The organism is Mycobacterium sp. URHD0025 (assembly GCF_000426065.1).
GTDB lineage: Bacteria > Actinomycetota > Actinomycetes > Mycobacteriales > Mycobacteriaceae > Mycobacterium.
The window spans coordinates 56,267-112,963 of record NZ_AUEQ01000006.1; the positions used below are offsets into that span (position 1 = coordinate 56,267).

The window sequence follows — 56,697 nt, forward strand, 5'->3', positions numbered from 1 at the left end:
GCATCTTCTCGTCGGTGTCACCGTCGGTGACGACGGTGAATTGTGTTGCTTCCGATCCGCTTCCAGCGGTCGTCGGCACCGCGACGATCGGCAGCGCGGGACCGGAATAGCTGCTCGGTGCCTTGTACGACGTGATGCTCTCGCCGGTCGCCGACAGCACGGCCAACGCCTTGGCTGTGTCCATCGGGCTGCCGCCGCCGAAACCGATCACGCCATCCGCATTGTGTGTGCGTGCCAGTTCTAAACCCGCGGTGAGCGAGTCCGACGTCGGGTCGGGCACCGTATCGGAGAACACGGCGACGTCGGCTCCCGCGGCTTGCATCGTCTTGACGAGCCGTTCCGCTTGACCGGTCTCTGTGAGGAACCTGTCGGTGACCAGCATCGGTCTGACGATGTTGAGCTGGGTGATGACCGATCCGAGGTCTTCGACCGATCCGGCGCCGATGTTGGCGAAACGGGGGAGCGCGATGTTGACAGTCATGGATCCGTCCTCACTGTGTTTTCGGGGAAGCTGTGGTTGAGATCGCCTGAATGTGAGGCGATCTCGCTGCGAGTAGCTGAGTGGCTCACGTCATGAACCATGCTCACCGCTCATTCGTGCACCAGTCAACGACCAATGGCGCACATGCACGTGCACATTTGCACGTGTAGGTTGTTGGCCATGTTCAGCGCCGACAACCTGCGCTTCTTCCTGGAAGTGGCGCGCACGGGCCGGCTCAACGAGGCCGCGCGCAATTTGGCCGTGGACCACACCACTGTTGGCCGGCGCATCACCGCGCTGGAAAAGACGTTCGGGGAAAGGCTTTTCGACCGCTCCCCAGGCGGGTGGCATCTGACCGAGGCCGGTGCGGATCTGCTGCCGCGCGCGGAGTCGGTCGAATCGGCCGTCATCGCCGCGTACGACGTGCGTACCTCCACGGCCGGCCCGCTCACCGGCACCGTCCGGATGGTGGCTCCCGACGGATTCGGCGCCTTCGTCGTGGCGCCGCGACTCGTCGAACTACGACGGGCGCATCCTCATCTGGATGTCGAACTGGTCACCGCGACCGAACACGGCTCGCTGTCAGCGCGTCATTTCGACATCGCGGTCACGCTCGAGCAGCCGTCACCGCGCGCGGTCCATGTGCACCATCTGGCCGGATACGACCTGCGGCTCTACGCCGCACCGGAGTACCTGCGCACCGCGCCACCGATCACCGAGCTTGCCGATCTGACGGACCACACCCTGGTCTGGTACATCGACGCCCTGCTCGACGTGGCACCGTTGCGGATCCTGGAATCGCTGCCACACAAGCAGCGCGTCGCGATCCAGACCAACAACATCACCGGCCACTGGACCGCGGCGCGCAGCGGGCTTGGCATCGCGCCACTGCCGGAATACCTCGGCGAACCCGACGATGCGCTGGAAGTCGTTCTGCCGGAGAAGTTCTCGGCGCGACGCAACTACTGGATGGTCATCCCGCGGGAAATGCAGCAGCTCGGGCGGGTACGGGCCGTCGCACAGTTTCTGCGTTCCACGGTGGCGGCCAGCCCCTACCTTTCCCAAGCCGACAGGTGACACGTCACACCGCGGGATGCTCCTTGTTCCACGGCGTCGCTTCCTGGAAGGCGCCGACGATGTCGACAAGCCGGCGCTCCTCGAATGCGCTGCCGACCATCTGCAGGCCGACGGGGAAGGGATGTCCGGCTTCTGTGGTGGTGAAACCGCCAGGGAAGGTGATGGTCGGCAGTTGTGACAGGGTGAACGGCACCGTGAATCGGTGCACCCCCGCGGTGGTCTCCTCGTCCATTCGGATCATCTTCTCGACCGGTGGCGCGATGAAGGACATCGCCGGGATCAGCACCGAGTCCACCTGGGCCAGCGCCGCCTCCATCTGACCCTTGAACTTCAGCCGCCGCTGCAACAGTTCGTCATATTCGATGCCGGACATGGCAATTCCGCGATCGATCAGTTCACTGAGGGCCGGCCCGTAGCTGTCCTTGTGTTCCGGGTACAGCCCACGATGCGCACGGGCGGTCTGCACGGCGCACACGCCGAACCAGTCGGTGATGGCCTCGGTCGGATCGGGCAGGGTGATCGGAACGAGCTCGGCACCCAGATCACGCAGCGCCTGCTCGGCTTCGCGGTGGGCCTTCTCGACGTCGATGCTGACCTCGCGGTAGCTCCATTCCGGGTCGATGCCGATCCGGACCCCGCTCAGCGACGCCGGTGGCTGGGTATCGAATTGGGGCACCGGCCGCAGCGCCGCGGTCGGATCCCGAGGGTCCGCGCCGGCGATGGCGCCCAGCAGCAGCCCGGCATCGCGGGCCGAACGGCAGATCGGTCCTACGTGATCGAGGGTGGCCGCGAGTTCGACGACTCCGGCCCGGCTCACCCGGCCCCACGTCGGTTTGAGTCCGGTCGCTCCGTTGGAGGCCGACGGCATCCGGATCGACCCACCGGTATCGGATCCGAGAGCGCCGAAACACAATCCGGCAACCGGAGCCACGCCGCTGCCACTCGAGGACACGCCGACCCAGCGATTCGGATCCCAGGGGTTCAGCGGCGCCTTGAACGGGGGCGTGTGCTCGGTGTAGACGCCCTCGGTGGTGTGCACCTTGCCGACGATGACGGCGCCGGCCTGCTCCAGCCGTTCGACGACCGTCGCGGAGATCTCGGCTACCTGCCCGGCCCGGATGGACATCCCGGCCTCGGTGCGCCATCCGGCCTTGTCATAAATATCCTTGATGGCCAACGGAATCCCGTCCAGCGGGCCCCGCGTCGTGCCTGCCTTACGTCGCTCGTCGGATTGGTCGGCCTGCGCGAGGGCCTCATCCGCCGCGACGAAGGCGTAGGACCCAAGACGCTGATCTACCGTGGCGATGCGGTCGAGCGTCAGCTGGGTCAATTGCCTCGCGGTGACGTCGCCGGCGGCCAGCATGTCGACCAGCTCGCAGATCTCCCGGTAGTGCAGTCCGGCTTCCGAACCGTTGTCAGTCATTCGTCAATCTCCCTGTACTTCACTCTGTTTCGTCACTCGGCCGCCATCGCGCACTCATCGTCCGGCAGCTCATCATCGACGCCCGACGTGGCTGCACCATACTGCGAGCCCCGGGTAATGATGGTGAGCGGGATGTACACGATCGGTCCCAGCAGCATGGCCGCGAACGAGGCGAAGTGCAACGGGTAGACGCCGAACACGCCGAGAGCGCCCAGGCTGAGACCAGCGGCCAGCGCCACCATGCCGCACAGGTTCCAGTCCTTGACCCGGCCCTCGCGGAACTCGATCTGGCTGCTCGGAGCGAGTTTGAGCAGCTTGCGGCAGACGAAGTAGTCGCTGAGCAGGATGAAGATCCAGGTATTGGTCATGATGCCGGTCACCGCCAGGAACTTGTCGGTGTACTGCAGCACGTTGATCGGGTAGAGCACCACGCCGAGCGCAACCAGTAGCACCATCCACCATTGCCGGCCGATGCGTTTGGGGGACAGCACATCCCAGGCGTTGGACAGGGCAAGGGAGCCGGAGTACAGGTTCATCACGTTGATTCGCACTTGGGTCAAGATCGCGAATATCACGCCGAGCACGCCCATCACCACTGCGAAGATCAGTCCGGGATCGGTGGCGGCGAGTTCCTGTTCAGCCCTGCTGCCGTCGAAATGGGAGATCATCGTGAAGCCGAGGAACGCTCCCAACATCATGACGACGGCGATCATCAGCAACTCCACGAGCATCACCCCCGCGGTACCGGCGTAGGAGACAGAGCGCTTGACGAACCTGCCGTAGTCGGTGGCGATCAGGGCCTGGAACACCACCTGTCCGTTGGCCAGGCTGAGTGCCTGCCACATGGCCGTGGCCGATACGCCGTCCTGAACCACCCATTCCCCGGGCCCGACGAGCACGTACCCGTTGGCCAGCATCACCATGCCGATCACGAACAGGATCAGGAAGATCGGCATCCCGAAGCGCTGCAGGATGTTCATCGAATGCATGCCGCGCCAGGAGTAGTACAGCGCGATGAGCGCGACGATGCCGAACACCACGCTGGCGGCCGCCGAATTGATTGGTATTCCGGCGATTTCGCTCAGGCCATGTGAAACGATGCTGCCCTCGAAGATGAAGTAGAACACGTAGTTCACCGCGTAGACGAACGAGGCGATCGCGGAACCGCGGGCACCGAAACCGAGTCCGCGGGACAGCAGCGGCAGCGAGAGGCCTTCCTGGCTGGCGATTCTCATCACCAACGCGCCCACGACAGTGGCGCCGACGATCATGTAGGCGATCGGAATGAGCAGCATCGGCCAGCCCACCAGAAAGCCCATCTGACCGCCCAGGGCGAACCAGAACATCGCGGTGACGTTCCCGGTGAGGACGAGCAGTATGGCCGGCCGGCGCCAGCGTTGGCTGTCCGGGACACGCGTCGTCGCGTAGCTCTCGATCTGATCGTCGAGGCTGGTGGCCGGCCCCTGAAAATAGCTGCTGAAGCTCAACGCATGATCCTTCCTCGCACCATCTCGCGACTGATGACCGAACGCGCATCCGACGCGCCGTCCGAGTTCGACCGCAGCGGATGTCAGACCATGTCTTTTCTGGTGAAGGCGTAGGGCCTCGCTGCGATGTGAACTACATCTCAACCTGCGTATACGGCTTAGTCAACGGACAGTGCTGCACATGGAAGTGCATAGATGCACATCGTTGATGCCGGCAGCGGATGACTGATGGGCAATCTCTTCTGTGACGCCCAATTCGTCCTATGCGACAACTGATTTCGAGGCGTGAGCGCTGGTTCAGCCCCTGAGCCCGGCCGGCGTGTCATGATGGCCCACATGGCGGCAGCGCTCATCCGTTCCGACAAGCTGTTGATCTTCGGTGGCCTGGCCATCTGTGTGGTGGCGGGGCTGTCTCATTACGGCGGCTGGCCACACCTCGTCGGCTTCGTCGTCAGTGCGCTGGCAGTTACCGTATTGGCCTCGGTCGTCGGTTTGGCCGTCGAACAGCTCGGCGACCGGTTCGGCCCCGGGGCCACCGGCGTGTTGCAGTCCGCCCTCGGCAATCTGCCCGAACTGTTCATCTGCATCTTCGCGCTCAAGGCCGGCTTGGTCGACGTGGTGCGGGCCGCGCTGATCGGTTCCATCCTGGCCAACCTGCTGCTGGTGCTGGGCCTGGCGTTCCTGGTCGGCGGACTTCGGCATGGCCCGCAGAAACTGGGCTCCGCCCAGGTGCGGACCATCCTGGTCCTGATGGTCTTGTCGGTTACCGCTATGGCGATTCCGTCGATCGCCCACGAGGTGCACGCCCCGGCCTCCGAACACGAAGTGTCCTTCTCGATGATCGTGTCGGTCGTCCTGCTGGTGTTGTTCGCGCTGTCGCTGCCGTATTCACTGAGCCGGGACAAGGACAAGACCAGTGAGGTTGTGCCGCAGCCACATAAAGAGGCACTGCGGTGGCCGGTCGGGCTGGCGATCGGCATGCTCGCCGTCGCCGGGGCAGGGGCCGCGTTCGTGTCGGACTGGTTCGTCGCCGCGCTGGAGCCGGCGATGGACTCGCTGGGCATCTCGCAGGCCTTCGCCGGTCTGGTGATTGTGGCCATCGCGGGCAATGCGGTCGAGAACGTCGTCGGTGTGCAACTGGCCGCCAAAAACCAGTCCGAGTACGCCTTCTCGATCATTCTGAACAGCCCCATCCAGATTGCCCTGGTGCTGGCGCCGGTGCTGGTGCTGGTCAGTCAGATCTTCGGCTTGGCGTCGCTGACCCTGGTGTTCGGTCCGATGCTGATCGTCGCCCTGTTGGTCGCCGTGGTGCTCGCGGCGATCATCGCCTTCGACGGGGAATCCACCTGGTTGGAGGGCGCGACGCTGATCGCGCTGTACTGCATCATCGCCGCGTCGTTCTGGTGGGGTTGAACGGCTAGACGGAAAACGCCAACGCGTAACCGATTGGGATCATCGCGACATACCCGATGATTCCGACCGGAATACCGATCAGCGGCGTCCACGTGCGCCGTTCGGCCACCGCCGCACCCACCAATGCCGTTGCGGTGCCGGCCACCAGGCACATCCACGGCATCCACACGAGCACGTTCTGACCTGTCGCGGACAGTTGGCACACCGTGTCGGCAGTGCCGTCGTGACAACCATCTGTGGCCATGGCCAGCGGCAACATCAGCACGATGGCCGCGGCGAAGCCCAAAATGCCCATCGCGCTCAGCAATACGATGAACCACACCCAGTGCTTGCCGTATCGGGCGCTGGTGGCGGGTGGTGCCGGGTCGGCCATCGACTCAGAGTACTGGCGGTGACACCGGACAACGTGCACAAATGTGGGCACATCGAACACGGCGGCCGTCAGGAGTTTCCGTCGTGGAGATGGCCTGGCTGGCCGTAGAGTTCCAGGGAGATTGCCACACTGCGACCGACTCCGCTATGGCCGGTCGTTCGGCGGCAACGGGGCGGTCGATCCCCATAACGGATGCGCCCGTGGACCCATAGCCGGGGTGAGGGGACGAATTGATCATGGAGATGACACACCGATCTGCGCGCCGTGCCGCCGCGTTGCTCGTTACTGTCGTGTCGCTGTCGGCGTGCAGCAGCGAGAAGCCCGTGTCGATCGAGGAGATCTTCAAAGACAAGGTGCCGACGGCGGGCACACCGACCGCTGCAGTGGGTGATGCCATCGGCGATCCGAACGCCTGCGCGCCGTTCGACGGGCCGCTGCTCGATATACCGGCACGAGGCACCGCGGAGCCGCAAATGCGGGTCCCTCAAGCAGCGGGATGGAACCGCAGCACCAAACTCGACAGCGAAATTATCCGGTTCGTCCTCGTCAACACCGATCTCGCGGCGAATCAGTTCGCACCCAATATCGTGGTCGCACTGGAGGATGCCCCCAAGGCCGACGTTCAGACCATTTTCACGCAACAACACGCCAATCTGGTGAAGTTGGCGGGGGCGATGGACCTCGCTTCCGAGCCGGCGACGGTCTGCGGCCTGCCCGCCGAGACCATCACGTTCACCGCCGGTCCGACCGGCCCCGGCGCGCACACTCGTGCAGTGACCGTGCTGTCGGTGCCTACCATCGTCGACGGCCACCAGTACTTGGCCACAGCGGCCGTGCAGACAACCGACCCGGACAATCCGACTTATCAGCACGACGCCAAAGCTCTCCTGGATGGATTCCAGGTGCTGCCGCCTGAACGCGGCGCGCCGTGATGCGCCCACTCCGCTGAGTGGAAAGCCGTAACCAGTAGTGCCCCAGGCAGTTCCGGGGCGGTCATCAGTCAGCCTTCGGCAGCGACCAACGACCCGAGCTTGATGTCGGGGTTGTCACGCTGGAAACCCTCCAGCCGCCACGGCGTCGAGAACAGCACGAGCATGACGCCGTCGCTGCGGGTCAACACTTCCGCAGACACCTGACGATTCACAAAGTCGGCGTCCTCGGGGCGGACGACCCGCGCGACCTGATACGGCAGGTTCTCCAGTGAGATCGGCGCGCTGAGCTCGGTGGCCATCCGGTGGGCGGCGACCTCGAACTGCATCGGTCCGACGGCGGCGAACACCGGCGCCTGCTCGCCACGCTTGTCGGAGCGCAGCACCTGCACGACGCCCTCCTGCTCGAGCTGCTCGATCCCCTTGCGGAACTGCTTGTGCTTGCTGGGATCGGTACCGCGGGCCACCGCGAAATGCTCGGGGGAGAAGCTCGGAATCGGCGGATACACCACCGGGATGTCGCGGTAGAGCGTGTCGCCGGGGCGCAGCGCCGCGGCGTTGGCCAACCCGATCACGTCGCCGGGCCAGGCGTCGTCGAGAGTCGAGCGCTGCTGGCCGAACACCGACTGCGCGTACTTGGTGACGAACGGCTTGCCAGTGGCGGCGTGGGTGAGGACGTCGCCGCGCTCGAACGTGCCCGACACCACCCGTGCGTAGGCGATGCGATCACGGTGCGACGAGTCCATGCCGGCCTGCACCTTGAACACGAACGCGCTGAACGGCGACTCCACCGCCCGGCGGTTCCCGTCGACGTCGAGCGATCCGCTGGGCGCCGGGGCCAACTCGACCAGGACATCGAGCAGCTGGTTCACCCCGAAGTTCAGTGCCGCCGAGGTGAACAGCACCGGAGAGGATTCACCGGACAGGAAGGTCTCGCGGTCGTAGTCGGACCCGTCCATCGACAACAGCTCGGATTCCTCCACCGCCGTGTCCCAGTCGTCCCCGGCTGCCGCATGCGCGTCGGCCGCGGCGATGTGCTCCTCGGGAGCGGCGGTGGCCCCGCCCGCGGTGCGGGTGAAGCGGATGAACTTCTCCGCCCGACGGTCCATCACGCCCTTGAAGTCGCCGGCGATACCCACCGGCCAGGTCAGGGGAGTGGTCCGCAGCCCGATCCGCTCGTGGATCTCGTCCATCAACTCCAGCGCGTGCCGGCCCGGACGGTCCCACTTGTTGATCACGGTGATGATCGGGATCCCACGGTGCTTACACACCTGGAACAGCTTGAGGGTCTGGGGCTCAAGGCCTTTCGCGGCGTCGATCAGCATGACCGCGCAGTCCACCGCCGTCAGCACGCGGTAGGTGTCCTCGGAGAAGTCGGCGTGCCCGGGGGTGTCGAGCAGGTTGATCACGCAGTCGCGGTACGGGAACTGCAGCGCCGTCGAGGTGATCGAGATGCCGCGGGCCTTCTCCATGTCCATCCAGTCCGACACCGTGGAGCGCCGGCCCGCCTTGCCGTGGATCGCGCCCGCTTCGGTGATCACCCGGGCGTGCAGTGCGAGCGCCTCGGTCAGCGTCGACTTACCGGCGTCGGGGTGGCTGATGACGGCGAAGGTGCGGCGACGGGCCGCCTCGGCCGAGATCTTGGCGGCTTGGGCGGTGTTGGTGGCGGGGGCTTCGTCGAGGGCTTTGTCGGTCATCTCGACTAGCGATGGTATGGCGGTGTGAGGGCAAACCCGTAATCGAGTGGCGGACGTGTGATCTGGAACGGTGGCACCGCCGGTGATGACGGAGGTGGTCGCCGTCCGAAACTCGGGACGGCCGGGCATGATCGTTGCTGATGAACATCTGCGTCTTCCTCTCCGCTGCCGACCTCGACGAGCGCTACACCGAACCGGCCCGCACCTTCGCGGAGCTCCTGGGCAAGGGTGGCCACACGCTGGTCTGGGGCGGCTCCGACAAAGGGTTGATGAAGGTCGTCGCCGACGGAGTGCAGAACAGCGGCGGACGTCTGGTCGGCATCTCCGTCGAATTTCTGCGGTCCCATGCCAGACCGGGCGCCGACGAGATGGTGATCACCGCCGATCTCGCCGAACGCAAGGCGATGCTGCTGGCGCGGTCCGACGCGCTGGTGGTGATGGCCGGCGGGTTGGGCACCCTCGATGAAGCCACCGACATCTTGGAGTTGCGCAAACACGGGCGTCACGACAAGCCCGTGGTCCTGTTGAACACCGCCGGCTTCTACGACGGCCTCGTGATCCAGCTGCGCCGGATGGAACAGGACGGTTTCCTGCCCCTGCCGCTGGACGATCTGGTGTACGTCACCGAGGAACCCGCCGCGGCGCTGACGTACCTCGAGGGAAGTGTCGGCGGCGCTGCCTAGCATCAGGCCATGCCGTCAGAGCGTCCCGCAGTACCCGCCGCGGTGAAGCGCGCGGTACTGATCGAGGCGGGCCACCGGTGCGCCATCCCGACCTGCCGGCAGACGCCGGTCGAGATCGCGCACATCGAGCCGTGGTCGACAGTGAAGTCGCACGCCGTGGAAAACCTGATCGCGTTATGCCCGACCTGCCATACGCGATATGACAACGGCGATATCGATCGCATCTCGATGCGCCAGTACAAAGCCAGCCTGGCCATTCTGAACAATCGATATACCGACATCGAACGTCAGCTATTGCGGGCCTTCGTCAGGAAACTCGACAAGGCCAAGCTGATCGAGCCGTCGGTGACCGCCGCCGGCCTGGCCGGCATCACGCAGATCGGCAAGATTCGCATTTACTCGGAGATGGATTGGATGCTGGTCAATCTCGTCGACGACGGGCTGATCGAGTTTCGCGAGAATCGCCGCCGCGACCTCGAGGCGCAGGAACAGACATTGAACGCGAAGGTCGTCGAGCTCACGGCCAAAGGCGCGAAATTCTTGGAGCAATGGATGGCGGCGGAACCTCTGGTTTGAGTAAGCGCTGCCCACCACAACGAGACGATCACGACTCGCCTACAGCGGGTAGCCGTTGTGCCGAAGCGCGGGCGTCCCGGCTACGATTGACGCACCGATCGAATCCTCGATCAATCAGGCCCTCGCCGAACCACATTGGAGTGAAGTTGACGTCTGTTCGCCGTGCCTATCTGGCGGTCGCACTTGCCGTGCTGGCCGTGTCAGGTGGCGTCGTTGTCTCGGCCCTGCCGGACTGCGCCGAGCACTGCCAGACGTTGGCCGCGCCGCCCCAAGGCGTCCCGCAGGCGTCACCCACCGAGCCGGCCAAATTGACCATCACCCCCAAGCCCGACGCCGAGGTGGATCCTCTGGCCCGGGTCATGGTCACCGCCGACACCGGCACCGTGACGCGCGTGACGATGGTCAACGATGCGGGCAAGGAGATCCCCGGCATCCTCACTCCCGATGCCAGGACCTGGAAGCCCACCACCACGCTGGGCTACGGCCGCACCTACACGCTGAAGGTCGACGCACGCGGTCCGGGTGGCATGCCGACCCGCAAAAGCACCACCTTCTCCACCGTGACCCCCGGCTACCAGGCCCGCGTCTACCTCAACGGCACCAACTACGCCCCGCTGCAGGACGGCGCCACCTACGGCGTCGGCATGGTGATCGTCGCGCGCTTCGACGAGCCGATCACCGACAAAGCCGCCGCCGAGAACCGGATGAAGGTCATCACCGAGCCCAAGGCCATCGGGTCGTGGAACTGGATCGACGACCAGACCGCGCACTGGCGTCCCGCGAAGTACTACGCCCCGGGCACCAAGGTCACCGTCGACGCCGGGATCTACGGCGCCAAACTCGGCGACGACCTGTACGGCGCGCAGGACGAGAAGGTCTCCTTCACCATCGGCGCCTCGCACGTCACCATCGCCGACGACACCGACAAGCAGGTGCGGGTCTACGAGAACGGCAAGCTCGTGCGCACCATGCCGACCTCGATGGGCATGGGCGGCACCGAGACCATCGGTGGCACCACGATGAGCTTCTGGACCCCGCGCGGCGTCTACACCGTGATGGACAAGGCCAACCCGGTGATCATGGACTCCTCGACCTACGGTCTGCCCGTCAACTCGCGGCTCGGCTACAAGACGACCATCCCGTGGGCCACCCGCATCAGCATCGACGGCATCTACCTGCACCAGCTCAACGCGACGGTGTGGGCACAGGGCAAGACCAACACCAGCCACGGCTGCCTCAACCTGAACGGCGAGAACGCCGAGTGGTTCTACAACTTCTCGGTGCCCGGCGACATCGTCGAAATCCGCAACACCGGCGGCGACCCGCTCAAGCCCACCAATAACGGCGACTGGACCGTGCCGTGGACCGAGTGGGTCAAGGGCAGCGCGCTGCGCTGAGTCTCGAACAGATTCAGAACGGGTAGTCGCCTACTCACTCCATCGGTCCACTCACACCTCACCCTGGTCGTAGCGCGCTGGTCACAGCGCGGTGAGGGGGCATGATCATGGCGCTGCCGACACCCGGTACCTACGGAATGCTGGTGGCGAAGCATTCCGGTAAGGCCATCGAAGTAGAGGATGCGTCGCTGGCGGACGGCACCAGACTCATTCAGTCCGACAGGGCCGGGACCACTAATCAGTTGTTCCGATTCTCCGAAGCCGCGCCGGGCTTCGTCAGCATCGCGGCGCTTCACTCGGACAAGGTCCTGCAGGTGGCCGACGGGCTGGAACCTGTCCGCCAGTTCGCCCGAACTGCCGAGGGAAGTCAGGAGTTCTCCGTGGCGCAGAGCGGGGACTTCCTTGTGATCGCAAACCGACTTTCCGGCCGTGTGCTCGATGTCCGGGGCGCCAGCAAGGACAACGGCGCCGAACTCATTCAGTTTCCGTTCCTGGATGACCACGGCAACCAGCTGTGGAGTTTCGTGCCGGTGGACGTGAGTCCGTGCGCGGGCATCACCCGTCAGATCCGCAAGAACGACGAGCGAATCGCCAATGATCTGACGGGCCTTGACGACCCAGATATCACGCCGGAGCAGCGCAAGTCGCTGCAGAAGGATCTGGACGACGCGCGGGCGCGGAAGCGCGGGCTGGAGAAGGAGCTCAGCCGTTGTCTCGCAGGACTGCCTGTGCCGGGTTAGTCGCCGGGCAGCTTGGCGCAATCCGGTCGATGACCTGGTTAGCCTGCGCCGCTAGGCGGTCAACGCCTTCAAATCGTTCATTGTCGACGTGACGATCTCGCCCAGCCCGGCCTCGGCGTCGTCGTGCACCCATCGGGTGAACGCGACCTTGAACACCGCCATCCCGGCTTCGGCGGCCAAGTGTGCGGCCGCATCGCCTATGCCGCGCTGATGTAGCGCTTCGGCCATCTCGGTGGACAGCGAGGCGAGCTTGATCAGTTCGCGCTCCTGCAGCGCGGGGTTGGCGTCGATGATGGACTGCCGCCGCCGGGCATGGTCGCGTCTGCCGTCGAACACCGGACCGAGCGCACGCAACGCGGCACCGATGACATCGAGGGGCGCGGCGTCGGCCGGGGCGTCGGCGATGGCGGCGAGCAGGATTTCGGTGAGCATCGCCTGCCCGCCGAACAGTGCCTCGCGCTTGTCGGCGAAGTAGCGGAAATAGGTGCGCTCGGTGAGCCCGGCCCGCTCGGCGATTTCGGCGACCGTGGTCTGGTCGAATCCGCGCTCGCGGTAGAGCTGCAAGGCCGCCTCCTGGAGGCGGTCGCTCGCATTGGGCTCCCAGCGGCTCATGAAGTGATCCTAGGGAATGTCAGCGACTGTCATCGCGTTGTGGTGATGACAGTCGCTGACATCAGGAGGATTCCATGAAAGTTTTCGTCACCGGTGCATCGGGCTTTGTCGGTGCCGCAGTGATTCGTGACCTCGTCACCCACGGCCATGACGTCGTCGGCTTGGCGCGCTCCGACGCCTCGGCCGACGCCATCAGTGCCGCAGGCGCGGGCGTCCATCGCGGCGATCTGAACGACCATGACAGTTTGAGGTCCGGTGCCGACGCCAGCGATGGCGTCATTCACCTGGCCTTCCACCACGACTTCGACAACTTCACCGACGCCGGGGAGCTGGATCGCCGCGCCATCGAAGTCCTCGGCACGACCCTCGCCGGCTCGGACCGCCCGCTGGTCGTCACCTCGGGCGTCGCCGGGCACAGTGCCGGCCGTGTACTGACCGAGAACGACGCGTCTCGACCTGGCCTGCCCCGGCATTCCGAGACCGCGGTGCTGGCCTTCGCCGACAAGGGAGTGCGAGCCGCGATCGTGCGGCTGTCACCGACCACGCACGGCGAGGGCGATCACGGGTTCGTGCCACGGCTCATCGAGATCGCCCGGGAGAAAGGTGTGTCGGCCTATATCGGTGACGGCGCCAACCGGTGGCCGGCCGTGCACCGGCTCGATGCCGCCCCACTGTTCCGGCTGGCTCTGGAGCAGGCACCGTCCGGGACGGTGCTGCATGCCGTGGCCGAGGAGGGCATCGCGGGCCGGGACATCGCCACCGCCATCGGGCGTCATCTCGGACTGCCGGTGGTCAGTGTTGCGCCGGAGCAGGCCTTCGAACACTTCGGGTGGATCGGCGGCATGTTCGCACTCGATGTCCCGACGTCCAGTGCGTTGACGCGCGAGCGGTTCGGCTGGCAGCCCAACGAAGTGGGACTGCTCGAGGACCTCGACCGCGGGGACTACTTCGAATGAGCGATCAGTGTGGGAACACCTGACGCGGCGGCGGCGGCTTCCTCACGATGGCCGGCAGGATGAACGTCTCGATGTAGCCCCGCGCCACCGCAGGGTCGTTGCGGACCGGTACGGCCTTCACCAGGAAGCTCAGCGCGGTCGCAATGATGAACTGCGCGAGATCGTTCGGGTGTAGGCCGGGCCGGAACTGGGTGGCGTCGTCGGCGATGATGCCCTCGACAGTGGCGGTCACCAGATCCGTCAGGTCGGTGTCCTTGGCGATCAACGACGCGATCGTGCCGTCGGGCGTTTGGTCGGCGATGGTGTTGAGCAGCGGATCGGCGACCAGCTCGGTGGCGACGATCACCATGCTCTCGACCAGCAGGTCGATCGGCCGGGCGCCTTCGGGCATGCGCGTCAGGATCGAGGCCATGTGCCGCTGGGTGGTGCGTTGCACCATGGCTGCGATCAACTCGTTGCGGTTGGCGAACTGCCGGTAGATCGCGGTACGCGAATAGCCGGCCTCGTGGGCGATGACCTCCATGGTCGAAGCCCGGTGACCGCGGGTGGTGAACAGATGCTCGGCGGCATCCATCAATACCTCGCGCGCTTGCTCGGCGCTGTTGCCGCCGCCCACCGGGCGCCCACGGGATCGGCGTGCTGGTGCTGACAATCGACTGTCCTGCTCGGCTGCGTGATGGGGCTTCAGTATGCCCGACGGATGCGGCCGGCCAGACATTAAAGAAACATTCTTGGCAATTTGTTCTATTTCCCTGCGGGCCGACGATGACGCCGGTTAGCGTGCCTGCGTGACCAAACGGGGCAGGGCGATCAATGCGGTACTGGTGATGGGGTTGGGTGCGTTGGTGGTCGCGCTGTGGATGGGGTTGATCGCAGCGACGGCGGCACCGGCGCACGCGGACCCCGGCAGAGGGAAATCAACGACGCAGTCCGCCAACGACTCTGACAACTCTTCGGTACGACGCGACAAGCCTGCCCGCTCCGGCCCGCGCAAGCAGAAGCTGCGCCGCGTTGACGACGGACCGATGCGTACGCGTCCGCGGCTGTCGCTGCCCAAGCAGGCGTCCGGCGTCCGTGACATGGTCGAGGGAATCGCCGAAAAAGCCCGTAGCGCTGTCGCCGATGTTGTCGATCAGGCGCCGAACCTCAAGACCGCACAAGCACTTCCGCCTCGCAAACCCACGACGAAACGCGGCGCGCCAGAGGTTCGGGACGGCGCCGACACGGCCGCGGCCGAGAAGAGGGCACCGGCCGTCGCCGCCGCGATCGACGCCATCGCCCACCCGGTACACGTGCGGGCGCCGCTCGCACAGAAGAACACGATTGCCGACCGGATCGCCACGCAGAGTCACGCGGTGCTCACCGATATCGCTGACCGGGTTTCGGACATCCAGGCGGCGCGACCCATGGCGCAACTGGCCGCAGCGGTCAGGACTCCCGCGCCCGGGCAGAGTCCGGTACCGCTGGTCAACATCGTCGGCTCATTGGTGTTCAACGTGGTCGGCGCTGCGCTGCAGGTGTTCTCGGGCCCGCCGGCACTCCCGCCGGGGAGCACCGTCACGGTGCGCACCTCGACCTTGACCATGCCGGGAACCAGCCAAACCGTGCGGGCCGACTGGTATTTCCCGGAAGACGCGGACTCCGCCACCGGCGTCATCTATCTGCAGCACGGGTTCATGGCCACCGGCCCGATGTACAGCTACACCGCGGCATACCTGGCCGAGGAGACCAACAGCATCGTCGTCGCCCCGACGCTGTCGTCAAACCTTTTCGACCCCAGCGGCGAATGGATCGGCGGCGAGCCGATGCAGCAGTCGGTCGCCGATCTGTTCGCCGACGATCGGACCGAACTGACCGCGAGCGCCAGCGCGGCGGCCGGCCAACCCGTCACGCTGCCATCCCAATTCGTCCTGGTCGGCCATTCCCTGGGCGGGATGCTGGTGACCGGCGCCGCCGGTCGTATGGCCGATGGCGGCGCGGTCGACGACCTCGCCGGGGTGGTCCTGCTCGACGCGGTGGACACCCACAACGACATGCCCGAAGCGCTCGAAGCCTTGAGCGGCGCCAATTACCGTCCGGTGCTGCTCATTTCATCCGAACGGTACGTGTGGAATCGCAACGGCACCGTCGGGGACGAACTGCAGGCCGCCCGGCCAGGGGAGTTCAACGGCGTCATGCTGGTCGGTGGACGGCACATCGACGGAATGCAGGGCGGCAACGTCATCCTGCAGGCCGCCGAATACCTCATCGCGGGCGTCTCGCAACCGCAGAACACCGCAGCGGTCAAAACGATTGCGGCCGGCTGGATCAACGACATGTACACCGGCACCGACGACGGCGTCCAGGGTGCACCGCAACAGAGCATCGACATCCCGACCTCTTCGGGTACTGCCACCGCGGTGGTGTTGCCGTTCACCTCGTCCGACCCGGTGCGGGCGACGCCCTGGGACGGGCTGGTGGGGCCACTGCTGGATGCGCTGTTCCAGTACGCGGTGTACGAACCGCTGGCCGGACAGTCCGTTCCGATGACCGTCTGAGGATTAAAAATCGGTGCTCATGACCCCGCGGTTCGGCTCATATCCTGATGAGGACGCCGAACCGGGGGGTGCCGTGGAGGAGAGAGCGCCAGAGGAATACCCGCACGAGTGGGTTGACCGATACGGGCCCCAGGCGTATGCGCCACCTCAGGCCTGGGGCCGGCCGGCATCCGCTGCCAAACGGCATTACCAAGCCACGCTGGCCATCCGCTGCTTCGTCGCAGTGATCGGAGCCGGCGCTGTGCTGTTCTGGGCGCTGATCGTTTTCGCGATGCTGGGTTCTGCTTTCGACCCGGATCCGGCCACCGATCCGCACGGCTTCGGCATCGTCTTCGGCGTTCTCATCTCCGTGCCACTGAGCCTCTTCTGGGCCCTGCTGTTGCCGTTCGCCGCACCGAGACGCTGGTGGGGCCGTGCCTTCGCGATCTCGTTGCTGACGTTCGTGGCAGTGACGGCGCTCGTGTTCTGGGCGCTGAGTGTCTCTGGAGCCGGTTAGCGTCAGGTCCCGATTCGCTGGCAGCCGCTGAACAAGGCATATACCAAGCTCAGCTATACATTTTGCCGCGAAATCGTTAACCAAATTGGTGCCCGATCAATATGTGATTCAGCCCACCGGCGATGTACATTGTGATCGCTGTCATAGGAAAGGGCGTGAAATGCTCAGTGCATTTGTGGGTGTACTTCTGCTGGTGCTCGGCATCGGCGCGGTCGCCGGCGTCGTCACGGCTGTCGCGATGGGCTTGCCCACCCTGGCCATCGTGATCGGCCTCATCTCCGGCGCATTTTTCGCCGGGCGCGCTGTTTAAGGCCGCAGCCGCTTTCGCAGGCCGGTCGCTCGGACTGCCTGCCGGGCGATTGCCGCGCGAATTTCCGCTTCGGACCCCACCACACGCACCCGTGTCTTCGCCCGGGTGACGGCGGTATAGAAGAGCTCCCTCGTCAACAGGCGGGAATCTTCCGGTGGCAGCAGCACGGTCACCTCGTCGGCCTGGCTGCCCTGGGATTTGTGGATCGTCATGGCGTGCATGGTCTCCACCTCGGTGAGCCGGCCGGTCGCGAACGTTCCCGGCCCGCCCACGGTCCCGCCCACGACGGCGCGCAGCCCATCCGGGGTGGCAATGGTGACCCCGGTATCGCCGTTGTAGAGCTTGAGTCCATAGTCGTTGGCCGTCACCAGGATTGGTCGCCCGACATACCACGATGCCCACATGGGCTCCCCGGTCGCCTCGGCCAGCCACCGCTGCACCTGACGGTTCCACTGCGCGACGCCGAACGGGCCGTGCCGGTGCGCGCACAACAGCCGATGCTCGTCGAGGATGGTCAGCGCCACCCGCGCATCGCCGAGCATCGCCGCCTGCCTCAGCGCGAGGGCATGCGGCACAAGCACTTCCCGTAACCGCGCGGACGGGTCCGACCGCACCCACTCGACGTGCTCGCCGCCGTCCGCCAACACCGACAGCGCACCGGAGGCGTCGCCGGTGCGGATTGCTGATGCCAACGCACCGATCGACTCACCGAACCGGTGCGAGGTTTGCAGGGCAGCCACCCCGCGCGAACCCAACCCGTCGACCAGATCGGCCAACACCGCGCCGGCTTCCACCGAGGCCAGCTGATCCGGATCACCGACCAGCAGTAGCCGGGTTTGCGGACGCACCGCCTCCAACAGCCGCGCCATCATGGTCAGCGACACCATCGAGGTCTCGTCGACGACGATCACGTCATGCGGCAACCGATTCGCCCGGTGATGGCGAAACCGCGACGACGTGTCGGGACGCGGCCCCAACAGCCGGTGCAACGTAGTGGCCTGCAAGCCCGAGATCCGCTCACGGTCCACGGCATCCAGCCGGTCCACCTCGAGCTGCACGGCCTCCTGCAGCCGCGCGGCGGCCTTACCGGTCGGCGCGGCCAGCGCGATCCGCAGTGACGGGCGACCAGCCAGTGCCGCCTGCTCGGCCAGCAGCGCCAGCAGCCGCGCCACCGTGGTGGTCTTGCCGGTGCCCGGACCACCGGTCAGCACAGTCAACCCCTGCGACAACGCGACTTTCGCCGCGGCCCGCTGCTCCTCGAAACCCGGCGGGAACAATCGCGCCACATCGGGTGCCGAGCCACCCGGCTGGGCACCCACGAGGGCCAGCACGTCGTCGCACACCTGCTGCTCCTCCAACCAGTACCGGTCCAGGTACAGCAGATCTCCGAACAACCGCAGCACCGGGGGAGTGCCCAGCAGCGGGCTGGCCGCCACGGCCGTCAACCACTCGTCGACCGGCGGCCACGGCAGCTCCGGCAACTGGGTCTGCTCGGCCACCGAGCGCAGGTCCACGCACACCGAGCCGCCGCGCAGGGCCCGCACCGCCAGAGCCAGGGCAAGTTCGACGGACGGATCGATCGCACTGGCTTCGGAGTAGGCGAGTGCGCTCAAGCGCTGGGCCACATGCACATCGGCAGGTTCGAGAATCTCGGCAAAGGCGTCCAACATCACGAGGCTCCCTGATCCAGCAGCTCTGACATCGCGATCACCAGTGCCGCGGGCGGCTCCCAGCTGAACACCCCGGCCGGGTGTCCGTCGACGACGGGCGTCTGAGGCCCGCACATGCCGCGGACGAACAGGTACATCACCCCGCCCAGATGTGTGGCCGGATCATAATCCGGCAGCCGCCACCTCAGGAACCGGTGCAGCACAACGCTGTACAACAACGCCTGCAGCGGGTAGTCGGAGTGCAACATCGCCTCGACCATCCGGTCCCGCCCGTAATCGGCCGCGGTGAGCGGCTCGTCGCCGGTACCCAGCCAGTTGGTCTTGTAGTCGACCACCACGAAACGCTGCCCGATCCGCAGCACGACATCGACCGAGCCGGACAGGTAGCCGCGCAGTGGTTGACGGCCCAGCAGCCCCGTCGACAACCGCTCGGCGTACACGGCCATCGGATCATCGGCCGGCAGGTGCTCATCGAGCAGTGCCCCGACATCGGCCAGCCTGGCGAACTCACCGCCGCGCAGATCGCCACCCGCCATGGGGAACTCGAAGTCCAGTTCGCACAACCGGTCGGCCATCCCGATCTGGCGCAGCGTCACGCCGGGAGCCAACGGTCCCAACGGGGTGTCGTGCATGGGCAGCAGCGCCGCGGCCATCTCGTCGGCTGAGACCTCGACCGGCCAGTGGGCCGCATGGCGGCGCACCTGGGCCTGTAGTTCGGTGGCGAGATCGGCGGCCTGCGGGTTCGCAGTCTCCAGTACCGCGTGCACGAGCGAGCCGAACGCGGCCCCGGTGGGCAGCGATGCCATCGGCGACGGCACGTCGGCACCCTGGGTGGGCGCGACGACGGCGATGTCGGTCGACTCGTCGTCGAGCTCGGTGATCTCGGGCTCGCTGGACACCCCGGGATTGCCGTCGTCCTCGGCCGCGCGCAACAGCCCCGAATAGGACGTGCGCCGCCATGCGGTGTCGATGGCACGGTGAAAATGCCGCGCCGCCAGATCGTCTGGTATCGCCCGTTGGGGTAGCGGCGTGGCGGGCCCGATCACCGACTCCTCCAGCACCGGACCGCCCTCGGCTTCCCAGGCACGCAACCGGGCCAGCGCATCCTCGTCGGAAACCTTCGCCGGGGCGACTCGGTCGGGCACGGCGGCCTGCCCCGGGACGCGCCCGCGCAGCAGACGCGACAGGCCGCCGTTCGGTTCGTCGTTCGACGGTGCCCACCAGGCCACCACCTGTGACTGGGCCCGCGTCATCGCCACATAGGTCAGCCGGCTGTCATCGGCGGCGGCCTCGGCTCGGCCGGCCCGCGTCACCGCCGGATCGACCCCGCCGACCTGCAGGCAGCGCACGCCCTCGTCATGGAACAACACCAGGTCCGGTTCCGGCACATACCGATTGAACGCGAACGGCAGGTACACGATCGGGAACTGCAGCCCCTTGCTCACCCACACCGTCATGATCTGCACCGCGGCGGCGTCACTGTCCAGGCGGCGGTTCCGCTCGGACGTGCCGCCACCTTCGGAGCGCTGCGTGCGCAGCCAGTCCCGCAGCGCGGCCAGCCCGAAGCCCTCGCGGTGGGCGGTGTCGCCGAGCAACTGGGTCATGTGGGCCACGTCGGTCATCAGCCGCTCACCGCCCTGCCAGGACAAGACCCGCCTGCCCATCCCGGCCAGCTGCGCGGCCTCGAAGATGGCTGCCACTCCGCGCTCCCTGGCATGGCCGGCCCAGGTGCGCAGCGTGTCGGCGACGCGATCGGTCAACGCATCCCCGCCCGCGGCAAGGGTTTCCGCCGTCTCGCCGAAGAACATCGTGGCCGCCGCGGCCCGTACCAACCCTGGACGGTGCGGCTGGTCGAACGCCTCCAGCAGATACAGCCAGTCCTCGGCCGCCTCGGAATTGAACACATCGGAATCCCCGGTGTAGACGGCGGGAATGCCTGCCTCGAGCAGCGCGGTGTGGCAGGCCCGGGCATCTTTGTGGGTCTCGACGATCACCGCGATGTCACGGGCCTGCAGTGGGTTGCCGTCGAAGGTGGCGCCGCTGTTCAACAACCCACCGATGTCGGCGGCCAGATCCTTGCCGATGTGATCGCGCAGATCCGCGATCGGAATCACCTTGGTGCCGGCACGGTTTCGTGTCACCACACGCAGTCGGAACGGCTCGTTGCGGGGCGCCCCGGCCAGGCGGTGGCCCTGATGGTTCGCCTGCACATCGCGCACCACGATGTCTGGGCCACCCAGTTCGGCACCCCGCAGCACTGCCTGCAGGCGGTCCACCAGCACGCTGTCGCTGCGCCAGTTGGTGCCCAGCGTCTGCTTGTCGCCGGCGGTGGCAGCCGCACGCAGGTAGGTGTCGATGTCGCCGCCGCGAAACGCGTAGATCGCCTGCTTGGGATCGCCGATCAGGATCAGCGTGGAGCGCCCGGAGAACGCCCGCTCGATCACCTGCCACTGCACCGGGTCGGTGTCCTGGAACTCGTCGACCATCACGATCGGCCACCGCTGCGCCATCCGCACCCGGGCCGCGGAGTCTTCGGAATTCAAAGCCGCGGCCAGCCGGGTCAGCAGATCGTCATACCCCAGCACACCTCGGCGACGCTTGCGAATCTCCAACTCCGCCAGAACCGCCCGCGCGAACCCCACACGTATCGCGGCCGGCGACTCCGGCTCGGGATCCCGTGGCCGCAGCTCGGTCGCCGGATTGGACACCACGACACGGGCCAGCTTCAGCGCCTCGGCATAGCCCAGGTCGGGGACATCCCGCTGAGCACCGAAGTGGGCGAGATACAGATCGTCCACGATCTCGCACACCAGCTCGTCAAGACTCTCGACCAGCGTCACACCCGAATCGCTGTCCCCGGCGACACCAAGGGATTTCAGGACGATCTGGCAGAACTGATGCGTGGTCGCGATGGTCGCCGCGTCGAATCCGGCCAGCGCATCGCGCAGTCGCTGCCCGCGGGCCTGTCGGTCCTCGGTGACCAGATACTGCAGCAGATCGTTGTCGGCCCGTGACGGATCCTCCAATGCCACCAGGGCGCCGACGATCTGGGCGCGCACCCGCTCGCGCAATTCCTGGCTGGCGGCCCGGCCGAACGTGATGAGCAGCATCTGATCGAGCGTGGCGGCGCCCTCGGCCACCAGCCGCGTCACCAGGCCGGCCAGAGCGAACGTCTTGCCGGTGCCCGCGCTGGCCTCCAGCACCGTGGTGCTGTTGACGTGTGGCAGCGGGCCGAGCAGATCGAAGACCTTCACGACACAGACCTTTCGGCCTGCAGCATGGGCAGCCACAACCGTTCCGCATACGCACCCAACCCGGCCAGCCGGCTCAGCGGCACGCCGCGGCCCCACGCGCGCACATGCGCCGGCGCCTCATCCTCACCGGGAAAGCGTGAGCTGCGCCAACGAAATCCGGCCTCGCGCTCGGGGTCGTCACCGGCATGCCGGGCAACCGCCCACGCATAGGACGTCTTGACGGGCAGCGGCAACGGCTCGCGGCGGCCCGCGTCATAGATGGCCACCAGATCGGCCAGCAGCGCGACCGCATCGTCGGGGCGGCCCAATCCTGCTACCCGCGGGGTGTCACCGCGCCGCGGGCGCCCGATGCACACCGCCGACCAGTCCCGCTCCGGGTACCCGGCGGCCAATGCCAACAACGGAATCCACGATTGCAACAGATGCTTGCCGTCGAGCTTCGAGTAGGTCACCGACACCAGCCGGTCGCCGAACACCGGGGAGACGGTGCCGGCCAGCCGTCGCCCGGTACCCAGATCGATGTCGACGTCATAGGCCTGCGGATCGGTGCTCCGGTGGCGCAGTGCCTCGGTGGCCATCAGCGCGCACCGGTCACGCAAGGCGATCGCCCGTCGCCAACCCAACTGGCCTGGCGGCAGCGTGCCGCGACGCCACTCGGCCTGCTGCGCGTCCGCCGGGGTCATGCCGCGCAGGATGTCGGTGAGCATCCGATCGCCGACGGTCCACTCCTCCAGCGCGTCGATGTCGACCGGCATCGCATCCGACACCCCGTCCACATCCCAGGGCAGCGTGTACTCCAGCGCCCGGAAGAAGCCCTTCACCGGATCTCTGAAGAAACTGACGAGATCCTCCAGCGCGACGTCCCCGGGCGCCTGGGCCGGCAGCGGATGATCGAAGAATGCCGGCCGCTCGGCCCGCTGCCCGGCGCTGGCCTTCGCGGCCGTGAGTGCCGTGGGATCGAACGTGAACGGGCCTTCGGCCAACAGCGCGCCGGGGGTGACGTTGCGAATATCGAAGGGCTGCAACGGGTGTGCGGTGACCACATCCACGGGCTGCTCGGCCGTGATCTTGAGTGTGTCCAGAAGTTCGGCCAACGGCACCGCCGGCGGGCGGACCTGACCGGAGTACTCGTTGGCGCCGGTATAGGTGACGACGAGGGTTTGGGTGGCCGCACCGATCGCGTCGAGCAACAACTGGCGGTCCTCCGAGCGGATGTCGCGTTCGCCGGTGCGCGGATCGCGGGCCAGCACGTCGTCGCCGTCGACCGCACCCAGGCGGGGGAACACCCCGTCGTCCAATCCGACCAGGCACACCACCCGGTGTGGCACCGACCGCATCGGCACCATGGTGCACACCGTCAGGGTGCCGGTGCGGAAGTTGGCCCGCGTCGGCCGCCCGGCCAGGTGCCGATCCAGCAGTGCACGAATATCACTGAGCCGCATGGGTGTCGCGGCCGCACCGGCGGCCTCGGCGATGTCGGCGAACTCGCGCTGCACCTGGGCGGCGGGCCACTCCTCGTCAGAGCAGGCCAGCCCTTCGATCCCGGCGGCCAGGGCCGACAGCCACTCGCCGAGCGGGCGGACACCGCTGAGCTGATCGACGGCCTGCCGGAGTTTCTCCACGAACTCGGCGAAGCGGCCCGCCAGCTCGACCCGGTTGCTGCTCACATCGTCGAGCGGAAGTGTGGTGCCCAGCCAGGCATGCGAATCGTCGGACATCGCCACCCCGGCTAGTATCCGATCGATGCCGAAACGCCAGCTGTTGTGCAGGAATTCGACGCCGTACGGCCTGCGGTGCTCCTGATCGAAGCCCCACCGGATGTTGGCCTCGCGCACCCAGGCGGTGATGGCCTCCAGATCGTCGTCGGTGAAGCCGAACCGGGCCCGCACGGGTGCCGACTCGGCAAGGTTGAGCACCTCGCTCGCGGTGGCCCGGCCGCCGGCCAGCGTCAGCACCGACGCCGCCACCGACAGCAGCGGATTCGTCTGTACCAGAGCACGATCGGCCAGCCGCACCCGTAGCTTGTGCGCCGGATGCGCACCGATGCTGATCTGCGCGCCTCGCGTGCCCGGCATCGCATCGCCCAACCCGAACCCCGCCGTGATCAACGGCGTATAGGTCTCGATATCCGGGCACATCACCAGGATGTCGCGCGGTTCCAGCGTCGGGTCGTCGGCGAGCAGTCCCAGCAACACCTCGCGCAGCACCTCGATCTGGCGGGCCGGCCCGTGGCAGCTGTGCACCTGCACCGAGCGGTCCTCCCGCCGCGGCACCCGCCCCGCCGGGCGCACCGCGTTGGCGGCGATGTCGGACTGGAGCCAACCCAGCACGGTGTCGGGATAGCCGGTGCCCGTGAGATATTCGTCGGTGTCCGGAATGGGCAGGGCCCGTTGAAGTTCTCGCAGATCCCGCCCGAGGGTGGCCAGCAGAGGGTGGCCGACCTCGCGGTGGCTGCTGTCCTCACGGCGGGGGAGCGGCCCGGTGTGCGTGGTCAGCGAGCGCCACAGATTGTCGCTGGGCTGCGGCAGCCACAGATGCAGATCGTGATGGGTGGCCAGTGCCCGGAGCAGTTCGATCTCGGTGACCGGCAGGCGGGTGTGCCCGAACAACGACAGCCGCTCCGGCAGGTCGCTCGGTGATTCAGTCAGCCGGGCAAGGGTTTTCGTATGCCGGATGTGCGGCGGCTCGGCATCGATGCGCTCGGTCAGCGCCTGCCACAGCGGGGCCTGCCAGGACAGGTCAGCGGGCAGGCCGTCCCAATCGACCAGCAGCTGTGGCCGCTGCCGCGCATAGGAGGCGAACAGCCCGGCCAGCCGTCTGGCCACCGCGTAGCGCCGGCCCTGACGCAGCTCATACTCGTCACCGGTCTCGAAATGCCCGAGATGGGTGGCCACCGGTGCGCACCACGGCTGGTCCAGGTTGTCGTCGATCACCGCCAGCAGAGGCCATGCCATGGCGTCGGCCGACCACGGATCCTCCTCGGCCGTCCCGGTCAGCTCGGCGATCAGCGAACGCGGATTCCGGAACTCGACGGCCGCACAGACCCCCAGCCGGTTCGCCAGCCGCTGACTCAGCCAACGCTCCACGCCCTTGGCCGGCACCAGCACCAGCTCCTGGGCGAACGGATCGGACGGCGGCTGCGCGAGCAGACCTGCCAGCCCGTCGGCGAGCAGATCGGTGCGCTCGGCCCGGTGCAGGTGCAATGCCATCGAGAGACAACGATAGAGACCGGGTCAGACGGTCGCGGGGTTTGGCGCGGACAGCGTGGCGGGCCGGGTGACCAGAGCGACGAGCAGAGTGACCGCTCCGGCGATGACGAACGCCACCCGCACGTTGAACAGGTCGGCCGCTCCGCCCAGCAGCGCCGCGGCGAACGGTCGCGACCCGAGGAACCCGACGAGCCACAACGCCATGATGCGGCCCCGCAGTTCCTCCGGTGCCCGCTCCTGCACGACGGTGCTCAGACCCGTCATCGCCCAACCGAAACCCAGCCCCGCGACCGCGAAACCGGTCAGCGCCAAGGCTGTCACGGTGCCCAGTGCCAGCAGCGCGCAGCCGGTCACCAACAACCACAGTCCGACGGTCGAGACCATGGCGGCCGCCAGCCGGCCACGCATCGTCGCCAGCACCACCATGCCGAGGGCCGCGCCGAGGCCGAACGCCGCGGACAGCGCGCCCACCAGGTGCGCGCCGCCACCGAGGTCCTCGGCCATCGACGGGGTGAGCGTGATCGACGGATCGGAGGCGAACCCGACCGTCGTCACCGCCAGCAGGGCCAGCAGCAGCGGGCGGTCCCGCCAGACGTAGGCCAGCGCGGCGCGCACGCGGTAGTCCCCGCCGGGGCTGCGCTCAGGCCGAGCCGGGAAAGTGACCAGCAGCAGGAACACCGCGAACACCATGTGCAGGCCCGCACTGATCGCGAAGCCCGGCGCCGCGCCGAGGTGGGCGGCCAGGTAGGCGCCGATGGCTGGGCCCAGGATGCGGCCGATGGTCATCGGAATGCTGTTGAGCGCCATGGCCGTTGCCAACTCGCCATCGCGGATCAGGCTCGGCACGACCGACTGCATGGCCGGGCCGCCGATGACGAATCCGAAACCCACGAGCGTGGAGCCGACGAGTACCGGCACCGCCGCGGCGGTGCCCTGCAGGTCGGGGGACAGGGTCAGCCAGAGTGCGGTCGAGCCGGAGCCGATGATGCACAACACCCGGCCCCACAGGATCTGGCGGGCCGGGTCGCCGACATCGGCCCACTTGCCGCTGGTCGGGCTCAGGATGAGCTGGGGGAGGAACTGCGCGACCCCCACCATGCCCACCATCACGGCCGAGCCGGTGGCGTCGAAGATGACGATGGCCGCCACGATGCCGTGCGTCCACACCGCGACGACGGAGAACATCTTGCCCCAGAACAGCGCGCCGAAGACCGGGTCGAACATGAGCTTCAGGGCGCCGCGTGGCTGCGGGCGAGCCGTCGTCCGGGTGTTCACGAACAGACGCTCCGCTCGAAATCGCTGACCAGTTGCTCCAACAGGTCGACGAGTGTGTCGACGTCGGATTCGCGCCAATGCGCGACGGTCTCGGCGACCATCTCGCGGCGCCGTTCGGTGACATCGGCCAGTGCCTGTCGGCCCTTGTCGGTGAGGGCGAGCACGCAGCGGCGCTGGTCCTCTGCGGCAAAGGTTTTGGTCAGCAGGCCGGCGGCGACGACATTGGCGACGGTGCGGCTGGCGGTGGAGTGCTCGACGGCCATGTACTCGGCCACCTCGCCGATCGAGGCGCTCTGCCCGGCCTTCGCCCGTTGCTCGACGGCCCGCAACACCCGCAGTGTCGACAGGGTCGGGACGCTGCCCGAGGCGTCGATCAGCCGGCGCCGCCACCCGGGGCGTTGCCGGACGGTGTGGATGCGCACCAGGAGTTCGTCGAGTTGGTTGTAGCGGGGCACCATATATGCATAGCGCATACATGTTTTTCGGCCGAAGGCGGGCGGACGAACTCACGCCAGTAACGCAGTGGCGGAAAAGTCGCGGGAAAACCGCCACAGCGTTACTGGCCAAGGATGTCCGTGGCAGTTGGCACACTCCGCGTATGGGGGAACCGTTCATCGGCAGCGAGGCGATAGCGGCCGGCACACTGACGCGTCACGCACTGCGTAGCCGGTTCATCGCGGTGCACCGCGATGTCTACGTCGCAAGAGGAACCAAGCCCACTGCGGTGTTGCGGGCCAAGGCCAGTTGGCTGCGGTCGCGTCGACGCGGGGTGCTGGCGGGCTACTCGGCCGCGGCATTGCACGGCGCCCGCTGGATCGACGCAAGCCTGCCCGCCTACATCATCGACAGTAATCATCGCCCCGCCCGCGGGATCATCGCGTGGGGCGACGCCATCGACGAGGACGAAATCTGTCAGATCGGCGACATGCGACTGACCAATCCGGCCCGCACCGCGGTGGATTTGGCGTGCAAGTTCGCCGAAGACACCGCAGTGGCGGCCATCGACGCCCTGGCGAGGGCGGCCCGGCTGAAGGTTTCTGACATCGAGGCGGCGGCCGAACGCCACTCGGGCCGCAAAGGCATCAAGCAGGCCCGCGCCACGATCGCGTTGGTGGATCCGGGCGCGGAGTCGCCGCAGGAAACCTGGTTGCGGCTCTTGGTCATTCGCGCCGGCTATCCGCGGCCCGAAACGCAGTATCCCGTCTGCAACGAATACGGCGCGGTGATCGGCGAGGTCGATCTCGCCTGGCCCAATCTGAAGATCGCGCTCGAATACGAAGGGCGGCACCATGCCGATCCCGACATCCTCCGTAAGGACATCGCGCGGGTTGACGAGATGATCGAAAACCGCTGGATCGTCGTCCGAGTTACCTGCCGTGACGGCGAGGCCAACGTGCTCCGACGCATCGCCAAGGCGTGGGCATCACGCCAGTAACGCAGTGGCGGAAAAACCGCGGGAAAACCGCCACAGCGTTACTGGAGAGGGGGCAGGTGGGACCGCAGGAAGCGGAACTAGCCCGCGAATTCCTTTGCCAGCCCGTCGATTCCCGCGCGAATCGCGGTCAATGCCTCAGCGCGGGCCTTGAGCTTGCTGGCCACATGCGCACCGGTGTTCAGGGTCGCCGCGGCCTCGGCCGCCACCTGCTGGGCCCGGGCGAGCACCGCGTCGGGCTCGACGACCTCATCGAGCCAGCCGCCCGCGATCGCCGCATCGCCGGTGAACACCGCGGCCATGGCGATCCCGCGCTGAAAAGCCGCCCGGGTCAAGCGCATTCGCATGATCTCGATGGCCGCGTTCGGCAGGGTCATCCCGATCTTCACCTCGTTGGCCTGGCACCGCGTCGTCACCGAGCCGACCCGATGATCGCCGGACAACAGCAGGAACGAACCCATCGCGATGGCGTGCCCGGTCGCGGCCATGATCACCGGCACCGGGAACGTCAGGCACCGCACCGACAGCTCGAAACCGCCCGCGAGCATGCCCAGGGTTGCCGCCACATCGCCGGACGAGAACACACTGAGGTCGAACCCGCCGCTGAAGACTTTCGAATTACCGGCCAGCACCAAGGCTTTCACCTCGCCGGCCGCCGCGCCGGCGCCCGCCTGGTCCAGCGCCGCGCCGATCTCGGCCTGCATCGCAGGCGACAGTGCGTTGACCTTGCCGTCGTCCATCGTGATCGTGGCCACGGCATCGTTGAGCTCGTAGCTCACCAGGCTGCTCATCGCACGATGGTAGCGAGTGGCATCAGGCCCGATGACGCCTGCCGGAGGTTGCCGCCGGCTTGATCAGGTCGGTCTCGGGATCGTCATCGTCGTAATCGTCGTCGTCATCGTCGTGGCTGGCCTCGTAGCGGTCGCGCCAGCGGACCCGGGCCTCGGCGCCGAGGGCGTTGATGCGGTTGATCTCGGTCCGCAGCTTCTGCTCGTCGGTCTCCTTGGCGGCGTACTGGAAATAGGTCAGTACACCGCGCAACAGCTCCAGCTTCTGCTTCTCCCGCCGGGCCTGATCATGGGTGGTCAGCAGCTCCATGCGGTCCACCGGCGGCAGAGTCGCCCAATCCAGCACCGCGGTGTTGCGCAGCTTGCGGCCACTGGGCTTGCCGGGCGTGCCCGGCTCGTCGTAGTAGGTGATCGCTCCGTCGAAACGCGACGCGATGGCCTCACCGAGCTGCTTGCGGTCCAGCGCGGAATCCCACACGATGCGCCACTCCTGTGACGGCGCCAGATACGGGATCTCGGCGGGCAGATTCAACGGCACGATATCGACGAAGTTGTCGTCGTAGGAGCTTTCGTATTTGCCGACCGTCGGCGGGTTCGCGAACTCGAACCGCAGCCCGTAGGCCGGCCGTCGCCCGTAGTTGCGGACCACCAGTTCGATCAGGTGCCAATCGGCGCTGCTCGGTTCCATGAACATCGACACGTTGGGCTGGGTGAGCTCGGCCTGCCGTTCCTTCGCCTTCAAGTACTGCCGCCAGGCATAGATCAATGCGATGACGACGACGACGATCGCCACCCATGCCGCGAGCGCAGTCCATGCACCCGGGTCGAAACTAGCCAACTCACGCCCCCGCTCCGTGACTGAATCGATGATCCCCACCAGGTGGGTATATCACGGACTTTCGATGGGGGCAGCAGTCCGGCTCAGCAAACTTCAGTCAAAAGCTGCCATGTCACGACGCGACGGCGGTGAGGATGTCGCGCTGCGCGGTCGCGGTGACCGGCGTGTGTACCAGTCGCTCGCCTCGGGCCAGCCACTCGGCATCGGCCCATTCGATACGCGCGGGCAGTCGCCGCCAATAGTGCGGATGCGAACGCAGATACAGCTCCACGCTGGCGTGCACCTTGGCGTCCAGCGGGGGCCGGCACCGACCGATCGCCGGCGTCGTCCCCGACAGCGCGTCGAGATCGGTGGGGCAGGCGGTCTTGTCGACAACCCCGAGCCCCGCGGCAATCGCCCCGTCCAGGATCCAGTCGAACGCGATATCGGCAAGCGGCCAGCACGCGCCGGTGCCGCCGGCGACATCGCGGCGGGTACCCCGGAACCAGACCTCGTCGAGGTGCTCGCAGTACCGCATGGTCCGGCGCCCGCCGTCCACCGCCACCGCATGGCGGCCCGATTCCACGGTGGGTAGCGGACCCATCCGCTGCTTCGTGCCCCGGGTGGCCGTCGCGTTCCAGAGGCCGACGAATCGCACGGGTACGGCTGGGTCGCGGTCGCCGACCAGTTGCGCCGTCAGCACCCTGATCTGCCGCCAGTCCTGCGGGGTCCGCGGCGTGCGGGGTAGCACATAGGTGGCCAGCGCGTAGTCGAGTACGACTTCGGAGTGCGCCGGCAGCAAGCCGACCGTGCCGAGCAGGGTGGCCAGCTCACCGGCGCGGTGGCCGCCCTCGCCGCCACCGAAGACAAAGATGCGGTCCCCGGGATCCCAGGCGTCCCCGAGGAATCGGTAGGCCTCGACGATGGCTGCCCGGGCCTCGCTCACCGAGTCGCCATGGCGGCCCGGCGCGATTCGCCGGCTGTTTCGGATCGCCGCTCCACTGTGATACCAGGTCAGCTGATCGGTGCCGTCCAGCAACCGAAACAGCATCTCGGTATTCGATGCGTCGCGGAATCCGGGATGTTCGTCTGTGTGGTCGAAGCACAACACGATGTTCTTCACGGTGACCCCCGGCGGGACTGTCAACTACTACTCAACTGATGCTGACTAGTACTTTGCCGGGTCGGGATGCTGATGTCCTGAGTATTGCACTACTCGAATCGCGCAAAAGGGCCCGTAGTTCCTATTGCAACGGCATGGGCAACGAAATCCGTGGCAGATGGCTCATCAGAAGGTGGGATTGCTCTGCTGCGGCGGCGTCAATTCAGTGGATTCCGCATGTGGGTTCACTGGAACGATTCATCAGCCGCCCATCAGCATGTGCCACTGCTCAAGGTTCGACGCCCGATACACGTAGTTGCTGCGTCTCACCTCATCGAGCGGCGCGCTCGGTTCCTCGGAGTACCAGTGGCCGGGGAACACGGTCGGATCCCCGGGCAGCTGGGCCAGCGCCTGCAGGCTGCGGAACATGTCGTCGACATTGCCGCCGGGAAAGTCGGTGCGCCCGCAACCGTCGAGGAACAACGTGTCCCCGGCGACCAGTCGACCGTCCAGCAGGAAGCACTGACTGCCCGGCGTATGGCCGGGGGTGTGCAGCAGCTCGATCTCCACCGCGCCGACAGCGACCTTGTCCCCGTGTACGTGCTCGGTGAGCTCGCTCGGCGCGATGCCGGTGACCCGCGAGACCCAGTCCGCCTCGTGGGTGTTGACGTGGACCGGCACGCTCTCGCGTTCCAGCAACTCGGCGAGGCCCTTGAGGGAGAAGCCCGCCATGGTGCCGCCGACGTGGTCGGGGTGGTGATGGGTGACCAGCACCCCCGACAGCCGCATGCCATCGCTCTCGAGCGCGTCGACGAGATCGTTGGCCGCGTAGGCAGGGTCGACCACGACGGCGTCGCCAGTTTCGCGGTCGCCGATCAGATAGGAGAAGTTGCGCATCTGCTGGGCGATCACATCGCCGGCCGCGTAGTCGCGACCGGACAACAACTGCCGGAAGTACAAGCGGTCTTGGGCCTTGGGCTCGGACATGCGTTTCAGGGTATTCGTGCTCCGTATCGCCTTCCGCGCGCATCTGCGCAGGTCTAAAAACCGCACGTCATCGCGTGTTTGACCCCACTCCGATAAAACTCGCATCAAAAATGCCGAATTACTAACGTCATCGGTATGCACCTCACCCGGTTCACCGACTTGGGACTCCGCACGCTGATGCTGCTGTCCTCGGGTGAATCCGAGGACCGGCGCATCACCACCCGCACCATCGCCTCGGCCGCCAATGCCTCCGAGCACCACGTCGCCAAGGCGGTGTCCAAGCTGTCCGAGCTCGGCATGGTGCATGCCCGGAGGGGGCGGGTCGGCGGACTCGTGCTCACCGAGGCCGGGCGCAACGCCTCGATCGGCCTGCTGGTGCGCGAACTCGAAGGTGACCGCGAGGTCATCGAATGCGGTGGGGACTCCCCGTGCCCCTTGATCGCGGCCTGCCGGCTGCGGCGCCTGCTGGCCGAGGCGAAGGAGGCGTTCTATCGCGAACTCGACCGCTACACCGTGACAGACCTGACGGCCGACAACCGCTTACCGATTGTTTTACAACTCACAACCGAAGGGAATCTCCGATGACCGTCACCAGCCCCGAGCCGTCAGCGGTACGCGACGAACTCGAGCCGCGCCACGCCGAAATCGTCTCGGCGACACTGCCTCTCATCGGCGCGCACATCGACGAGATCACCTCGGAGTTCTACCGGCGGCTGTTTGCCAACCACCCCGAGCTGCTGCGCAACCTGTTCAACCGCGGCAACCAGGCCCAGGGTGCCCAGCAGCGCGCGCTGGCCGCCTCGATCGCCACGTTCGCCACCCATCTGGTGAACCCTGAGCTGCCGCACCCGTCGGCCCTGCTTGCGCGTATCGGTCACAAGCACGCCTCGCTGGGCATCACCGCCGAGCAGTACCCGATCGTGCACGACAACCTGTTCGCCGCGATCGTCGAGGTGCTGGGTGCCGACACGGTGACGCCCGAGGTCGCCGAGGCCTGGGACCGGGTCTACTGGATCATGGCCGACACCCTGATCGCCCTGGAGCGTGACCTGTACGCCGGCGCCGGCGTGGAACCCGGTGACGTCTTCCGGCGACTGCGCGTCATCTCCCGCGTCGACGACCCGTCCGGCGCGGTCCTGGTCACCGTCCGCGCCACCGAGCCCGTCAACTTCGCCCCCGGGCAATATGTCTCGGTCGGTGTGACGCTGCCCGACGGCGCCCGTCAGCTACGCCAGTACAGCCTGGTCGGCGCACCCGGATCCACCGATCTGACGTTTGCGGTCAAACCCGTCGACGCCGTCACCGGCCAGCCCGCGGGCGAGGTCTCCTCCTGGATGAGGGCCAATCTGTGCGTCGGCGACCTGCTCGACGTCACGCTTCCCTTCGGCGACCTGTACAACGGCGGCAGGCCCGACGGACCCCTGGTGCTGGTGTCGGCCGGGATCGGCATCACCCCGATGGTCGGCATCCTCGAATTCCTGGCCGCCGAGGCACCCGACGTCCGCGTGCACGTCCTGCACGCCGACCGCAGCGACAGTGCCCACCCGCTTCGGGAGCGCCAGCACGAACTGGTCGAGGCGCTGCCCAACGCGAGCCTCGACCTCTGGTACGAGGACGGCGTCACCGCCGGCGCCGCCGGTGTCCACGCCGGCCTGCTCAAGCTCGACGGCATCGAGCTGCCCGCCGACGCCGCGTATTACCTGTGCGGCGGCGCCGGATTCGTCGACGCGGTCCGCACCCAACTGGGCGAGCGCGGCGTCGCAGGCGAACGGGTGCACTGCGAGCTGTTCGCACCCAACGATTGGCTCCTGGACTAGCCGACCAGCCGAAACAGTGCCCTGGCGGCCGCGCTGACCTGCGGTTTGGTGCGGCTGCCGGGGAAGCTGTACCCTCTTTAAGGCTGCGCGGCTACGGACGCGCACACGCCCCCTTAGCTCAGTCGGCAGAGCGTTTCCATGGTAAGGAAAAGGTCAACGGTTCGATTCCGTTAGGGGGCTCGGTGGACGAGCAGGCCGTGCGCCGACTCGCATCATCGGGGCGGTGTAGCTCAGCTGGTTAGAGCGCACGACTCATAATCGTGAGGTCGGGGGATCGAGTCCCCCCACCGCTACAGGAACATCACAAGCAGAGCGTGATTTTGAGCAGGGAGAACTGACGTGGCGTCGAGTACCGACGTACGGCCGAAGATCACTTTGGCGTGCGAGGTGTGCAAGCACCGCAACTACATCACCAAGAAGAACCGCCGCAACGATCCCGACCGGCTCGAGATCAAGAAGTTCTGCCCGAACTGTGGCACTCACCAGCCGCACAAAGAGTCGCGGTAGCCATTCGCTGTGGGGCTTTCGACGAACATCGTCGGGATGCACTACCGGCATCCTGAGCACTACGAGGTCGGACGCGAGAAGATTCGCGAACACGCGATCGCGGTCAAGAACGACGATGCGTTCTACCACGACGAGGCAGCCGCAGCTGAGCTCGGTCACGACTCACTGCCGGCGCCACTGACCTTTATCAGCATTTTCGGTTACCAGGCGCAGTGGGCCTTCTTCGAGTGGGCCAACATCGGCATCCAGGACGCGCAAATCGTCCAGGTCGACCAGGAACTGAAGTTCCTCAAGCCGATCAAGGCCGGAGACAAGCTCTACTGCGACGTCTACGTGCATTCCGTTCGTAAGGCGCACGGAACCGACATCATCGTGACCAAGAACATCATCACCGACGACAAGGGTGATGTGGTCCAGGAGAGCTACACGACCCTGGCCGGGCGTGCGGGCGACGGAGAAGAGGGTTTTAACTGATGGCGCTGCGCGAATTCAGTTCGGTCAAGGTCGGCGACACGCTGCCCGAGCGCGTGATTCCGCTGACCCGCGGAGATCTGGTCAACTACGCCGGCGTGTCCGGCGACCTCAACCCGATCCACTGGGATGACGAGATCGCCAAGCAGGTCGGCCTCGACACCGCGATCGCCCACGGCATGCTGACCATGGGCCTCGGCGGCGGCTACGTCACCGCCTGGGTCGGCGATCCGGCCGCTGTCACCGAATACAACGTCCGCTTCACCGCGGTGGTGCCCGTCCCCAACGACGGTGTGGGCGCCGAAATCGTCTTCAACGGACGCGTCAAGTCCGTCGACCCCGAGCAGAAACTGGTCACCGTCGCCATCTCGGCGACCGCGGGCGGAAAGAAGATCTTCGGGCGCGCCACTGCGTCCGCAAAACTCGCGTAAGGAGATCTGGGCCATGGCACTCAAGGCTGACATCCGCGGAATGGTCTGGAAATATCCGCATCCCTTCCTGATCGGCCGCGAGCAGATCCGCCAGTACGCCAAGGCCGTCAAGGCCATGGATCCGGCCAGCCATGACGAGGCTGCCGCCGCAGAACTCGGGCATGACACCCTCGTCGCTCCGCTCACCTTCGCCTCCACGCTGGCGCTGCTGGTCCAGGAACACTTCTTCCAGAACGTCGACGTCGGCATGGAGACCAAGCAGATCGTCCAGGTCGACCAGAAGTTCCTTTACCGCAAGCCTTTGAAGGCAGGCGATCAGCTGCACGCCATCATGGAGATCACCTCGGTCGAGGAGCGCTTCGGCGCCGACATCGTCGTGACCCACAACGTCTGCACCGACGACGACGGTGAGGTGGTCCTGGAAGCCATCACCACCATGATGGGCCACGACGCCGACGATTCCATCCAGGTCAAGTGGGATCCGGAGACCGGCAAGGTCGTTCGGAGGGCCGCCGGGGAGTAGTCGTCCCGAGTGGGCGCGATTAGTTTCTGGCGCGCCCGCCGGGTACACTCGGACACCGGGGTTTTTCCCATTTCAGCGCGCTATCCGTCGGCTTGACCATCGAGCGATCGGAGAGCGCGCGAATTGTGTAAGCCTCGGCGCAGTACGGTGACGAGAGTGCCAGCACGTCACCAACAGAGGGGCGTAGCTCAACTGGCAGAGCAGCGGTCTCCAAAACCGCAGGTTGCAGGTTCAAGTCCTGTCGCCCCTGCTCAAACTGAATACTCGACAACGTGTGGACACTGGAAGGTGACCGCAACAAACAAGTCCGCTAGGAATGAACGGAGCATGCGGTGAGCGACGAGCGCGAAGGTGCCGGCTCCGCAGACGACACTGGAACCGACGCCAGCACCGACACCGGGTCGACAGACACCGCCCACGGTCAGACCGCGGTGGTGACACGGCCGCTGCGCCCGACCGGCAAGCGGACCCGTCGTGGCGCGGCTGCCGAGGCCGACAGTGACGAAGCCGCCGAGGGTGAGGCGTCGAGCGATGACGCCGAGGCCGACTCCGGCAAGTCGAAGAAGGCCAAGAAGAACGCGAAGGCCAAGAACACCGGACCTTCACGCAACCCGATCATGTTCGTCGTCAACTACCTGCGGCAGGTCGTTGCCGAGCTGCGCAAGGTCATCTGGCCGAACCGTAAGCAGATGGTCAGCTACACCACGGTGGTGCTGGTCTTCCTGGTGTTCATGGTCGCGCTGATCTCCGGCGCCGACCTTGGACTGGCACGGCTGGTGTCGCTTGTGTTCGGCACCTGATCTGGAATTTGAGAGAGGACTGACAACGTGACCACGTTCGACGGCGACGAGACCGTTGCCGACGATCCGGCTGAGGACCAACCGGCCGTCGACGCAGTCGAGTCGCAGACCGACGATCTGGCTGACGGCCAAGAGGCCGCCGAGACCGAGACAGTCGCCGAGACCGAGTCGGCCCCGGCGGAAGACGCCGATGGCGAAGCAGGTGCCGAAGAGGCGCCTGCCGAAGACGCTGCCGACGAAGAGGAAGACCCGGCGGTCGCCCTCAAGAAGGAACTGCGGCTCAAGCCCGGCGACTGGTACGTCATCCACTCCTACGCCGGCTACGAGAACAAGGTGAAAGCCAACCTCGAGACCCGCGTGCAGAACCTGGACGTCGGCGACTACATCTTCCAGGTCGAGGTGCCCACCGAAGAGGTCACCGAGATCAAGAACGGCCAGCGCAAGCAGGTCAACCGCAAGGTGCTGCCGGGCTACATCCTGGTGCGCATGGAGCTCAACGACGAATCGTGGGGCGCGGTGCGCAACACCCCGGGCGTCACCGGCTTCGTCGGCGCCACCTCGCGTCCGTCCCCGCTGTCGCTGAACGACGTGGTGAAGTTCCTGCTACCGCAGGGCGCCGCCAAGAAGCCCGCCAAGGCCAGCGCCGCCGCCGCGGCCGGTGCCAGCACCGAGGCCACCCTGGAACGGCCCGAGATCCTGGTCGATTTCGAGGTCGGCGAGTCCGTCACCGTCATGGACGGCCCGTTCGCGACGCTGCCCGCCTCCATCAGCGAGGTCAACGCCGAGCAGCAGAAGCTCAAGGTGCTGGTCTCCATCTTCGGCCGCGAGACACCGGTCGAACTGACCTTCAACCAGGTCTCCAAGATTTAGTCGCCACAGCGGCTAGAAACAACGGGCGTTCGCGCCCTTGGATGAGCAAGTAAAGGAACACCAGAAGCATGGCCCCGAAGAAAAAGGTCGCCGGGCTCATCAAGCTGCAGATCCAGGCCGGGCAGGCCAACCCCGCCCCGCCGGTCGGTCCTGCACTTGGCCAGCACGGCGTCAACATCATGGAGTTCTGCAAGGCGTACAACGCCGCGACCGAGTCGCAGCGCGGAAACGTCATCCCCGTGGAGATCACCGTCTACGAGGACCGCAGCTTCACTTTCGCACTGAAGACCCCGCCCGCCGCCAAGCTGCTGCTCAAGGCAGCCGGTGTGCAGAAGGGTTCGGGCGAGCCGCACAAGACCAAGGTCGCCAAGGTGACCTGGGATCAGGTGCGCGAGATCGCCGAGACCAAGAAGGCCGATCTCAACGCCAACGACATCGACGCCGCGTCGAAGATCATCGCCGGCACCGCCCGCTCGATGGGTATCACGGTCGAATAAGTCGCGCGCAGCGATCGAGTCACCACCTGTGGCAGGGCTGGCATCGGCCCGTACCACGACTCCAAGAACACGATTGGAATTTCAATGAGCAAGAACAGCAAGGCATATCGCGAAGCCGCGGAGAAGATCGACCGGGACAAGCTCTACTCGCCGCTTGAAGCCGCGAAGCTGGCCAAGGAGACCTCCTCCAAGAATCAGGACGCCACCGTCGAGGTCGCCATCCGCCTCGGCGTCGACCCCCGCAAGGCCGACCAGATGGTGCGCGGCACCGTCAACCTGCCGCACGGCACCGGTAAGACCGCCCGCGTCGCCGTTTTCGCCGTGGGTGAGAAGGCCGAGCAGGCGCTGGCCGCCGGCGCCGACGTCGTCGGCAGCGACGACCTGATCGAGAAGATCCAGGGCGGTTTCCTGGACTTCGACGCCGCGATCGCCACCCCGGACCAGATGGCCAAGGTCGGTCGGATCGCCCGCGTGCTGGGGCCGCGCGGTCTGATGCCGAACCCCAAGACCGGCACCGTCACCCCCGATGTCACCAAGGCTGTGGCCGACATCAAGGGCGGCAAGATCAACTTCCGTGTCGACAAGCAGGCCAACCTGCACTTCGTGATCGGCAAGGCCTCCTTCGACGAGGGCAAGCTGGCCGAGAACTACGGCGCCGCCCTCGACGAGGTGCTGCGTGCCAAGCCGTCGTCCTCGAAGGGTCGTTACCTCAAGAAGGTCACCGTGTCGACCACCACGGGCCCGGGTATCCCGGTTGACCCGTCGGTCACCCGGAATTTCACCGAGGAGTAGCGCAGCGGATCCGACCATCGGAACCGAGGAGTAGCCTCTTCGCTCGAATGGCCAGTTACGGCACAAGATTCTCTGAATCGCGTGTCATAACTGGCCATTCGGCATTTCTGGGGCGATGTCCTGGGCACATTCGGCGAGCCGACGCCGGAGAAATGCCGCGGCCGGCGCGGACCCGTTGTCACCGTCGAGTGCGACGCGGTACCAACGCACGGCCTCATCGCATCGGCCCGCCCGGCGTAACAGATCGGCGCGGATCGGGGCCACCGTGTTGGTGCGGGCCAGCCGCGGATCGTCGGCCACCTCGTCGAGCGCGGCCAGCCCTGCCGGGAAGCCGTCGCGAAAGCCAACGGCGAGTGCACGATTGGCGCGTACCACCGGAGAGTCCGTCATCTCGGCCAACCGGTCGTAAGCCAGGCAGATGGTGGCCCAGTCGGTGTGCTGCCAGGTAGGCGCCGTCACATGCAGTGCCGCGATGACGGCTTGAGGAAGATACGAGCCGGGCGCGCCCTCGGCCAGCCGCAACTCTTCCAGGCCACGCGCGATGCGGCCGCGATCCCAGTGACTACGGTCCTGCTCGTCCAGTGGGATCAGCGCGCCGTGCTCGTCCACCCGCGTGCGGCGGCGCGAATCATGCAGCAGCACAAGCGCGGCGAGGGCGTGCGCGTCACGGTTGTCGGGCATGAGTGAGCACAATTCACCGGCGAGCCGGACGCCCTCGTCGCACAGTTCGTCGCGGATCGCCGACGGCCCGCCGGTGGACCAGTAGCCCTCGGTGAACACCGAGTAGATGCAGCCCAGTACGTGCGGCGTGCGCTCTGCCAGAAGCTCCCGCGGCGGCACCCGCAACGGGATGTTGGCATCACGAATCTTGTTCTTGGCCCTGGTGATTCGCTGCCCTACCGCGGCCTCGGACTGCAGCAGGGCGCGGGCGATCTCAGTGACCGTGAGGCCCGAGATCAACCGCAGCGTCAACGCCAGCTGCGAGCCGCGGTCCAGCGCGGGATGAGCGCAGGTGAACATCATCCGCAGTTCGTCGTCGCGCACCGGGTGCAGCTCGTCCGCGTTGCCGCTGCGCGCCGTCACCTCGTCGTACACGGCCGCGAGTTCCTTTCCGGGACGGGCAGATTCGCGGCGCAGGCGGTCCAGCGCCCGGTTACGTGCCACCGTGATCAGCCATGCGCCGGGTTTGGCGGGCACCCCCTCGGCCGGCCATACCCGCAGCGCCTGCGTACAGGCCTCCTGGACGGCGTCCTCGGCCACCGTGAGATCGCCAGACCATCGCGCGAGCGCCGCAACGGCCGGACCCCACTCACGCCGAAAGACGCCGTCCAGCTGACTCACGGGCGACTACAGCCCCGCGACGCCCGACAATTGGCGGACCTCGATGGCCGAGGCCGGAATCATCGACGCCAGCTTGACCGCCTCGTCGCGATCCGCGGCCCGCAACACGTAGAAGCCGTTGGCCACCTCCGCACCCTCGGCGTACGGGCCGTCGGTGAGCGTCACCTTGCCGTCGCGGACCCGCACGGTGGTCGCGGTGGACGGCGGATGCAACGGCGCGCCGGCAAGGGTCTGATCGCCGATGGTCTTGGCGAGCTCGACATGCAACCCCGCCTGCCGATTCCATTCGTCGGTTCCCGGCGTGTTGACGTCCTCCGGCGGCTCCAGCAGCAGTGCCAGCCAATCGTTGCCCAGCGGCTGCTCGGGAGCCTGCCAGTGGACCATCGGCCACACTTCGACCGCACCGAACTGGGCGACCGGGATGTCGCGGGCCAGCGCCAGTGCCTCGTCGAGATTGTCGGCCTCGAACACGTAGTAGCCGCAGGCCACCTCCGCACCCTCGGCGTACGGGCCGTCGGTCACCGTCGGGTGGTCCGGCCCGCCGGCGATGCGGGTAGCGGTGGCAGCCCGGTCCAGTGCGTCACCCGCCCGGATCGCCGACTCGGCCTTGGTGTGAAAAGCCTGGAAGGCAGCCATGCCCTCAGCCCGCTGCTCGGGTGTGAGTTCGACATCCTGGCTGATCAGTAACGCGAAGTAATGCATCGTCATCTCCCGGTGTCAGCGAGCGAAACCCTCTGTTCCACTCTCTACCCATCCGACGAACGAGGCTGCCGGGATCCGACACTCTGCGGGAGATGTTTTCGGCGGCTACTTCTGCAACGTGAACTGATGCACGCTGATGTGGCCCGAGGCGAAGTACTTCTGGCAGCCGTTGAGGTACTTGTCGTAGCGGTCGTAAACCTCTTGGCCCTGGATCGCGATGGCCTCGTCCTTGTGCGCCTCGAGCGCCTCGGCCCAGATCTTGAGCGTCCGGACGTAGTGCGGGCCGATCTCCTGCAGCTGGGTGAGCTTGAACCCGGCCTCGGTGGCTTTCTCCTGCTCCATCTCCACCGACGGCAGTCGACCACCAGGAAAGATCTCGGTCATGATGAAGTGGGCGAACCGGGCATCTTCGAACGTCATGTGCAGGCCGAGTTTCTGGCCTTGACGAAGGTCGAATCCGGTGATGTTGTGCAGCAACATGATGCCGCCATCGGGCAATGCGTTGTACGCCGTCTCGAAAAAGGCCGGATAACGCTCGAATCCGAAATGCTCGAATGCGCCGATCGACACGATCCGGTCGACCTTGTCGTCGAACTCCTCCCAGCCCTGCAGCCTGACCTCGACGTTGCGGTTGGTGGGAATCTTGGCGAGTTTGTCTATGGCGTATTCACGCTGTTCGCCACTCAGCGTCAGGCCGATGACGTTGACGTCGTACTTCTCGATGGCGCGGGCCATGCAGGCGCCCCAACCACATCCGATGTCAAGCAGCGTCATCCCCGGTTCGAGACCCAACTTGCCCAGTGCCAGATCGAACTTGGCCATCTGGGCCTCGTCGCCGGTCATGTCTTCGCGTTCGAAATAGCCGCACGTATAACCCATTGTCGGGCCTAGAAACAGTTCATAGAATTCATTTGAAATGTCGTAGATCGACTGCAGTTCTTCGTATTTCGGTGTCAATTTGGACATAACCGATATGCTCCAGGCCGTAGTTGTCTCTTCGAGAAGCTCAGACTACCGCAGGGTACTGCCCGGGCCGTGTTACCGCTTGCATCAACCAATTTCGTGGGCAAACAAGATCATTGTGTTAGGCGGACTATTTGTCGGCAGTTGCCTGCGGAAATGCGCCGAGGTGACATCGTTGGCGAAGAAATCATCCGGAGACATGCAGGGTGAACTGGTTGACGTCGGTGTAGCCGACCCGGAAGAGGTTCGCGCAGCCGGTGAGATACCGCATGTAGCGGTCGTAGACCTCCTGCGACTGGATCCGCACGGCTTCGTCATGGTTGGCCTCCAGGTTGGCCGCCCACTGATCGAGGGTGCGTGCGTAATGCGGCTGCAACGATTGCCGCCGCGTCAGGCTGAACGAGGCGCGCTGCGCATGCTCCTCGACCATCTCGATCGTGGGCAGGCGTCCGCCGGGGAAGATCTCGGTGAGGATGAACTTGATGAACTTGGCCAGCTCAAAGGTGAGTGGGATGCCGCGTTCGTGAGCACACCTGGGATGAATCGCGGTGATGGTGTGAAGCAGCATCACGCCGTCGTCCGGTAGGACGCGATGGGCGAAGCGGAAGAAGTCGTCGTAGCGGTCCGGCCCGAAATGCTCGAACGCCCCGATGGACACGATCCGGTCCACCGGCTCGTCGAATTCCTCCCAGCCGGCGAGCAGCACCCGCTTGCTGCGTGGGCTGGTGGACCCGTCGAACAACTCTTGCACGTACGCGGCCTGGTTGCGGCTGAGCGTGAGGCCGATGACGTTGACGTCATAGTGCTCGACCGCACGCATAACCGTTGCGCCCCAACCGCATCCGACATCTAGGAGTGTCATTCCGGGTTGCAGGCCGAGCTTGCCGAGGGCCAGGTCGATCTTCGCCGACTGGGCTTCCTGCAGCGACATGTCGTCGCGCTCGAAGTACGCGCAGCTGTAGGTCCGACTCGGATCCAGGAACACGGCGAAGAACTCGTCGGACAAGTCGTAATGGGCTTGTACGTCGTCGAAGTGTGGTTTGAGTTTTCCGGGAGTATTGGCCACGTGGGGCACCTCTTTGGCAGAGATCGACCCGGGTAGAGCTGCGCTACGCCACGTCTTGACCTAGCCGCCCCCCAGACTGCTGACACAGACTGTAGGGGCAATTCGGCCAGCTACCGAGTTTTCAGGCGATAGCAAACACTTGTTAGTGAAATTAACGTTGCATCTGCAGACAATTAGCTTGCGTTGGCAAAGTTTGTCTTGAGTTCGCCGACGATCTCGTCCCACACGGGCTCCGGTAGCTCGTGGCCCATGCCGTCGATCAGCACCAGGCGCGCGCCGCCGATCGCGCGGGCGACCGCGCGCCCGCCGGACGGGCGCATCAGGCGATCGGAGCGTCCATGGATCACCACGGTGGGCGCTTCGATCCGCTTGTCGTGGTGGCGCAGGCTGCCGCTGCCGAGGATCGCATCGAAATGCCGGGCGATGCCGGCCGGGTAGTAGGCGCGGTCGTACAGTTCGGCGGCCTGGGCTCTGATCTGTTCCTCGGGAGTGGGGTAGCCGGGGCTGCCGTTGATTCTGCTGATCCGAACGGCGTTGTCGATGATGGCTTCTCGCGACGAATCGGCGGGCGGGCCGGTGATGACCGACAGCAGCTGTTTGATGCCGGGCGGCGGCAGTAGCGGCTGGTTGTTGCTGGAGAAGATCACCGCGAGCGACCTGGTGCGTTGCGCGTACCGGGAGGCGAAAACCTGGGCGACCATCCCACCCATCGAGCCCCCGACGATGTGAGCGGTGTCGATGTTCAGGTGATCGAGCAGGGCGGCAGCGTCGTCGGCGACATCTTCCAGCGTGTAGACCGATGGGCTGCGCAAGCCCAGGAACGATCGAGCCATCCGCAGCGGGAGAGGAGTGTCCACCCGCTTGCCGGACAGCTTCGTGGACAGGCCGACGTCCCGGTTGTCGTAGCGGATGACGCGCAAGCCCTGATTCACCAGCTTTTCGCAGAATCCGGTGCGCCACAACAACATCTGCGCACCCAGGCCCATGATCAGCAGCACGGCCGGATCGTTCGGGTCGCCCATGTCCTCGTAATAGATGTCGACGTCACCGGGCTGGGCTGACGATTTGGCGAATCCGCTCCGCACCCTCATGCCGGCCACTCAGATCTCGTTTCCGTCAGAATCGGACTCGGCCGCTCCCGCTGGATTCTCCTCGCGCAAGCGCTCGTCGGTCTCTTTGTGCTCCCGGCTGATATCCACCATGAAGTTGGCGAAGTACCCGGTGAGCTGGGGGTCGTTCATCATCTGCCACTTGGGTGCCAACAACTTCATGTAGCGCTCGACATAGAGGAACTGCTTGCCGATCAGCACGAGTTCGCGGGGCAACTTGACGTCATAGGCTTCGGCCAGTGCCGAGAGCTGCTTGCCGATTTCGGCGTAGGACATATCGCCGAGCGACTTCATGGTGAGAGGGGTGGCAAACTTCTCCAGGTCCTTGGCGGCCTGCGCCTCGGGTTTCACCGTTCCCACGGCCCCCATCAGCACCACGATCTTGCCGGCCGCCGCATGGTCCTTCTTGACGAGCAGGGCGTACACCAGCTCGCGCAACAACCACCGGGTGCGAGGGTCGATGCGGCCCATGATGCCGAAGTCGAAGAACACGATCTTGCCGTTGTCATCGACGTAGAGGTTGCCCGCGTGCAGATCGCCGTGGAACAGGCCATGTTTGAGGCCGCCCTCGAACACACTGAACAGCAAGGCCTTGACCAGTTCGGTGCCGTCGAAGCCCTTCTTGCGGATCGCGGCAACGTCGTCGATCCGGACCCCGGTGACCCGCTCCATCGTCAGCACCCGCTGGCTGGTCAGATCCCAGTACACCTGCGGCACGCGGATGTTCTCGCCCAGAGGCGAGGAGTGCATGTGCGACACCCAGGCGTCCATCGACTGGGCTTCCAGCCGGAAGTCGAGCTCCTCGGCGAGATTGTCGGCGAAGTCGGCGACCACATCCTGGGCCGACAGCCGCCTGCCCAGCTTGGCGAGTTCCACCAGCTGCGCGCCGCGCTTGAGGATCTGCAGGTCCGCGGCGACGCGACGGCGGATACCCGGGCGCTGGATCTTGACCACCACCTCCTCGCCGCTGTGCAGGGTGGCGTAATGCACCTGCGCGATCGAGGCCGAGGCGAACGGCTTGTCGTCGAAACTCTTGAACAGGTTGGTCGGCTCATCGCCGAGTTCTTCTTTGAACAGCTGGTGCACGGCTTCCGCATTTGCCGGTGGCACGCGGTCGAGCAGGCCGCGGAACTCGCGGCTCAGCGGCTCACCGAAGGCGCCCGGGCTCGACGCGATGATCTGGCCGAACTTGACGTAGGTGGGACCCAGGTCGGAGAACGTCTGAGGCACCTGCTTGATGATCTTTTGCTGCAGAGATCCGCTGCCGAACATGCTGGCGGCAACGCGGACCCCGGTGCGGGTGATCTGCCAACCCGTGGCGCCGATACGGGCGGCCTCCACGGGCAGCGGCACCCGGGACAACCTGGCGACCTCACGGTGCTTGGTTTTGGGCGGCGTAGTGCTCATAGCTGCAGTGTCTCAAAGGCCACGGTCCGGCCAAAAACATCTGTGCCCTGCGTCACACCGATGCGAAACTCTCCTCGAGCTCTTCCCGGCTCACAACCGGGTCGCTTCCGGGCGCGTAGGTGGGCTCGGTGTGCGGGGCCAGTGCGGGATCGATGCCGTCGGCGACGCGCTTCTGCGCGTCCCGGAATTCGTTCGTGGTGCCCGCAGCGGTGTGCAATCCGTTGATGATCGACCACACCAGGGCGCGCCGGCCGGCCCGCTCGATCGGGTTCGGATCGGTGTGCCCGATCAGCTGTTTGGCCCACTTGGGCATGGTGTCGCGGATGGCCCAGTCCACGGCGCTCTGCGGCATGGGCAGGTTGGGACCGGTGGCCATGGCGGCACCGTGGGTCAGCGCCAGCTTGGGCAGGTAGGAATGCAGGCAATCCAGCGTCTCGGCCTTGGTTGTGGGCAGGTCGGTGCCGCCCAGCGCGTGCCCGACGCGGGTGAACTCCCTGTAGTAGCGGTCAAGTTTCTTGCCGCGCAACGGGTTCGGATGGTAGAGCTCGTGCGCGGTGGCCAGTCCCCACACCACGGTCGCGTAATTCCAGCGCAACCAGTCCGGATCGTCGGCGTCGTAGACCGCACCGTCGGGACGGGTGCCCTTGATGGTGTGATGCATCGCGCGGACGGTCTTTGCCACCCGCTCGGCGGTTTCGGTGTTGCCGTAGGCAGTGCCGATGAAGAAGGCGATCGAGTGGCCCAGCCGTACCGCTGCGCCTTCCGGATCGATCTGAGGAACTCCGGCGGCCTCACCGTTTTCGTCCCGCTTGACCAGCCGGGAATGGTGCATGCCCATCCAATAGATCGACGGATCGAGGCGTTCCATATAGGCGGCGCACTGCAGGCCGAAGATCAACGCCTCGGTGTGGGAGTGGACATGCCAGACAGCGCTGCCCGGGCCGAACCACCCCGGATCGCCGGCGGGCCCGGCGAATTCCATGCCGCGGAAGTAATGCTGGCGAATGTCCTTGTCGAACTTCCGCTGCAGCATCTGCTGAAGCACCTGATGCGGCATGTCCACCGTGAACCCCCTTCTGGTTACGTCTGTAGCCAGAATACATTTTGGGTACGGGTGTGACCAGATCTAATCTGTAGGAATGCCCGAAACGTCCAGCCCGACTCGATGGGCCGGCGTGCCGCTGACGGACCGCCGCGCCGAACGTCGCGCGCAGCTCGTCGACGCGGCCTTTCGGCTGTTCGGGGACGGTGGTGAGGCCGCACTGTCGGTGCGCTCGGTCTGCCGCGAATGCGGCCTGAACACCCGCTACTTCTACGAGAGCTTCGCCGACACCGACGACCTACTGGGCGCGGTGTACGACCAGGTGAGCGCGGCCCTGGCCGTCGACGTCGACGCCGCGATGGCCGGCGCCGGCGACTCCCTCCCGGCCCGGACCCGCGCCGGGATCGCCGCCGTCCTGGGTTTCAGTTCGGCCGATCCACGGCGAGGGCGGGTGCTGTTCACCGACGCCAGGGCCAATCCGGTGCTGGCGGCGCGGCGCGCGGCGACCCAGGACCTGCTGCGTGAGGCTGTGCTGTCCGAGGGTGGCCGGCTCAAACCCGGCTCGGACCCCGTCGCCGCCCAGGTCGGTGCGGCCATGTACACCGGTGCGATGGCCGAGCTCGCCCAGCAGTGGCTGGGCGGGAACCTGGGCGACGACCTTGGGGTGGTGGTGGAGTATGCGCTCCGGCTGGTTCTCGGCCGGTGATCGCTCAGAGCCGTTAGGCCTCAACCGGCCGCCAGCGCTTGATCCACTCGGTCTCGGGCCACTGTTCCTCGGCCGCCAGCAACTCGTACATCGTTGCGCGATCGACGGATTCGCGGATGATGTCGGCGTGACCGGCGTGCCGGCTGAGTTCCTCGATCAGGTGCATGGCCACCCACCGCACCGACCAGTTGTCGACGTCCTGCGGGAACCACGGCACGTCGTGGGGCACCGGAACCGCGGTGTCCAGATCCCGCTCGGCGAAAACGCGCAACGTCTCGGCATTCTGGGCCTTGAACGCCTGGAGCAGGCCGGCGAGGGTCTCGTCCTCGCGCATCACGTACAGATCGGCGTACTCGGCCGCCTGCTCCTCGAACGGACGGGGATCTGCCGGCGGGAACTCCGGCCCGTACTCGGCGCGGGCGGCCCAGCTCTTCTGCACTGCGGTGACGTGCTTGATCAGGCCGCCGACCGACAGCGCGCTCACCGACGGCGTGGACCGGGCCTGCTCATCGGTCAGGCCATGGGCCACCGCGAGGAAGGCGTTCTGCTGAAAGGCGAGGAACTCGATCAGGGTCTGGCGTTCGTCGACGGCGGGCGGGGGCATTCCTGGCATTGTTCAGTTCTCCTGGGATTGGGTTGAATGTGTGTAAAGGTCACGGATGCAGGCGATTTCGGCGCCGTGGTGGATTACCTCCCGGTTGATGTGCAGCACCAACTCGGCCATCGGGTGCTCGGCCCACGGGCCTTCGGCCGGACCGACCGGCTTCGCCAGGTCATTCTCGTCGAGGCCCCGAACCCCGTCGATCCAATGTCGGTACGCGTCGTCGAGTTGTTCCAGGGCGGTGGCGGCATCGGTCGCGTAGGGCCAGGACTCGTAGTCGGCCGGCGGTCCGCCGAAGTGCGAGTGGCTGCGCATCGCGAACACGCCGACGATGACGTGCGCCAGCCGCCACGCGATGGTGGTGAACGGTTCCGGTTGTGGCGGTGGGTAAGTGAAGTCGATGCCGCCGTCGGGGTGCACCGTCCAGCAGTCGTTCACGGGCTGCCAGAAGTACTCGTCGTCGGTCAGTCCGTCCAGGCGTGATCTCAGTTGATGTGTCCAGTGGAAGTCCAGTTGGTCGGCGAGCAGGTTTGTCCACATGGGAATACGTTCTCACCCATATAGGACAGATTCGGTCCTAAACGTGCGGCAGACTTCTTGCATGGTCGTGAGCAGTGAAACCACCGGCCGCGTGCTGCAACTCCTCGGGCTGTTGCAGTCGCGCCGCGTCTGGACCGGTGAGGAGCTGGCCGAACGGCTCGACGTCACCACCCGCAGCGTCCGCCGTGACATCGAGCGGCTGCGCGAGCTCGGATACCCCGTCCACGCCAGCAAGGGGCAGGGTGGCGGTTACCAGCTCGGAGCCGGCGCGGCACTACCGCCGCTGCTGCTCGACCCGGACGAGGCGGTCGCGATGGCCGTCTGCCTGCGGCTGGCGGCCGGCGGAAGCGTCGCAGGCGTCGGGGAGTCCGCCCTGCGGGCGCTGTCCAAACTCGACCAGGTGATGCCCGCGCGGCTGCGCTCTCAGGTATCGGCGGTGCACGACGCGACCATCACCCTGGCCCCGGACTCGTCGGATGCGCCGGTGGAACCCGAGGTGCTGATGACCCTGGCCCGGGCCTGCCGCGATCGCGAACACGTCGGCACCGACTACACCGACATCCGTGGCAATCACACCCAGCGCAGGCTGGAGCCCTATCAGCTCGTGACCACCGGGCGTCGCTGGTACCTCATGGCCTACGACCGTGACCGTGAAGACTGGCGCAGCCTGCGGCTGGACCGGATGTCGGCGGTCGCGGCCCGCGGCAGCACGTTCACCCCGCGCGAGGCTCCGGACGCCGCCGAATACGTGCGTCGCTCGATCAGTTCCTCGCCGTACCGCTACAGCGCCCGTGTGCGCTACCACGCACCGCAAAAGGTTGTGGCACAGAAGTTTCCACCGGCATCGGCCACTGTCGAGGCCGACGGGCCCGACGCCTGCATCGTCACGGCCGGCGCCGACGACCCCGAGCGCATGGTGCTGTACTTCGCCACGGTCGGCTACGACTTCGAGGTACTCGAACCGCCGGAGGTGGCAACGGCGGTCCGCGCTGTCGCCGCCCGTCTACACGCCGCCTCACAGCGGGCTATGTGATACCGAGCCGGTCGACGAGCGTCAGGAAGGCGGCGGCGAAATCATTGTCGGCGGTCGCCACCCGCACGGCATCCCAGTCGACCTTCTCGCGCACCGCGCGGGCCGCGGGCAGCAGTGCTGCGAAGTCGCAGTGGTGTTCGTTGAGCGAGCGCAACTTTTCCGAGACCACCAGCGTCGGCGTCAACACCGGCATCCGGATCGCGAGCACATCGAGCACCTCGGCACTGCCCAAGAGCGCATCATCGACCGACACCCCGTTGAGTTGATAGAGCACGTCGACCAGGACATCGTCGTCGGGATAGGCCTTGAACAGCCAGTCTTCTGGGACGTGCACGATCTGGAATCCGGCTTTGCGTAGCGCCACCTCGGCCGCCTCCGAATCAGTCTCGGCGACCACGAAATCGACGTCGTGCACCGGTTCGGGCGCGCCGTAGACCCACAGCGCATAGCTTCCGGCCAGCGCGAACTGTGGGCCGTGCGCCTTGAACGCCGACGCCGCGCGTTTCAGCGCATCCCGCAGCGCATCGTTGCGGTCGAGCACGTGCCATCCCGAGTTCTCGGGGCGCCGTCATGATGGGGGCGACGCCGTTGTGGGTACTGAGTACCCATGCGGCTGGCCACTTTCAACATTCTGCACGGACGCAGTGTCCACGATGGCGATGTCGACCTGGGAAGATTGGCGGCCGCCGTCACCGAGTTGGCCCCCGACATCCTGGCCCTGCAGGAGGTTGACTGTGATCAGCCGCGGTCGGGCAAGGCCGATCTGACCGCGGTGGCCGCCGACGCGATGAACGCCCCCTACCACCGATTCGTCGCGGCCATCTCCGGCACCCCCGGGGCGACGTGGATGGCGGCGACCGGCAGCGAACAACCCGGCACCGCCGCCTACGGGATCGCCCTGCTGTCCAGGTTTCCGGTCGAGAACTGGCAGGTGCTGAGGCTCCCGCGGATCCCGTTCCGATTCCCGATGTACGTCTCGGGAATTCGACGCGTCCGGGTCATCCATGAAGAACCCCGGGCTGCGGTCGTCGGTCGTGTCGACACTCCGCTCGGACCCATCACGGTGGCCAACACCCACCTGTCGTTCGTTCCGTGGTGGAACCGGGTGCAACTGCGGCACCTGGTCCGCGACATTCACGGCTTTCCGGGCCCGAGGCTGCTGATGGGCGATCTGAACATGGGGCCCGGCCAACCGGGCCGGTGGCATCCACTCGGGACGGCGCTGACATTCCCCGCCGACGACCCGACGACCCAGCTGGACCATATCCTCACCGACGACCCCACGTTGTCGGTCGGTTCGTGCGCCGCGCCGCGGCTGCAGGTTTCGGACCACCGGGCGCTTGTCGTCGACATTTCGGAGCCGTGACGCCGTAGGGTTTTGAAATGCACCTCACGTCAGTGGAGTCGACGGAGCTGTTCGCCGGGCCGGAGGATGCCCCTCGGCAGCTGGTTCGGGTGCGATATGAGGACTGCGCCTCGCCGACGCCCGTGCGCATCAGCGGGGACGGACTCTCCGGTGAGGCGATCGCCGCCGCAGGTGCGGGCACCCTCGAGATACCGGTGGATGTCGAGCGGGGGGTGCCCGGCGAGATCCGGGTTGGGCGAGTGGGCGACACCCGGTTCGATTTCACCGTCGCCGAACCCGGCTGGACGATGTACATGATCAGCCACTTCCACTACGACCCCGTCTGGTGGAACACCCAGGCCGCCTACACCAGCGTGTGGACCGAGGATCCACCCGGGCAATGTCGCCAGACCAACGGATTCGACCTGGTGCACGCACACCTCGAAATGGCCCGCCGCGAACCGGAATACAAGTTCGTGCTGGCCGAGGTGGACTATCTCAAGCCCTACTGGGACGCCCGGCCGCAAGACCGGGCCGACCTGCGCCGGTTCATCGCCGAGGGGCGCGTCGAAATCATGGGCGGCACCTACAACGAGCCCAACACCAACCTCACCAGCCCGGAGACCGCGATCCGGAACTTCGTGGCGGGCATGGGTTTTCAGCGCGACGTGCTGGGCGCCGAGCCGGCCACCGCCTGGCAGCTCGACGTGTTCGGGCACGACCCGCAGTTTCCCGGGATGGCGGCCGATGTCGGCCTGACGTCCAGTTCGTGGGCGCGCGGACCGCATCACCAGTGGGGTCCGATGCAGAACGACGGCGACCCCGGGCGCATGCAGTTCGCGAGCGAGTTCGAGTGGATCGCGCCCTCGGGCCGAGGACTTCTCACCCACTACATGCCCGCCCACTACTCGGCCGGCTGGTGGATGGACTCCTCGGCCTCACTGGCCGAGGCCGAGCAATCGACCTACGCGCTGTTCACCAAACTCAAACGAGTTGCGTTGACCCGCAACGTGCTCCTGCCGGTCGGCACTGATTACACCCCACCCAACAAATGGGTCACCGAGATCCATCGCGACTGGAACTCACGCTACGTCTGGCCGAAGTTCGTGTGCGCGCTGCCGTCGGAGTTCTTCAGCGCGGTGCGCGCCGAAATCGACGAACGCGGGATCACACCATCCCCGCAGACCCGCGACATGAACCCGATCTACACCGGCAAGGACGTCTCCTACATCGACACCAAACAGGCCAACCGGGCCGCCGAGGACGCGGTGCTCGACGCCGAGCGGTTCTCGGTATTCGCCGGACTGCTCGGTGGTGCGGATTATCCGCAGGCGGCGATGACCAAGGCGTGGGTGCAGCTGGCCTACGGTGCGCATCACGACGCGATCACCGGATCGGAATCCGATCAGGTCTACCTCGACCTGCTGACCGGCTGGCGCGACGCCTGGGAGCTGGGCGTCACCGCCCGCGACAATGCGCTGGCCGTGCTGTCGGAGGCGGTGGGCGGATCCAGCGGGCAGGAAACTGGCGACCCGGGCCTGAAAACCGTCGTGGTGTGGAATTCCTTGGCGCACAGTCGAAACGATATTGTCACCGTGCACCTGGACGCTCCGTTCTCCGGCGCGGTACTCGACAGCGACGGCAATGAGGTTCCCGTGCTTGTCGAGCACGACGGCGCCACCGTGAGCTGGCCGGCCCGTGACGTTCCGTCACTGGGGTGGCGGTCCTACCGCCTGGTCTCCGGGACGGCACGCGGCTGGGAACCGCTGGCCGGCAGCGAGATCACCAACGGCCGCTATCGGCTGCGCGTCGACGCAGCCCGCGGCGGCGGCGTGTGCTCGCTGCTGGACGACGGACGTGAGCTCATCGCCGACGGCGGTGTCGGCAATGAACTGGCCGTGTACGAGGAGTATCCGGCCCACCCGGAGGCCGGGGAAGGTCCGTGGCATCTGCTGCCCACGGGGCCGGTGGTGTATTCCTCGGCCGGCCCGGCCGAGGACGTGCGGTGTTTTCACAGTGGGCTCGGACAGCGGGTGATCGTGCGGGGCCGTATTCCAGACCTGTTGCGCTACACCCAGATCATCACACTGTGGTCCGATGTCGACCGCGTCGACTGCCGCACCGTGATCGATGAATTCGTCGGTTCGGACCGCCTGGTGCGGCTGCGGTGGCCGTGCCCGGTGCCGGGCGCGATGCCGGTGAGTGAGGTCGGCGACGCCGTGATCGGCCGTGGATTCGGGTTGATGCACGACCACAGCGCCGGGAGTGCCGGCAGTGCCGTTGACGCCGCCCAACACCCGTGGACACTGGACAACCCCGCGTACGGATGGTTCGGCCTGTCCTCGGCCGTACGGGTGCGCATCGGATCCGCGGTACGGGCGGTCTCGGTGGCCGAGGTGGTGGCACCCGACAGTGCGGACCCGCGCGATCTGATGGTGGCCCTGGTGCGCGCCGGGGTCACCGCGACCTGCAGTGCCGCCGACAAGCCCCGCTACGGCGACCTCAGTGTGGACTCCAACCTGCCCGACACCCGCTTCGCACTCGGCGGTCCGGAGGAAAACCCCTTCACCGCAGCCGTTCTCGCCGAAGCGGACATCGCCTACGCCGACGAGCTCAAACGTCAGATCGACGCAACCGGATCCGCTCGGGTGTGGGTGCCCGCCGCCGCGCCGTTGACCGAGCACTGGGTACCCGGTGCCGATCTGCGTGGTGTGCGCACCCTGCCGGTACTGATCCTGGCCGGCCGTCTGGACGCGGTGGTCGATGACCTGGGTGACGCCGAGATCGCCGTGACCCAGCAGGCTCCCGCGGCGGCCGAACCGTTCGACGCCCGCACCGTCGCACTGCTCAACCGGGGTGTGCCGAGCTTCGCCGTCGATGTCGACGGCACCCTGCACACGTCGCTCATGCGGTCCTGCACCGGATGGCCGTCCGGCACCTGGATCGACCCGCCGCGGCGCACCGCACCGGACGGGTCCAACTTCCAATTGCAGCACTGGACACACACATTCGACTACGCACTGGTCGCCGGGCCCGGTGACTGGCGGGCGGCGGGGATCGCACCTCGTGCCGCGGAGTTCAACCGACCGCTGCGGCCAGTGGTGGTCGAGGCGGCCGGTGGTGGCGGGTTACCCGCGTGGGGGTCGCTGCTGGAGATCGAGCCGGCAGGCAAGGTGCAACTCGGTGCACTCAAGGCCGCCGGTAATCCGTTGGCCTCAGGCAGCGTGCGCAGCGCCGATCCGGCCGACGGCGTCACCGCGCGGCTGGTCGAGATCACCGGCAGCACCACCGAAGTGACGCTCCGCTCCGGTCTGCGAGCGGTCTCCGCCGCCGCCCACGTCAACCTGCTGGAGGAACCGACCCCCGAGCAGCCGGCAGAGCTGAGCCTGCACGGCTACCAGATCGCCACCGTGTCAACCCGACTCAACCTGCCCAAGGTGCTGCGCGCGGAGCACCGGCAGTTGGCACCGGAGGCCGAGGCGGCCCAGCCGCTGTACGCCCGCTACTGGCTGCACAATCGTGGCCCGGCGCCGTTGGGCGGCCTGCCCGCCGTCGCGTATCTGCATCCGGAGAGCATTGCCGGGCAACCCGGTACCGACGTGGTGGTGTGCCTGACCGCGGCCAGCGATTGCACCGACGACGCCCTGCACGGGCGCGTCAGGTTGTTCGGACCGCCCGGGTGGGAGGTGCAGCCCGCGGAACTGCCCTACGTGTTGCCGCCCGGGGGTCACCTGGAAACCGATGTGGTGCTGAGTATTCCGGCCGGGGCGGCGCCCGGTCTGTACCCGTTGCGCGCCGAGCTGGCGGTGACCGGCGGTGGTGAGACTCTGCCGCCGTCGTGGCGGCAGCTGGTCGAGGACGTCTGCGTCGTCACCATCGGCGAGTCCGGTGCTGACGCCGGACCTCATGTGCTCAAGCTGGTATCCGAGCCGCAGGCGGTCGACGTCAAGGCCGGTGGGACGGCGCGCCTGGCGATCACGATCGGTACCGATGCGCGTACGGGCCTGGCAGCCGAGGCGCACCTGATCAGTCCGTGGGGAACCTGGGAGTGGATGGGACCGGCCGCGGCGGGTGTCGAGGTGCCCGCGGGTGGCACCGCCGAGATCGGGTTCGACGTCGCACCGCCATCGTGGGTCGAGCCGGGGGAATGGTGGGCGTTGATCCGGGTGGGATGTGCCGGACGGCTGATCTACTCACCCGCGGTGAAGGTGACGGTCCGATGAACATCGCGGCGCGGGTGGCCGGAAACCCGGTGTCGGTCAAGGAGATCGATGAGCGGGAGGCCATGTTGCGAGCGGGCAACCGGGCCTCCGCACTACCGCGGCCCGGCACCAGTGAGGGCCGTCAGTTGCGTCGCTGGCTCACTCAACTGGTGGTGGCCGAACGGGTGGTCGACGGCGAGGCCCTCGCGCGCGGCCTGACCGCGGCCGGCGCTCCCACCTTGGACGAGGTGCTGCCCGATACCGCGGCGCGGTTGGAGATCGGCAGTGTTGCCGCTGCCACGCTGGCCTCACCCCTGTCGCGCGCGGTATTCGCGGATGTCACTGCCGCAGTAGATGTTTCGTATTCAGAGGTGGCCGGCTATCACGCGCGCAATCCGCTGCGCTTCGCCGCGGCCCCCGCCGGGCCGCACGGATGGCGCACGTCTCCTGCCGCGCCGTCCCTCGACGAGGTGCACGACCGGATTCGCGCTCATCTCCGAGCGGCCGCCCGACGGCGCGCGTTCCGTCAGTGGCTCGATGCGCGTTGCGCGGCCTTGGTGGAACTGGCGCCCGGCTACGAACACCCCGGCGACCCGCGACAACCGGACAACACGCACAAGCACTAGAGGTGAGACCCGTATGGCACCGAAAGCCCTGACCATGGCGCTCGACATCGGCGGCACCAAGGTCGCCGCCGGCCTGGTCGATCCTGACGGACGTTTGATCCATCGGGCCCAGCTGCCGACCCCGGACGGTGATGCCGAGGCTGTGTGGGCCGTCGTCGAGAAGCTGCTCGGTGAGACGATGCAGCGCGCAGACGGAGCCGCGACGGCCGTCGGCGTGGCTTCCGCCGGGCCGATCGATCTTCCCAACGGCACGGTAAGCCCCATCAACATCGTTGAATGGCAAAGCTTTCCGATCGTGGAGCGGGTTGCCGGCGTGACCCGCCTGCCGGTGCGGCTCGGCGGCGACGGGCTCTGTATGGCTCTGGGGGAGCAGTGGTGCGGCGCCGGCCGGGGTGCGCAGTTCCTGCTCGGCATGGTGGTGTCGACCGGCGTCGGTGGCGGCCTGGTGCTCGACGGCGCACCCTATGACGGCCGCACCGGCAACGCCGGTCATGTCGGCCACGTCGTCGTCGCCCCTGACGGAGGTGAGTTGTGTACCTGCGGCGGGCACGGTTGTGTCGAGACGATCGCCTCAGGGCCGAGCATGGTGCGGTGGGCCCGGCAGCATGGGTGGGACGGAACGGATGCCAAGGCCCTTGGCGAGGCGGCGAATCAGGGAAATGAGTTGGCCCTCAACGCATTCCACCGCAGTGCCCGCGCGGTGGCGGCGATGATCGCGTCGGTGGGCGCGGTGTGCGACCTGGACCTGGTGGCGATCGGTGGGGGAGTCGCCAAGTCCGGGGCGCTGCTGTTCGCCCCGCTGCGCGCGGCGCTGGTCGACTACGCGGGGCTGGACTTCCTGCGCGGGCTGCGGGTGGTGCCGGCCGAACTCGGCGGGGACGCCGGCCTGGTCGGCGCGGCGGCACTGGCGCGTGCCTGAGGCTGTCGGCGTATCCGGTGCCTGGGCTTCTGCTGCTGGATCGCCATGTGGGTGCGGCCCCAATCGCACAGTGCCGCCAGCACCGGCGCCAGCGTCCTGCCGTACTCCGAGATCGAGTAATGCACGCACGGTGGCACCGTGCCCGCGTCATGGCGGTCGATGATCCCGGCGTCGACCAGATCATGAAGATGCCGGATGAGCATGCGTTCGGTGATCTCGGGGATGCTGCGGCGCAGCTCGGCGGTGCGCATGGGGCCCTCGGCCAGGCGCCACAGGATGGTGCCCTTCCAGCGCCCGTCGATGACCGACAGGGTCGCGTCGATCGGGCACTCGCCGACCTCTTTCTTGGACACCGCCATATTCCAGCCTTCCATGCTGACTAATTTGTCAGTACCTTGTTTTTTGTCAGCGTACTGACCAGGGTCGATGGCGTGAACGAAATCGTGCAGATCCTCGCCGTGATCATCACCGGACCGCTTCTCGGCGTCGAGTACGGCGTCGCCGCATTCACCAATCCGATCCTGCGGCGGTTGCCCGACGCCGCCTACCGTCAGGCGCGCAGCACCGGCGGCCGGCTCCTCGGGAAGGTGATGCCGTTCTGGTACTCGGGGGCAGTGGCGCTGCTGATCGCTGCCACAGCGTGGAGCCCGGGACCGTTGCTCATCA

General features: G+C 66.6%; 56 protein-coding genes and 3 tRNA genes (2 of these 59 only partly in view). 32 read left to right on the plus strand and 27 right to left on the minus strand.

Going from position 1 to position 56,697, the window contains the following annotated elements; all coding sequences use genetic code 11:
* Positions 1–481: the 5' end (the start) of an iron-containing alcohol dehydrogenase gene (locus H977_RS0104645; protein ID WP_029106759.1), read on the minus strand. Its footprint begins 677 nt before the window's first position; the window shows 481 of its 1,158 coding nt (coding positions 1–481); it begins with the start codon at positions 479–481; its stop codon lies off the left edge, out of view.
* A gap of 180 nt (positions 482–661) precedes the next feature.
* Between H977_RS0104645 and H977_RS0104650 the strand changes: the two genes are divergently transcribed.
* Positions 662–1,558, plus strand: coding sequence for a LysR family transcriptional regulator (locus H977_RS0104650; RefSeq protein WP_029106760.1), 897 nt, complete (start codon positions 662–664; stop codon positions 1,556–1,558).
* A gap of 4 nt (positions 1,559–1,562) precedes the next feature.
* On the opposite strand, the gene H977_RS0104655 is transcribed toward H977_RS0104650, so the two are convergent.
* Together H977_RS0104655 and H977_RS0104660 are read right to left on the minus strand one after the other, a co-directional pair.
* Entirely contained in the window at positions 1,563–2,981 is a 1,419-nt protein-coding gene (locus H977_RS0104655; protein WP_029106761.1) for an amidase, read from the minus strand.
* A gap of 32 nt (positions 2,982–3,013) precedes the next feature.
* Positions 3,014–4,468 (minus strand): purine-cytosine permease family protein, encoded by a 1,455-nt coding sequence (locus H977_RS0104660; RefSeq protein WP_029106762.1) that lies wholly within the window; start codon positions 4,466–4,468, stop codon positions 3,014–3,016.
* 336 nt (positions 4,469–4,804) lie between these two features.
* Between H977_RS0104660 and cax the strand changes: the two genes are divergently transcribed.
* A complete protein-coding gene (gene cax / locus H977_RS0104670) occupies positions 4,805–5,881 on the plus strand; it encodes a calcium/proton exchanger (RefSeq protein WP_029106763.1) in 1,077 nt (358 codons plus the stop codon).
* Positions 5,882–5,885: 4 nt separating this feature from the next.
* Here the strand turns inward: cax and H977_RS0104675 are convergent, their stop codons facing one another.
* A complete protein-coding gene (locus H977_RS0104675; protein WP_029106764.1) occupies positions 5,886–6,254 on the minus strand; it encodes a hypothetical protein in 369 nt (122 codons plus the stop codon).
* A 230-nt stretch (positions 6,255–6,484) separates the two neighbouring features.
* Between H977_RS0104675 and H977_RS0104680 the strand changes: the two genes are divergently transcribed.
* Positions 6,485–7,186 (plus strand): hypothetical protein, encoded by a 702-nt coding sequence (locus tag H977_RS0104680; RefSeq protein WP_155946524.1) that lies wholly within the window; start codon positions 6,485–6,487, stop codon positions 7,184–7,186.
* A 68-nt stretch (positions 7,187–7,254) separates the two neighbouring features.
* Here the strand turns inward: H977_RS0104680 and H977_RS0104685 are convergent, their stop codons facing one another.
* The gene (locus H977_RS0104685; protein ID WP_029106766.1) at positions 7,255–8,880 is read right to left on the minus strand and encodes a peptide chain release factor 3; all 1,626 of its coding nucleotides are present in this window, start codon (positions 8,878–8,880) and stop codon (positions 7,255–7,257) included.
* Between the two features lie 140 nt (positions 8,881–9,020).
* On the opposite strand from H977_RS0104685, the gene H977_RS0104690 reads away from it, so the two are divergent.
* The 4 genes from H977_RS0104690 to H977_RS0104705 all read left to right on the plus strand — a co-directional run bounded on the left by H977_RS0104690 (position 9,021) and on the right by H977_RS0104705 (position 12,276).
* A complete protein-coding gene (locus tag H977_RS0104690) occupies positions 9,021–9,563 on the plus strand; it encodes an LOG family protein (RefSeq protein WP_029106767.1) in 543 nt (180 codons plus the stop codon).
* Between the two features lie 9 nt (positions 9,564–9,572).
* The gene (locus H977_RS34375; RefSeq protein WP_081681619.1) at positions 9,573–10,139 is read left to right on the plus strand and encodes an HNH endonuclease signature motif containing protein; all 567 of its coding nucleotides are present in this window, start codon (positions 9,573–9,575) and stop codon (positions 10,137–10,139) included.
* A gap of 140 nt (positions 10,140–10,279) precedes the next feature.
* Complete coding sequence (locus H977_RS0104700) at positions 10,280–11,536, plus strand: L,D-transpeptidase (RefSeq protein WP_029106768.1); 1,257 nt, start codon at positions 10,280–10,282, stop codon at positions 11,534–11,536.
* Positions 11,537–11,637: 101 nt separating this feature from the next.
* A complete protein-coding gene (locus H977_RS0104705; RefSeq protein ID WP_029106769.1) occupies positions 11,638–12,276 on the plus strand; it encodes an RICIN domain-containing protein in 639 nt (212 codons plus the stop codon).
* A 51-nt stretch (positions 12,277–12,327) separates the two neighbouring features.
* On the opposite strand, the gene H977_RS0104710 is transcribed toward H977_RS0104705, so the two are convergent.
* Positions 12,328–12,888, minus strand: coding sequence for a TetR/AcrR family transcriptional regulator (locus H977_RS0104710; protein ID WP_029106770.1), 561 nt, complete (start codon positions 12,886–12,888; stop codon positions 12,328–12,330).
* A 74-nt stretch (positions 12,889–12,962) separates the two neighbouring features.
* Between H977_RS0104710 and H977_RS0104715 the strand changes: the two genes are divergently transcribed.
* On the plus strand, positions 12,963–13,844 hold the full coding sequence (locus H977_RS0104715; RefSeq protein WP_029106771.1) for an SDR family oxidoreductase: 882 nt from the start codon (positions 12,963–12,965) through the stop codon (positions 13,842–13,844).
* A 4-nt stretch (positions 13,845–13,848) separates the two neighbouring features.
* On the opposite strand, the gene H977_RS0104720 is transcribed toward H977_RS0104715, so the two are convergent.
* Entirely contained in the window at positions 13,849–14,496 is a 648-nt protein-coding gene (locus H977_RS0104720; protein ID WP_029106772.1) for a TetR/AcrR family transcriptional regulator, read from the minus strand.
* A 136-nt stretch (positions 14,497–14,632) separates the two neighbouring features.
* On the opposite strand from H977_RS0104720, the gene H977_RS34380 reads away from it, so the two are divergent.
* The 3 genes from H977_RS34380 (at position 14,633) to H977_RS35180 (ending at position 17,187) form a co-directional block, all read left to right on the plus strand.
* Positions 14,633–16,381 (plus strand): alpha/beta fold hydrolase, encoded by a 1,749-nt coding sequence (locus tag H977_RS34380; protein ID WP_051288677.1) that lies wholly within the window; start codon positions 14,633–14,635, stop codon positions 16,379–16,381.
* Positions 16,382–16,400: 19 nt separating this feature from the next.
* Complete coding sequence (locus tag H977_RS34385; RefSeq protein WP_051288678.1) at positions 16,401–16,877, plus strand: hypothetical protein; 477 nt, start codon at positions 16,401–16,403, stop codon at positions 16,875–16,877.
* 160 nt (positions 16,878–17,037) lie between these two features.
* Entirely contained in the window at positions 17,038–17,187 is a 150-nt protein-coding gene (locus H977_RS35180) for a hypothetical protein (RefSeq protein ID WP_155946525.1), read from the plus strand.
* Here H977_RS35180 and recD read toward each other — a convergent pair.
* From recD to H977_RS0104760, 5 genes are read right to left on the minus strand one after another with little or no spacing between them, the layout of a single operon-like run.
* Positions 17,184–18,857: an exodeoxyribonuclease V subunit alpha gene (recD, locus tag H977_RS0104740; RefSeq protein ID WP_029106775.1), complete on the minus strand. Its 1,674-nt coding sequence runs from the start codon at positions 18,855–18,857 to the stop codon at positions 17,184–17,186. The genes H977_RS35180 and recD overlap by 4 nt on opposite strands.
* Positions 18,857–22,111 (minus strand): exodeoxyribonuclease V subunit beta, encoded by a 3,255-nt coding sequence (gene recB / locus H977_RS0104745; RefSeq protein WP_029106776.1) that lies wholly within the window; start codon positions 22,109–22,111, stop codon positions 18,857–18,859. Before recB ends, recD begins: the two co-directional genes overlap by 1 nt.
* A complete protein-coding gene (recC, locus tag H977_RS0104750; protein ID WP_029106777.1) occupies positions 22,108–25,320 on the minus strand; it encodes an exodeoxyribonuclease V subunit gamma in 3,213 nt (1,070 codons plus the stop codon). Before recC ends, recB begins: the two co-directional genes overlap by 4 nt.
* 24 nt (positions 25,321–25,344) lie before the next feature.
* Complete coding sequence (locus H977_RS0104755; protein ID WP_051288714.1) at positions 25,345–26,544, minus strand: MFS transporter; 1,200 nt, start codon at positions 26,542–26,544, stop codon at positions 25,345–25,347.
* A gap of 47 nt (positions 26,545–26,591) precedes the next feature.
* Complete coding sequence (locus tag H977_RS0104760; protein WP_036475144.1) at positions 26,592–27,068, minus strand: MarR family winged helix-turn-helix transcriptional regulator; 477 nt, start codon at positions 27,066–27,068, stop codon at positions 26,592–26,594.
* 125 nt (positions 27,069–27,193) lie between these two features.
* On the opposite strand from H977_RS0104760, the gene H977_RS0104765 reads away from it, so the two are divergent.
* Positions 27,194–28,030, plus strand: a complete 837-nt coding sequence (locus tag H977_RS0104765; RefSeq protein WP_029106780.1) for a hypothetical protein — start codon at positions 27,194–27,196, stop codon at positions 28,028–28,030.
* A 77-nt stretch (positions 28,031–28,107) separates the two neighbouring features.
* Here the strand turns inward: H977_RS0104765 and H977_RS0104770 are convergent, their stop codons facing one another.
* From H977_RS0104770 to H977_RS0104785, 4 genes are all read right to left on the minus strand, one after another.
* A complete protein-coding gene (locus H977_RS0104770; protein ID WP_029106781.1) occupies positions 28,108–28,818 on the minus strand; it encodes a crotonase/enoyl-CoA hydratase family protein in 711 nt (236 codons plus the stop codon).
* Between the two features lie 22 nt (positions 28,819–28,840).
* Positions 28,841–29,692 (minus strand): DUF8453 domain-containing protein, encoded by an 852-nt coding sequence (locus H977_RS0104775; RefSeq protein WP_029106782.1) that lies wholly within the window; start codon positions 29,690–29,692, stop codon positions 28,841–28,843.
* Between the two features lie 73 nt (positions 29,693–29,765).
* Positions 29,766–30,779, minus strand: coding sequence for a phospholipase effector Tle1 domain-containing protein (locus H977_RS0104780; protein WP_353587223.1), 1,014 nt, complete (start codon positions 30,777–30,779; stop codon positions 29,766–29,768).
* Between the two features lie 216 nt (positions 30,780–30,995).
* Positions 30,996–31,721, minus strand: coding sequence for an MBL fold metallo-hydrolase (locus H977_RS0104785; RefSeq protein ID WP_029106784.1), 726 nt, complete (start codon positions 31,719–31,721; stop codon positions 30,996–30,998).
* A 135-nt stretch (positions 31,722–31,856) separates the two neighbouring features.
* On the opposite strand from H977_RS0104785, the gene H977_RS0104790 reads away from it, so the two are divergent.
* From H977_RS0104790 to rplA, 13 genes are all read left to right on the plus strand, one after another.
* Entirely contained in the window at positions 31,857–32,306 is a 450-nt protein-coding gene (locus H977_RS0104790; RefSeq protein ID WP_029106785.1) for an RrF2 family transcriptional regulator, read from the plus strand.
* Complete coding sequence (locus H977_RS0104795; protein ID WP_029106786.1) at positions 32,303–33,538, plus strand: globin domain-containing protein; 1,236 nt, start codon at positions 32,303–32,305, stop codon at positions 33,536–33,538. The genes H977_RS0104790 and H977_RS0104795 overlap by 4 nt, the downstream gene beginning before the upstream one ends.
* A 107-nt stretch (positions 33,539–33,645) precedes the next feature.
* A tRNA-Thr gene (locus tag H977_RS0104800) sits at positions 33,646–33,718 on the plus strand.
* Positions 33,719–33,757: 39 nt separating this feature from the next.
* Positions 33,758–33,831: transfer RNA gene (locus H977_RS0104805), tRNA-Met, on the plus strand.
* Between the two features lie 46 nt (positions 33,832–33,877).
* The gene (gene rpmG, locus H977_RS0104810; RefSeq protein ID WP_003881823.1) at positions 33,878–34,045 is read left to right on the plus strand and encodes a 50S ribosomal protein L33; all 168 of its coding nucleotides are present in this window, start codon (positions 33,878–33,880) and stop codon (positions 34,043–34,045) included.
* Positions 34,046–34,081: 36 nt separating this feature from the next.
* On the plus strand, positions 34,082–34,519 hold the full coding sequence (hadA, locus tag H977_RS0104815) for a (3R)-hydroxyacyl-ACP dehydratase subunit HadA (RefSeq protein ID WP_407661793.1): 438 nt from the start codon (positions 34,082–34,084) through the stop codon (positions 34,517–34,519).
* Positions 34,519–34,947 carry a (3R)-hydroxyacyl-ACP dehydratase subunit HadB gene (hadB, locus tag H977_RS0104820; protein WP_029106788.1) on the plus strand — a complete coding sequence of 143 codons (429 nt, stop codon included), beginning with the start codon at positions 34,519–34,521 and terminating at the stop codon, positions 34,945–34,947. Before hadA ends, hadB begins: the two co-directional genes overlap by 1 nt.
* A 13-nt stretch (positions 34,948–34,960) precedes the next feature.
* Positions 34,961–35,470 carry a (3R)-hydroxyacyl-ACP dehydratase subunit HadC gene (gene hadC / locus H977_RS0104825; RefSeq protein ID WP_029106789.1) on the plus strand — a complete coding sequence of 170 codons (510 nt, stop codon included), beginning with the start codon at positions 34,961–34,963 and terminating at the stop codon, positions 35,468–35,470.
* Positions 35,471–35,647: 177 nt separating this feature from the next.
* Positions 35,648–35,720: transfer RNA gene (locus H977_RS0104830), tRNA-Trp, on the plus strand.
* An 82-nt stretch (positions 35,721–35,802) separates the two neighbouring features.
* A complete protein-coding gene (gene secE / locus H977_RS0104835; RefSeq protein ID WP_029106790.1) occupies positions 35,803–36,270 on the plus strand; it encodes a preprotein translocase subunit SecE in 468 nt (155 codons plus the stop codon).
* A gap of 27 nt (positions 36,271–36,297) precedes the next feature.
* Positions 36,298–37,140 (plus strand): transcription termination/antitermination protein NusG, encoded by an 843-nt coding sequence (gene nusG / locus H977_RS0104840; RefSeq protein ID WP_029106791.1) that lies wholly within the window; start codon positions 36,298–36,300, stop codon positions 37,138–37,140.
* 68 nt (positions 37,141–37,208) lie between these two features.
* Positions 37,209–37,637: a 50S ribosomal protein L11 gene (gene rplK / locus H977_RS0104845; protein WP_003881829.1), complete on the plus strand. Its 429-nt coding sequence runs from the start codon at positions 37,209–37,211 to the stop codon at positions 37,635–37,637.
* 84 nt (positions 37,638–37,721) lie between these two features.
* On the plus strand, positions 37,722–38,429 hold the full coding sequence (gene rplA, locus H977_RS0104850; protein ID WP_029106792.1) for a 50S ribosomal protein L1: 708 nt from the start codon (positions 37,722–37,724) through the stop codon (positions 38,427–38,429).
* 84 nt (positions 38,430–38,513) lie between these two features.
* On the opposite strand, the gene H977_RS32570 is transcribed toward rplA, so the two are convergent.
* The 7 genes from H977_RS32570 to H977_RS0104885 form a co-directional block, all read right to left on the minus strand.
* Positions 38,514–39,770, minus strand: a complete 1,257-nt coding sequence (locus H977_RS32570) for an RNA polymerase sigma factor (protein ID WP_051288679.1) — start codon at positions 39,768–39,770, stop codon at positions 38,514–38,516.
* A gap of 6 nt (positions 39,771–39,776) precedes the next feature.
* Positions 39,777–40,472 (minus strand): YciI family protein, encoded by a 696-nt coding sequence (locus tag H977_RS0104860; RefSeq protein WP_029106793.1) that lies wholly within the window; start codon positions 40,470–40,472, stop codon positions 39,777–39,779.
* Between the two features lie 105 nt (positions 40,473–40,577).
* Positions 40,578–41,438 carry a cyclopropane mycolic acid synthase family methyltransferase gene (locus tag H977_RS0104865; protein WP_029106794.1) on the minus strand — a complete coding sequence of 287 codons (861 nt, stop codon included), beginning with the start codon at positions 41,436–41,438 and terminating at the stop codon, positions 40,578–40,580.
* 184 nt (positions 41,439–41,622) lie between these two features.
* Positions 41,623–42,501 (minus strand): cyclopropane mycolic acid synthase family methyltransferase, encoded by an 879-nt coding sequence (locus H977_RS0104870; protein ID WP_155946526.1) that lies wholly within the window; start codon positions 42,499–42,501, stop codon positions 41,623–41,625.
* 173 nt (positions 42,502–42,674) lie between these two features.
* Complete coding sequence (locus H977_RS0104875) at positions 42,675–43,592, minus strand: alpha/beta fold hydrolase (RefSeq protein WP_029106796.1); 918 nt, start codon at positions 43,590–43,592, stop codon at positions 42,675–42,677.
* Between the two features lie 9 nt (positions 43,593–43,601).
* Positions 43,602–45,017, minus strand: coding sequence for an ABC1 kinase family protein (locus tag H977_RS0104880; RefSeq protein WP_029106797.1), 1,416 nt, complete (start codon positions 45,015–45,017; stop codon positions 43,602–43,604).
* A 52-nt stretch (positions 45,018–45,069) separates the two neighbouring features.
* Positions 45,070–46,080 (minus strand): oxygenase MpaB family protein, encoded by a 1,011-nt coding sequence (locus H977_RS0104885; RefSeq protein WP_029106798.1) that lies wholly within the window; start codon positions 46,078–46,080, stop codon positions 45,070–45,072.
* 76 nt (positions 46,081–46,156) lie between these two features.
* Between H977_RS0104885 and H977_RS0104890 the strand changes: the two genes are divergently transcribed.
* Complete coding sequence (locus H977_RS0104890; RefSeq protein ID WP_029106799.1) at positions 46,157–46,765, plus strand: TetR/AcrR family transcriptional regulator; 609 nt, start codon at positions 46,157–46,159, stop codon at positions 46,763–46,765.
* A 13-nt stretch (positions 46,766–46,778) separates the two neighbouring features.
* On the opposite strand, the gene H977_RS0104895 is transcribed toward H977_RS0104890, so the two are convergent.
* Positions 46,779–47,378 (minus strand): DinB family protein, encoded by a 600-nt coding sequence (locus H977_RS0104895; RefSeq protein ID WP_029106800.1) that lies wholly within the window; start codon positions 47,376–47,378, stop codon positions 46,779–46,781.
* Positions 47,379–47,381: 3 nt separating this feature from the next.
* A complete protein-coding gene (locus H977_RS0104900) occupies positions 47,382–47,906 on the minus strand; it encodes a DinB family protein (protein ID WP_029106801.1) in 525 nt (174 codons plus the stop codon).
* Between the two features lie 61 nt (positions 47,907–47,967).
* Here H977_RS0104900 and H977_RS0104905 point away from each other — a divergent pair, with 61 nt between their 5' ends.
* Positions 47,968–48,939, plus strand: coding sequence for a helix-turn-helix transcriptional regulator (locus H977_RS0104905; RefSeq protein WP_029106802.1), 972 nt, complete (start codon positions 47,968–47,970; stop codon positions 48,937–48,939).
* Here H977_RS0104905 and H977_RS0104910 read toward each other — a convergent pair.
* A complete protein-coding gene (locus H977_RS0104910; RefSeq protein ID WP_029106803.1) occupies positions 48,932–49,480 on the minus strand; it encodes a nucleotidyltransferase family protein in 549 nt (182 codons plus the stop codon). The two genes, H977_RS0104905 and H977_RS0104910, sit on opposite strands and share 8 nt — an antisense overlap.
* Positions 49,481–49,546: 66 nt before the next feature.
* Here H977_RS0104910 and H977_RS0104915 point away from each other — a divergent pair, with 66 nt between their 5' ends.
* Genes H977_RS0104915 through H977_RS0104930 form a run of 4 tightly spaced genes read left to right on the plus strand, consistent with a single transcriptional unit; the run spans position 49,547 to position 56,031 of the window.
* Positions 49,547–50,305 (plus strand): endonuclease/exonuclease/phosphatase family protein, encoded by a 759-nt coding sequence (locus tag H977_RS0104915; RefSeq protein ID WP_029106804.1) that lies wholly within the window; start codon positions 49,547–49,549, stop codon positions 50,303–50,305.
* Between the two features lie 17 nt (positions 50,306–50,322).
* Entirely contained in the window at positions 50,323–54,507 is a 4,185-nt protein-coding gene (locus H977_RS0104920) for a glycoside hydrolase family 38 N-terminal domain-containing protein (protein WP_029106805.1), read from the plus strand.
* The gene (locus H977_RS0104925; RefSeq protein WP_029106806.1) at positions 54,504–55,112 is read left to right on the plus strand and encodes a DUF7158 domain-containing protein; all 609 of its coding nucleotides are present in this window, start codon (positions 54,504–54,506) and stop codon (positions 55,110–55,112) included. Before H977_RS0104920 ends, H977_RS0104925 begins: the two co-directional genes overlap by 4 nt.
* Positions 55,113–55,125: 13 nt before the next feature.
* Positions 55,126–56,031, plus strand: a complete 906-nt coding sequence (locus H977_RS0104930) for an ROK family protein (protein ID WP_029106807.1) — start codon at positions 55,126–55,128, stop codon at positions 56,029–56,031.
* On the opposite strand, the gene H977_RS34705 is transcribed toward H977_RS0104930, so the two are convergent.
* A complete protein-coding gene (locus tag H977_RS34705; protein WP_081681620.1) occupies positions 55,932–56,405 on the minus strand; it encodes a winged helix-turn-helix transcriptional regulator in 474 nt (157 codons plus the stop codon). The genes H977_RS0104930 and H977_RS34705 overlap by 100 nt on opposite strands.
* Before the next feature lie 57 nt (positions 56,406–56,462).
* Between H977_RS34705 and H977_RS0104940 the strand changes: the two genes are divergently transcribed.
* Positions 56,463–56,697 carry the 5' portion of an anthrone oxygenase family protein gene (locus tag H977_RS0104940; protein WP_029106808.1) on the plus strand. The gene runs 230 nt beyond the window's last position, so the window shows 235 of its 465 coding nt (coding positions 1–235); it begins with the start codon at positions 56,463–56,465; its stop codon lies beyond the right edge, outside the window.

Coding starts and splice junctions, on each gene's coding strand:
- H977_RS0104650 (WP_029106760.1), top strand. CDS start 662: ATGTTCAGCGCCGACAACCTGCGCTTCTTCCTGGAAGTGGCGCGCACG.
- H977_RS0104655 (WP_029106761.1), bottom strand. CDS start 2,981: ATGACTGACAACGGTTCGGAAGCCGGACTGCACTACCGGGAGATCTGC.
- cax (WP_029106763.1), top strand. CDS start 4,805: ATGGCGGCAGCGCTCATCCGTTCCGACAAGCTGTTGATCTTCGGTGGC.
- H977_RS0104675 (WP_029106764.1), bottom strand. CDS start 6,254: ATGGCCGACCCGGCACCACCCGCCACCAGCGCCCGATACGGCAAGCAC.
- H977_RS0104685 (WP_029106766.1), bottom strand. CDS start 8,880: ATGACCGACAAAGCCCTCGACGAAGCCCCCGCCACCAACACCGCCCAA.
- H977_RS0104690 (WP_029106767.1), top strand. CDS start 9,021: ATGAACATCTGCGTCTTCCTCTCCGCTGCCGACCTCGACGAGCGCTAC.
- H977_RS34375 (WP_081681619.1), top strand. CDS start 9,573: ATGCCGTCAGAGCGTCCCGCAGTACCCGCCGCGGTGAAGCGCGCGGTA.
- H977_RS0104705 (WP_029106769.1), top strand. CDS start 11,638: ATGATCATGGCGCTGCCGACACCCGGTACCTACGGAATGCTGGTGGCG.
- H977_RS0104710 (WP_029106770.1), bottom strand. CDS start 12,888: ATGAGCCGCTGGGAGCCCAATGCGAGCGACCGCCTCCAGGAGGCGGCC.
- H977_RS0104715 (WP_029106771.1), top strand. CDS start 12,963: ATGAAAGTTTTCGTCACCGGTGCATCGGGCTTTGTCGGTGCCGCAGTG.
- H977_RS34385 (WP_051288678.1), top strand. CDS start 16,401: ATGACCCCGCGGTTCGGCTCATATCCTGATGAGGACGCCGAACCGGGG.
- H977_RS35180 (WP_155946525.1), top strand. CDS start 17,038: ATGCTCAGTGCATTTGTGGGTGTACTTCTGCTGGTGCTCGGCATCGGC.
- recD (WP_029106775.1), bottom strand. CDS start 18,857: ATGTTGGACGCCTTTGCCGAGATTCTCGAACCTGCCGATGTGCATGTG.
- recC (WP_029106777.1), bottom strand. CDS start 25,320: ATGGCATTGCACCTGCACCGGGCCGAGCGCACCGATCTGCTCGCCGAC.
- H977_RS0104755 (WP_051288714.1), bottom strand. CDS start 26,544: ATGTTCGACCCGGTCTTCGGCGCGCTGTTCTGGGGCAAGATGTTCTCC.
- H977_RS0104760 (WP_036475144.1), bottom strand. CDS start 27,068: ATGCGCTATGCATATATGGTGCCCCGCTACAACCAACTCGACGAACTC.
- H977_RS0104765 (WP_029106780.1), top strand. CDS start 27,194: ATGGGGGAACCGTTCATCGGCAGCGAGGCGATAGCGGCCGGCACACTG.
- H977_RS0104770 (WP_029106781.1), bottom strand. CDS start 28,818: ATGAGCAGCCTGGTGAGCTACGAGCTCAACGATGCCGTGGCCACGATC.
- H977_RS0104785 (WP_029106784.1), bottom strand. CDS start 31,721: ATGTCCGAGCCCAAGGCCCAAGACCGCTTGTACTTCCGGCAGTTGTTG.
- H977_RS0104790 (WP_029106785.1), top strand. CDS start 31,857: ATGCACCTCACCCGGTTCACCGACTTGGGACTCCGCACGCTGATGCTG.
- H977_RS0104795 (WP_029106786.1), top strand. CDS start 32,303: ATGACCGTCACCAGCCCCGAGCCGTCAGCGGTACGCGACGAACTCGAG.
- hadA (WP_407661793.1), top strand. CDS start 34,082: ATGCACTACCGGCATCCTGAGCACTACGAGGTCGGACGCGAGAAGATT.
- hadB (WP_029106788.1), top strand. CDS start 34,519: ATGGCGCTGCGCGAATTCAGTTCGGTCAAGGTCGGCGACACGCTGCCC.
- hadC (WP_029106789.1), top strand. CDS start 34,961: ATGGCACTCAAGGCTGACATCCGCGGAATGGTCTGGAAATATCCGCAT.
- rplK (WP_003881829.1), top strand. CDS start 37,209: ATGGCCCCGAAGAAAAAGGTCGCCGGGCTCATCAAGCTGCAGATCCAG.
- rplA (WP_029106792.1), top strand. CDS start 37,722: ATGAGCAAGAACAGCAAGGCATATCGCGAAGCCGCGGAGAAGATCGAC.
- H977_RS0104860 (WP_029106793.1), bottom strand. CDS start 40,472: ATGCATTACTTCGCGTTACTGATCAGCCAGGATGTCGAACTCACACCC.
- H977_RS0104865 (WP_029106794.1), bottom strand. CDS start 41,438: ATGTCCAAATTGACACCGAAATACGAAGAACTGCAGTCGATCTACGAC.
- H977_RS0104875 (WP_029106796.1), bottom strand. CDS start 43,592: ATGAGGGTGCGGAGCGGATTCGCCAAATCGTCAGCCCAGCCCGGTGAC.
- H977_RS0104880 (WP_029106797.1), bottom strand. CDS start 45,017: ATGAGCACTACGCCGCCCAAAACCAAGCACCGTGAGGTCGCCAGGTTG.
- H977_RS0104890 (WP_029106799.1), top strand. CDS start 46,157: ATGCCCGAAACGTCCAGCCCGACTCGATGGGCCGGCGTGCCGCTGACG.
- H977_RS0104895 (WP_029106800.1), bottom strand. CDS start 47,378: ATGCCAGGAATGCCCCCGCCCGCCGTCGACGAACGCCAGACCCTGATC.
- H977_RS0104900 (WP_029106801.1), bottom strand. CDS start 47,906: ATGTGGACAAACCTGCTCGCCGACCAACTGGACTTCCACTGGACACAT.
- H977_RS0104905 (WP_029106802.1), top strand. CDS start 47,968: ATGGTCGTGAGCAGTGAAACCACCGGCCGCGTGCTGCAACTCCTCGGG.
- H977_RS0104915 (WP_029106804.1), top strand. CDS start 49,547: ATGCGGCTGGCCACTTTCAACATTCTGCACGGACGCAGTGTCCACGAT.
- H977_RS0104920 (WP_029106805.1), top strand. CDS start 50,323: ATGCACCTCACGTCAGTGGAGTCGACGGAGCTGTTCGCCGGGCCGGAG.
- H977_RS0104925 (WP_029106806.1), top strand. CDS start 54,504: ATGAACATCGCGGCGCGGGTGGCCGGAAACCCGGTGTCGGTCAAGGAG.
- H977_RS0104930 (WP_029106807.1), top strand. CDS start 55,126: ATGGCACCGAAAGCCCTGACCATGGCGCTCGACATCGGCGGCACCAAG.
- H977_RS34705 (WP_081681620.1), bottom strand. CDS start 56,405: ATGGAAGGCTGGAATATGGCGGTGTCCAAGAAAGAGGTCGGCGAGTGC.